General features: G+C 31.1%; 34 protein-coding genes, 7 tRNA genes and 3 rRNA genes (1 of these 44 only partly in view). 39 read left to right on the top strand and 5 right to left on the bottom strand.

Going from position 1 to position 48,174, the window contains the following annotated elements:
- The 17 genes from OCU47_RS18635 to addA form a co-directional block, all read left to right on the top strand.
- A 16S ribosomal RNA gene (locus tag OCU47_RS18635) occupies positions 1-410 on the top strand (it extends 1,105 nt beyond the left edge of the window).
- A gap of 227 nt (positions 411-637) precedes the next feature.
- Positions 638-3,539: ribosomal RNA gene (locus OCU47_RS18630) — 23S ribosomal RNA — on the top strand.
- 136 nt (positions 3,540-3,675) lie between these two features.
- Positions 3,676-3,793, top strand: a 5S ribosomal RNA gene (gene rrf / locus OCU47_RS18625).
- Together the 16S, 23S and 5S rRNA genes with 2 tRNA genes alongside form the textbook arrangement of a ribosomal RNA operon.
- A 6-nt stretch (positions 3,794-3,799) precedes the next feature.
- Positions 3,800-3,876, top strand: a tRNA-Ile gene (locus tag OCU47_RS18620).
- 5 nt (positions 3,877-3,881) lie between these two features.
- Positions 3,882-3,957: transfer RNA gene (locus OCU47_RS18615), tRNA-Ala, on the top strand.
- Positions 3,958-4,030: 73 nt separating this feature from the next.
- Positions 4,031-4,516, top strand: coding sequence for an HD domain-containing protein (locus OCU47_RS18610; RefSeq protein WP_261830081.1), 486 nt, complete (start codon positions 4,031-4,033; stop codon positions 4,514-4,516).
- A gap of 25 nt (positions 4,517-4,541) precedes the next feature.
- Positions 4,542-5,060 carry an HD domain-containing protein gene (locus OCU47_RS18605; RefSeq protein ID WP_261830080.1) on the top strand — a complete coding sequence of 173 codons (519 nt, stop codon included), beginning with the start codon at positions 4,542-4,544 and terminating at the stop codon, positions 5,058-5,060.
- A 19-nt stretch (positions 5,061-5,079) separates the two neighbouring features.
- The gene (locus tag OCU47_RS18600; RefSeq protein WP_261830079.1) at positions 5,080-5,598 is read left to right on the top strand and encodes a transcription repressor NadR; all 519 of its coding nucleotides are present in this window, start codon (positions 5,080-5,082) and stop codon (positions 5,596-5,598) included.
- Positions 5,599-5,619: 21 nt separating this feature from the next.
- Complete coding sequence (locus tag OCU47_RS18595) at positions 5,620-8,277, top strand: UPF0182 family membrane protein (protein ID WP_261830078.1); 2,658 nt, start codon at positions 5,620-5,622, stop codon at positions 8,275-8,277.
- A gap of 289 nt (positions 8,278-8,566) precedes the next feature.
- Positions 8,567-9,961: an NAD(P)/FAD-dependent oxidoreductase gene (locus OCU47_RS18590; RefSeq protein WP_261830077.1), complete on the top strand. Its 1,395-nt coding sequence runs from the start codon at positions 8,567-8,569 to the stop codon at positions 9,959-9,961.
- 13 nt (positions 9,962-9,974) lie between these two features.
- A complete protein-coding gene (locus OCU47_RS18585) occupies positions 9,975-10,205 on the top strand; it encodes a DUF1667 domain-containing protein (protein ID WP_261830076.1) in 231 nt (76 codons plus the stop codon).
- Between the two features lie 97 nt (positions 10,206-10,302).
- Positions 10,303-10,393, top strand: a tRNA-Ser gene (locus OCU47_RS18580).
- Between the two features lie 235 nt (positions 10,394-10,628).
- Positions 10,629-10,901, top strand: coding sequence for a hypothetical protein (locus tag OCU47_RS18575; RefSeq protein ID WP_261830075.1), 273 nt, complete (start codon positions 10,629-10,631; stop codon positions 10,899-10,901).
- An 80-nt stretch (positions 10,902-10,981) separates the two neighbouring features.
- Positions 10,982-11,072, top strand: a tRNA-Ser gene (locus OCU47_RS18570).
- A gap of 36 nt (positions 11,073-11,108) precedes the next feature.
- Positions 11,109-11,199: transfer RNA gene (locus OCU47_RS18565), tRNA-Ser, on the top strand.
- 481 nt (positions 11,200-11,680) lie between these two features.
- Positions 11,681-15,151, top strand: coding sequence for a helicase-exonuclease AddAB subunit AddB (gene addB / locus OCU47_RS18560; protein WP_261830074.1), 3,471 nt, complete (start codon positions 11,681-11,683; stop codon positions 15,149-15,151).
- Positions 15,141-18,989, top strand: coding sequence for a helicase-exonuclease AddAB subunit AddA (gene addA / locus OCU47_RS18555; RefSeq protein ID WP_261830073.1), 3,849 nt, complete (start codon positions 15,141-15,143; stop codon positions 18,987-18,989). The genes addB and addA overlap by 11 nt, the downstream gene beginning before the upstream one ends.
- Here the strand turns inward: addA and OCU47_RS18550 are convergent.
- The gene (locus tag OCU47_RS18550; protein ID WP_261830072.1) at positions 18,976-20,307 is read right to left on the bottom strand and encodes a CCA tRNA nucleotidyltransferase; all 1,332 of its coding nucleotides are present in this window, start codon (positions 20,305-20,307) and stop codon (positions 18,976-18,978) included. The genes addA and OCU47_RS18550 overlap by 14 nt on opposite strands.
- Positions 20,308-20,453: 146 nt before the next feature.
- Here OCU47_RS18550 and OCU47_RS18545 point away from each other — a divergent pair, with 146 nt between their 5' ends.
- Positions 20,454-21,428 carry a 3'-5' exoribonuclease YhaM family protein gene (locus tag OCU47_RS18545; protein WP_261830071.1) on the top strand — a complete coding sequence of 325 codons (975 nt, stop codon included), beginning with the start codon at positions 20,454-20,456 and terminating at the stop codon, positions 21,426-21,428.
- Between the two features lie 222 nt (positions 21,429-21,650).
- The gene (locus OCU47_RS18540; RefSeq protein WP_261830070.1) at positions 21,651-22,142 is read left to right on the top strand and encodes a cysteine hydrolase family protein; all 492 of its coding nucleotides are present in this window, start codon (positions 21,651-21,653) and stop codon (positions 22,140-22,142) included.
- 63 nt (positions 22,143-22,205) lie between these two features.
- On the opposite strand, the gene OCU47_RS18535 is transcribed toward OCU47_RS18540, so the two are convergent.
- Positions 22,206-23,426 carry a L,D-transpeptidase gene (locus tag OCU47_RS18535; RefSeq protein ID WP_261830069.1) on the bottom strand — a complete coding sequence of 407 codons (1,221 nt, stop codon included), beginning with the start codon at positions 23,424-23,426 and terminating at the stop codon, positions 22,206-22,208.
- Positions 23,427-23,619: 193 nt separating this feature from the next.
- On the opposite strand from OCU47_RS18535, the gene pepT reads away from it, so the two are divergent.
- The 14 genes from pepT (at position 23,620) to OCU47_RS18465 (ending at position 39,992) form a co-directional block, all read left to right on the top strand.
- Positions 23,620-24,846 (top strand): peptidase T, encoded by a 1,227-nt coding sequence (gene pepT, locus OCU47_RS18530; protein ID WP_261830657.1) that lies wholly within the window; start codon positions 23,620-23,622, stop codon positions 24,844-24,846.
- Positions 24,847-25,094: 248 nt separating this feature from the next.
- Positions 25,095-26,345, top strand: coding sequence for an exonuclease SbcCD subunit D (locus OCU47_RS18525; protein WP_309297457.1), 1,251 nt, complete (start codon positions 25,095-25,097; stop codon positions 26,343-26,345).
- Positions 26,346-29,498: an AAA family ATPase gene (locus OCU47_RS18520; protein ID WP_261830068.1), complete on the top strand. Its 3,153-nt coding sequence runs from the start codon at positions 26,346-26,348 to the stop codon at positions 29,496-29,498.
- An 84-nt stretch (positions 29,499-29,582) separates the two neighbouring features.
- Positions 29,583-29,659, top strand: a tRNA-Arg gene (locus tag OCU47_RS18515).
- 178 nt (positions 29,660-29,837) lie between these two features.
- Entirely contained in the window at positions 29,838-30,719 is an 882-nt protein-coding gene (locus OCU47_RS18510) for a DMT family transporter (protein ID WP_261830067.1), read from the top strand.
- A gap of 229 nt (positions 30,720-30,948) precedes the next feature.
- Positions 30,949-32,517, top strand: coding sequence for a sigma-70 family RNA polymerase sigma factor (locus OCU47_RS18505; RefSeq protein ID WP_261830066.1), 1,569 nt, complete (start codon positions 30,949-30,951; stop codon positions 32,515-32,517).
- Between the two features lie 317 nt (positions 32,518-32,834).
- Complete coding sequence (gene folE / locus OCU47_RS18500; protein WP_261830065.1) at positions 32,835-33,395, top strand: GTP cyclohydrolase I FolE; 561 nt, start codon at positions 32,835-32,837, stop codon at positions 33,393-33,395.
- Positions 33,396-33,403: 8 nt separating this feature from the next.
- Positions 33,404-33,877 (top strand): HD domain-containing protein, encoded by a 474-nt coding sequence (locus OCU47_RS18495; RefSeq protein WP_261830064.1) that lies wholly within the window; start codon positions 33,404-33,406, stop codon positions 33,875-33,877.
- Between the two features lie 110 nt (positions 33,878-33,987).
- On the top strand, positions 33,988-34,797 hold the full coding sequence (folP, locus tag OCU47_RS18490) for a dihydropteroate synthase (protein ID WP_261830063.1): 810 nt from the start codon (positions 33,988-33,990) through the stop codon (positions 34,795-34,797).
- Between the two features lie 26 nt (positions 34,798-34,823).
- Positions 34,824-35,639, top strand: a complete 816-nt coding sequence (folK, locus tag OCU47_RS18485; RefSeq protein ID WP_261830062.1) for a 2-amino-4-hydroxy-6-hydroxymethyldihydropteridine diphosphokinase — start codon at positions 34,824-34,826, stop codon at positions 35,637-35,639.
- A 476-nt stretch (positions 35,640-36,115) separates the two neighbouring features.
- Positions 36,116-36,895, top strand: a complete 780-nt coding sequence (locus tag OCU47_RS18480; protein WP_261830061.1) for a flagellar motor protein — start codon at positions 36,116-36,118, stop codon at positions 36,893-36,895.
- Positions 36,896-36,907: 12 nt separating this feature from the next.
- Positions 36,908-37,687 (top strand): OmpA/MotB family protein, encoded by a 780-nt coding sequence (locus OCU47_RS18475; protein ID WP_261830060.1) that lies wholly within the window; start codon positions 36,908-36,910, stop codon positions 37,685-37,687.
- Positions 37,688-37,791: 104 nt separating this feature from the next.
- Positions 37,792-38,928, top strand: coding sequence for a Card1-like endonuclease domain-containing protein (locus OCU47_RS18470; RefSeq protein ID WP_261830059.1), 1,137 nt, complete (start codon positions 37,792-37,794; stop codon positions 38,926-38,928).
- A 23-nt stretch (positions 38,929-38,951) separates the two neighbouring features.
- On the top strand, positions 38,952-39,992 hold the full coding sequence (locus tag OCU47_RS18465) for a LacI family DNA-binding transcriptional regulator (RefSeq protein ID WP_261830058.1): 1,041 nt from the start codon (positions 38,952-38,954) through the stop codon (positions 39,990-39,992).
- Here the strand turns inward: OCU47_RS18465 and OCU47_RS18460 are convergent.
- The gene (locus OCU47_RS18460; protein WP_261830057.1) at positions 39,989-40,879 is read right to left on the bottom strand and encodes a phosphatidylserine decarboxylase; all 891 of its coding nucleotides are present in this window, start codon (positions 40,877-40,879) and stop codon (positions 39,989-39,991) included. The genes OCU47_RS18465 and OCU47_RS18460 overlap by 4 nt on opposite strands.
- Positions 40,880-41,357: 478 nt before the next feature.
- Between OCU47_RS18460 and OCU47_RS18455 the strand changes: the two genes are divergently transcribed.
- Together OCU47_RS18455 and OCU47_RS18450 are read left to right on the top strand one after the other, a co-directional pair.
- Entirely contained in the window at positions 41,358-41,924 is a 567-nt protein-coding gene (locus tag OCU47_RS18455) for a TetR/AcrR family transcriptional regulator (RefSeq protein WP_261830056.1), read from the top strand.
- 137 nt (positions 41,925-42,061) lie between these two features.
- Positions 42,062-42,136: transfer RNA gene (locus tag OCU47_RS18450), tRNA-Arg, on the top strand.
- 658 nt (positions 42,137-42,794) lie between these two features.
- Here OCU47_RS18450 and OCU47_RS18445 read toward each other — a convergent pair.
- Both OCU47_RS18445 and OCU47_RS18440 read right to left on the bottom strand, forming a co-directional pair.
- Positions 42,795-42,920, bottom strand: a complete 126-nt coding sequence (locus OCU47_RS18445; RefSeq protein ID WP_261830055.1) for a hypothetical protein — start codon at positions 42,918-42,920, stop codon at positions 42,795-42,797.
- A gap of 258 nt (positions 42,921-43,178) precedes the next feature.
- Positions 43,179-43,403, bottom strand: a complete 225-nt coding sequence (locus OCU47_RS18440) for a helix-turn-helix domain-containing protein (protein WP_261830054.1) — start codon at positions 43,401-43,403, stop codon at positions 43,179-43,181.
- A gap of 554 nt (positions 43,404-43,957) precedes the next feature.
- Between OCU47_RS18440 and OCU47_RS18435 the strand changes: the two genes are divergently transcribed.
- The 4 genes from OCU47_RS18435 (at position 43,958) to galE (ending at position 48,076) form a co-directional block, all read left to right on the top strand.
- On the top strand, positions 43,958-44,503 hold the full coding sequence (locus tag OCU47_RS18435; RefSeq protein ID WP_261830053.1) for a nucleotidyl transferase family protein: 546 nt from the start codon (positions 43,958-43,960) through the stop codon (positions 44,501-44,503).
- Positions 44,500-45,666, top strand: coding sequence for an alkaline phosphatase family protein (locus tag OCU47_RS18430; RefSeq protein WP_261830052.1), 1,167 nt, complete (start codon positions 44,500-44,502; stop codon positions 45,664-45,666). Before OCU47_RS18435 ends, OCU47_RS18430 begins: the two co-directional genes overlap by 4 nt.
- 45 nt (positions 45,667-45,711) lie before the next feature.
- A complete protein-coding gene (gene wecB, locus OCU47_RS18425) occupies positions 45,712-46,851 on the top strand; it encodes a non-hydrolyzing UDP-N-acetylglucosamine 2-epimerase (RefSeq protein WP_261830051.1) in 1,140 nt (379 codons plus the stop codon).
- Between the two features lie 214 nt (positions 46,852-47,065).
- Positions 47,066-48,076 carry a UDP-glucose 4-epimerase GalE gene (galE, locus tag OCU47_RS18420; RefSeq protein ID WP_261830050.1) on the top strand — a complete coding sequence of 337 codons (1,011 nt, stop codon included), beginning with the start codon at positions 47,066-47,068 and terminating at the stop codon, positions 48,074-48,076.
- The last annotated feature ends 98 nt before the right edge of the window (positions 48,077-48,174 follow it).

Below are 48,174 nucleotides of genomic sequence, written 5' to 3'. Positions count from 1 at the left end.
ATTTAGTTGAGCACTCTAGCGAGACTGCCTGGGTTAACCAGGAGGAAGGTGGGGATGACGTCAAATCATCATGCCCCTTATGTTTAGGGCTACACACGTGCTACAATGGCAAGTACAAAAAGATGCAATACCGTGAGGTGGAGCAAAACTCAAAAACTTGTCTCAGTTCGGATTGTAGGCTGAAACTCGCCTACATGAAGCTGGAGTTACTAGTAATCGCGAATCAGAATGTCGCGGTGAATACGTTCCCGGGCCTTGTACACACCGCCCGTCACACCATGAGAGTTGGCAATACCCGAAGTCCGTGAGCTAACGCGTAAGCGAGGCAGCGGCCGAAGGTAGGGTCAGCGATTGGGGTGAAGTCGTAACAAGGTAGCCGTAGGAGAACCTGCGGCTGGATCACCTCCTTTCTATGGAGAACATCTAAGTGATGGAAACATGTACTTGGATAAAAACGAAGACTGGTTATCCTCTGTTTAATTTTGAGAGATCTTCTCTCAGAATTTTGTTCTTTGAAAATTGCACATAAGTATATAAAAAATTACATTTTAATGTAATATCTCAAATGTCAAATTCAAATGCGAATTTAGATTTAGTAACTTTGTTAAGATAGGCATGATGTGTGAAAACATATCAAGGTCAAGCTACAAAGGGCGCATGGTGAATGCCTTGGCATCAGGAGCCGATGAAGGACGCGATAAGCTGCGATAAGCTTCGGGTAGGCGCACATAGCCTGTGATCCGGAGATTTCCGAATGAGGGAACTCACATGGGAAACCCCATGTACTGTACAATGAATAAATAGTTGTATGGAGGTAAACCTAGGGAACTGAAACATCTAAGTACCTAGAGGAAGAGAAAGAAAACTCGATTCCGTAAGTAGCGGCGAGCGAAAGCGGAAGAGCCCAAACCAGAGATTTATCTCTGGGGTTGCGGACAGAACATAACGTGAAGGTATCGTAATTGAAGATAGCTGGAAAGCTACACCGTAGAAGGTAATAGTCCTGTAAGTAAAACGAGAAGATCATAGTTCTGCTCCAGAGTACCACGAGACACGTGAAACCTTGTGGGAAGCAGGGAGGACCACCTCCCAAGGCTAAATACTACCTGATGACCGATAGTGAAGAAGTACCGTGAGGGAAAGGTGAAAAGAACCCCGGGAGGGGAGTGAAATAGAACCTGAAACCGTGTGCCTACAACCGATCAGAGCACCATATGAGTGTGATGATGTGCTTTTTGTAGAACGAGCCAACGAGTTACGGTATGTAGCGAGGTTAAGTACTTAAGGTACGGAGCCGAAGGGAAACCGAGTCTGAATAGGGCGACTAGTTGCATGCTGTAGACCCGAAACCGGGTGACCTATCCATGGCCAGGTTGAAGCGAGAGTAAAATCTCGTGGAGGACCGAACCACGTTGGTGTTGAAAAACCATGGGATGAGCTGTGGATAGCGGAGAAATTCCAATCGAACTCGGAGATAGCTGGTTCTCCCCGAAATAGCTTTAGGGCTAGCGTCGAATATGAGTAATGGAGGTAGAGCACTGAATGGGCTAGGGGGCATAGCGCTTACTGAACCTTATCAAACTCCGAATGCCATATACTATTAGTTCGGCAGTCAGACTACGAATGATAAGATCCGTGGTCAAAAGGGAAACAGCCCAGATCGTCAGCTAAGGTCCCAAAGTGTAAGTTAAGTGGAAAAGGATGTGGGATTTCCAAGACAACTAGGATGTTGGCTTAGAAGCAGCCACTCATTAAAAGAGTGCGTAATAGCTCACTAGTCGAGAGATCCTGCGCCGAAAATGTTCGGGGCTCAAACTTACCACCGAAGCTACGGCATCAGTTATACTGATGGGTAGGGGAGCGTCGTAATCGGGCTGAAGTCGTACCGTAAGGAGCGGTGGACTGATTACGAGTGAGAATGTTGGCATTAGTAGCGAGATGTGGGTGAGAATCCCACAGGCCGAAAACCTAAGGTTTCCTCAGGAAGGTTCGTCCGCTGAGGGTTAGTCGGGACCTAAGCCGAGGCCGAAAGGCGTAGGTGATGGACAATCGGTTGATATTCCGATACCACTATTAATCGTTATTACCGATGGAGTGACACAGGAGGATAGGATGTGCTAGCTATTGGATGCTAGTCTAAGCACTTAGAGAGTTGTGATAGGCAAATCCGTCGCAACAATCTTGAGGTGTGATGGGGAAGGAACTACGGTTCCGAAGTATCTGATTCCACGCTGTCAAGAAAAGCTTCTAGGGAGAGAAATAGTGCCCGTACCGCAAACCGACACAGGTAGGTGAGGAGAGAATCCTAAGGCCGGCGGAAGAATTACAGTTAAGGAACTAGGCAAATTGACCCCGTAACTTCGGGAGAAGGGGTGCCTACGAGAGTAGGTCGCAGAGAATAGGCTCAAGCAACTGTTTAGCAAAAACACAGGTCTCTGCTAAAGCGAAAGCTGATGTATAGGGGCTGACGCCTGCCCGGTGCTGGAAGGTTAAGGGGAATACTTAGCGCAAGCGAAGGTATGAACTTAAGCCCCAGTAAACGGCGGCCGTAACTATAACGGTCCTAAGGTAGCGAAATTCCTTGTCGGGTAAGTTCCGACCCGCACGAATGGCGTAATGACTTGAGCACTGTCTCAACTGTAAATCCGGCGAAGTTGTAGTACCAGTGAAGATGCTGGTTACCCGCGATTGGACGGAAAGACCCCGTAGAGCTTTACTGTAGTTTAGCATTGAGTTTCGGTATTGTCTGTACAGGATAGGTGGGAGACTGAGAAACCAGGGCGTCAGCCTTGGTGGAGTCACCCTTGGGATACCACCCTGACAGTACTGGAATTCTAACCGGGCGCCATGAAACTGGTGACGGGACATTGTTAGATGGGCAGTTTGACTGGGGCGGTCGCCTCCAAAAAAGTAACGGAGGCGCCCAAAGGTTCCCTCAGAACGGTCGGAAATCGTTCGAAGAGTGCAAAGGCAGAAGGGAGCCTGACTGCGACACCTACAAGTGGAGCAGGGACGAAAGTCGGGCTTAGTGATCCGGTGGTACCTCGTGGGAGGGCCATCGCTCAACGGATAAAAGCTACCTCGGGGATAACAGGCTGATCTCCCCCAAGAGTCCACATCGACGGGGAGGTTTGGCACCTCGATGTCGGCTCGTCGCATCCTGGGGCTGAAGTAGGTCCCAAGGGTTGGGCTGTTCGCCCATTAAAGCGGCACGCGAGCTGGGTTCAGAACGTCGTGAGACAGTTCGGTCCCTATCCGTCGCGGGCGCAGGAAATTTGAGAGGAGCTGTCCTTAGTACGAGAGGACCGGGATGGACTGACCTCTGGTGTACCAGTTGTTCCGCCAGGAGCATGGCTGGGTAGCTAAGTCGGGAAGGGATAAACGCTGAAAGCATCTAAGCGTGAAGCCCACCTCAAGATGAGATTTCCCATAGCGTAAGCTAGTAAGATCCCTTGAAGAACACAAGGTTGATAGGTCAGAGGTGTAAGTGTGGTAACATATTTAGCTGACTGATACTAATAGATCGAGGGCTTGACCAATAAAATAGATTAACAAAAAGAGATAAACTTGTGTGCAATTTTGAAAGAATTTCTTTCAAAAAAGCTTGACATGTTAAAAAGACATGTTATAATGTTAAATGTAGATTGTTTGAATCTAAAACCAACTACATGAATATCTGGTAATGATGTGTTTTTGGGTTACACCCCTTCCCATTCCGAACAGGATGGTTAAGCCAATTACAGCTGATGGTACTGCATGGGCGACTGTGTGGGAGAGTAAGTGGTTGCCAGGTTAACATGGATCTTTAGCTCAGTTGGTTAGAGCAACCGGCTCATAACCGGTAGGTCCGGGGTTCGAGTCCCTGAAGGTCCACCATTTTTGGGGGTATAGCTCAGTTGGGAGAGCACCTGCCTTGCACGCAGGGGGTCAAGAGTTCGAATCTCTTTATCTCCACCAAATTATAAACCATATTGCAATAGCAGTATGGTTTTTTGTTATATAAAAATAAATTTTAGGAGATATATGTACTATGATTGAGGAAATTATCATAAAGATGATAGATTATTTTAATGGTGATATTAGAAGGATTAATCATGCATTAAAAGTACATAGTTTTGCAACTATGATTGCTAAAAGAGAAAATGTAAGCACCGACATGTTAAGAATAATTGAAATAGCAGCAATTTTACATGACATAGGTATAAAAGAAGCAGAAAGGAAATATAATTCAACTGCAGGCTCATATCAAGAGATAGAAGGACCTCCTATAGCTGAAAATTTAATAAAACAATTTTGTTTAAATTTTGATGAAGTTGAAAGAATAAAGTTTATAATAGGAAATCATCATTCTTATAGCAAAATAGATGGGTTAGATCTGCAGATATTGGTTGAGGGTGACTTCATAGTAAATATATATGAGGATAACCTCGACAAAGAAGTTATTAAAAAAATTAAAGAAAAGTACTTTAAGACTAAAAGTGGAAGTGATATATTAGATTTAATGTATATTAGATAGTACATATGGAGGTGCTAATACTAAAGTGTTATATAGGATAAAGCAATTTATGATGTCTATATATTATTCTGGGAAAAAAGTTGATTTTAAATATATAAACAGTTATTTAGACAATCAAGAAATAAAGGAATTTAATAAATTGACTAAAGTAGATAAACAACATTCTATAAGAGTTGCTAAAGAGTCAGTAAATATATTAAGAACAAATAACTCTATAAGTACTGATGAAATAGATGAAAAGCAATTAATTAGGGTAGCTTTATTACATGATATAGGTAAGAACAGGTATAAACTCAATCCTATAGAAAAAGCTACTATGGTTGTGCTTGATAATATAACAAAGTCTAAAATAAAAAAGTTTAGTGATAAATCTAATATCATAAAATCATATTACTACCATCCTGAAATAGGAGTAGAAATATTAAAAAAATTAGACAAATCATATTCAATTGAATTTCTTAATGCAATTAAATTCCATCATAAAGAAGACCATGGTATTAATGATATGCTACAGATATTAAAAGATGCAGATGATAGAAATTAAATAAGTTTGGAGTGGTTTAATGAATGCTATTGAGAGAAGAAAATTAATACTTAATGAATTAAAAGAAAGCAATAAGCCTTTTACTGGAAGTGAACTGGCAATAAAATTTGGAGTTACAAGACAGATTATAGTTAAAGATATAGCACTATTAAGGGCTGAAGCAAATGACATAATAGCTACTTCATCAGGATATATTATTTTGAAAAGTGAAAGCAAGCACAAGAGATTAAAAAAAGTAATAGCAGTATGCCATGATCAGAGCAAAATAGAAGAAGAATTGAGTATTGTAATAAAGTATGGTGGTATTATAGAGGATGTAATTGTTGAACATCCTTTATATGGGGAAATAAAGGCAAATTTAATGATTAGAAACTTAAATGAATTGCATAAATTTATTGAAAGATTTGAGAGATTAAATGCAAAACCGCTGGCTGAATTAACAGAAGGTGTACACATACATACAATCTCAGCAGACAGTGAAGAAAATTTAATATTAATTATTAAAGAATTAGAAAAGAATAATTTTTTAATTCACTAATATATGAGTAGGGGAAATATTATGAAAAAGAAAATTACTTACGGTATTGTAATAATATCTATAATTATTGCATTAATGTTTATGAGTTCAAACTTTATTATTGATATAATGTGGTTTAAGGAAGTAGGATATCTTAAAGTATATTTTACAAGAATTTTTTCGGTACTTAAATTATTCTTACCGATATTCATTGTAACAGCTGCATTTCTATTTTTATATTCTAAGTTTCTTATTAGAGATATAAAAAATATTATAGGAGATGGAGTTTTAAAATTTGAGAAGTGGTATAACGTGCTTATAGCATTTATATCAGTTGTATTTTCTTTAATTGTAGCTAATACATACTGGTATACAATCTTACAATTTACAAACTCAGTTTCATTTAATGAAAAAGATCCATTCTTTAATAAAGATATATCATTTTATGTCTTTAAATTACCACTAATTCAAGTGATTTTTAATATTTTATTAGGATTAGTAGTTATTATAAGCATAATAACTATGATAAGTTATGCTATTTTAAGAATTAAATTCAATATTACTCAAGCTAATGGTAGCAGTAATTTTAAGGACAAGTCATTTAAAAGTAGAATGGCAGTAATAGCCTTTATGATTTTTATTATGTTATGTGTAGGATATATTCTTAAGGGATATTATATTTTATACAGTTCAAGAGGAATAGTATATGGTGCAGGTTACACAGATAAAAATGTGACTTTGTTATTCTATAGAGGAATAAGTATTTTATCAGGAATTTTTGCTGTAGTATCAATATTTTTTATAACAAGAAATAAGTTTAAACCTATAATAGGGTTTGTTGGGGTTACAATAGCCATTATAGTGTTGGAACCTATAGTTGCTCAATTAACTCAAAGTTTCTTTGTAAAGCCTAATGAATTTGAATTTGAGCAGAAATATATAGGCTACAATATAGATTCCACTCGAAAAGCATTTAACATTAATAATGTTGAAGAAAAGCAATTTGATACAAAATATAATTTAGATTCAAAACAAATTAATGAAAATAAAGACATCATTGAAAACTTAAGAGTAAATTCAGTATCACCAGTACTTAGTTTCTATAATCAAGTACAGAGCATGAAAAATTATTATAATTTTAATGACATAGATACAGATAGATACAATATAAACGGAAAGAAGAGTCAAGTATTTGTGGCAGTAAGAGAGTTAGAAAATTCTAATATAACCTCATGGCAAAATAGGCATTTGATTTATACTCATGGTTATGGGACTGTTATGAGTAAGGTAAATGCCGTTACAAGTGAAGGACAGCCAGACTTCTTAATGAAGGATTTGCCTACAAATAATTTAACAGACATAAAAGTAGACAATCCTAGGGTTTATTTTGGTGAAGGTTCTAATGATTATATAGTAGTAAATACTAAAATAAATGAGCTTGATTATCCATCAAGTAATGGAAACAATACAACAAAGTATAATGGTAAGGCTGGCATAAGGATGACTCCATTAAATAGAATTATGCTTGCAATAAGAGAGCAAAATAGTAGAATTTTATTCTCACAAGATATTTCAAGTGACAGTAAGATGATACTTGATAAAAATATAGTTGAAAGAGTTAAGAAAATTGCTCCATTTCTAAAGTATGATAAAGATCCATATGCAGTTATAAATGATGGAAAGTTATATTGGATAATGGATGCATATACCACAAGTAATCAATACCCATATTCTCAACCATATGATGATATAAACTATATTAGAAATTCAGTTAAAGTGATTATTGATGCATATGATGGAACTACTAATTTTTATATTGTAGATGATAAAGATCCTATAGTACAAAGTTATTCAAAAATATTTAATGGATTATTTAAGAGTGCAAGTGAAATACCTACAGGTATAAAAGAACACTTTAGATATCCAGAAGAATTGTTTAATTTGCAATGTAAGGTATTAGGAAAATATCATATGACTAATACTACTACGTTCTTTACTCAAGATGACTTATGGGAGACTTCTTCAAGTACTATGGCTAAAGAAGACTCAAAGGATCAATATAAGCCTAATGAAGCTTTATATTTAATGACTAAGCTTCCAGGAGAAAAATCTCAAGAGATGGTCTTATTCGAATATTTTAATGTAATGGGAAAGCAGAGTATGACTTCACTTCTTGGAGCTAGAATGGATGGAGATAATTATGGAAAGTTAGTTATGTATAAATTTCCACAACAAACTAATATCTATAGTCCATATCTATTTAATAATAAGATACTTCAGGATAAGGATATTTCTAAGGAAATAAGTCTATGGGAAGGAAAAGGTTCTAAGGTATTAGATGGTGATATAGTAATAGTACCTATAAATAATTCATTATTATACTTAAAGACGATTTATTTAAAGGCTAACACTCAAAATTCTATTCCAGAAGTTAAGAAGATAATTATGAGTGATGGAGACAAGATAGTAAGTGGAAATACTGTTGCAGAGGCATTAGAACAATTATTTAATTATAAACCTAGTGATGAACAAACTACAACAAGCAAAGAAAATAATAAAGTTAGCAGTTCAGATGCAAAACAAGCTAAAGATTTATATGATAAAGCCATAGAAGCACAAAAGCAAGGAGATTGGGCTAAATATGGGGAATATATAAAACAACTAGGTGACTTAATTAATAAATTAAATAATAAAAATTGAGACACTGCAGAACAGCCTTAGTAAATTAATATGCTGCTTTATAGTTATGCTATCTTAACTATAAAGCAGCTATATTTTTGCTATAAGTTAAATTTTTTTATTATAATAATATTTTGTGAAGTTAATACCACATGATTTATTTATAAAATTTATTTATATAAGATATAAAATTATGAAGAAAAAATGTTAAATATATGAAAACAATTGAAAAATTTTATAAAAAATTTGTAGTTCATCTTGAGTTTAGTGTAAAATATATAGGGGACTTTTAGTATAGGAGGAAGTTATTATGGATTATGACGTTTTGGTATTAGGCGGTGGAATAATTGGTTGTTCTGTAGCTTATGGATTATCAAAGTATAACCTTAATATTGCAGTTATTGAGAAGGATTACGATATAGCAGATGATATATCATTAGTAAATACTGAAGTTGTTTTTGATGGAACTGAATGTGAAGATGATTTAATAAGTAAATTAGAACATATGGGAAATAGTATGCTAGATGAAATAACAGCTAAATTTAATGTTCCATTCAAAAGAACAGGCTCACTAAGAGTTGCTGACAGCGATGTAGCAGTTAAAATATTAGAACAGACTTATGAGAGAGCTAAAAGAAGAGGAATTAATAATGTATACTTGATGGAACCTTCAGAAGTATATGATTTGGAACCTAATTTAAATATAGATTTTAAAAAAGCGTTATACTCCCCCAATACTGGAGTGGTAGCCCCATATGATTTAGCATTAGCTTATGCTGAAGTAGCTTTCGATAATGGTGCAACTTTTAAGTTAGAGGAAAAAGTTTTAGATATAAAGAAAATAGTTAATGGATTTAAGGTAATAACCAATAAAAATAAGTTTACTTGTAAGGTAGTAGTTAATACAACTCCTGGAGAGTATAACATTATAGAGAAAAACACTGAGGTTAACGAAATTAATACTAGAGATATCCATTATTTAATTATGAATGATAAAGTGAAAAATTTTTCAAAGAGTATTGTAACAAAAGTTGATGAAGAGGGAGATACTATTAAGTATATACCTGGAGTTATAGGAACTTCATTAATTGCTGTAAATAAAAAAGGAACTTTTAAGTTTAGTGAAGCTATAAACTTAGCCAATAAGCTTGTTTATGATTTTAATAAAGATATGGTGAATAGTATATATCATGATAAGTTTAACGATGACTTAATAATCATTGATGATAATGAACATTATGATGGATACATTAAAGTTGCCGGGAACAATTATGCTACGGTAACTATGACTCCTGCAATTTCAAATATGATATGTGAAACTATAGTAAACAATTTAGGTTGTTCATTAAATAAGAGCTTTGTAGATAAGAGAAGAGATTATTATAGATTTAAAGAGATGAGCAATAATGAGATAAATGAAATTATATCAGTTGATCCTAGGTATGGAAAAATGGTTTGTATATGTAATTTGATTTCTGAAGGAGAAATTGTTGATAGCATAAGAAGACCTCTTGGAGCAAGAACTGTTGAGGGGGTAAAAAGAAGGACAGGTGCAACTTTTGGTAAGTGTCATGGAGCTCATTGTATAGATAAGATAATTTATATATTGGCACGGGAACTTAATAAAAAACCTACAGAAATAGTTGAGGATTCTAAAAATTCGAAAGTTCTTGCATCTAGAATAAAAGAGTTTGAGAAGATGTAATTTGGGGGAGAGTATGAGTAAAGACGTTTTTACTAGTGTTGTTAGGGTTAAGGGCTCTAAATCATATAATATAGTATCAGTTAAAAGTAGTGATATTATAGATACTAGCTTTTGGATAGAGATATCTAAAGTTTTAAGTAGAATATATGTAGGGGCGCCTGTAAAAATAGGAGATTTAATTTGTAAAAATATTTTAAATACAGGAATAGACATTATTGCTACTAGAAATATTTCAAAGGATTAGGTACGTAGAAAATTAAATTTCTACAATTTATCTTAAAAAGTATAAAAAAGATATTGACATAGTTCGAGTATTTGATATAATATCTCTTGTAGCGTATGGAGAGATGGTCGAGTTGGTTTAAGGCACCGGTCTTGAAAACCGGCGTACCTTTGCGGGTACCTAGGGTTCGAATCCCTATCTCTCCGCCAGAGACTTAAGAGATGGTTGTTAGATTGTAACGGCTATCTCTTTTGTTATTTTGTGGTGAAGTTTTGTTTAAAGAAGAATCAGATGATTGATAGTACAAGTTGTATGATTTTCTAAGATGTAATAATTGGAGATTATTTTTTTAGTTATTTTTCAAGGCAAGTTAATATATAATTTGTTTTGGAAAGTAACTTTTTTTTCAAAACAAAATTAATTTTTGCACACTTGTTTCAACTTATGTGCATTGCAATTTTTATATTTTTTCTGATTTTTATTGAAGTACCTTCCATTAGAGATATTCCTTCATTAGTTACTGATGATTTTTTATCTACTGAAGGAGTAGTTACAGAAGTAAGAGGTGGTAGATCTATCTTTTCAATTTGTATTAATAATATTGAGGTTGAAGAAAATAACTGGTTTTTTGGAGCTGGGGTTAAACCAGATACCAAATATAAAATTACTTATCTAAAGCATACAAAATTTATTATTAAGGCAGAGAAAATAAATTAATAAAAAAATTTAAAAAAATTTTTAGTGAATATGTTGACATATAAAATAAACCTTGATATAATTCTAATTGTCGTTGACATGGAGAGATGGTCGAGTTGGTTTAAGGCACCGGTCTTGAAAACCGGCGTACCTTTGCGGGTACCTAGGGTTCGAATCCCTATCTCTCCGCCATTAAAAAATATAATATTATATTTTGGTAGGGCACATGGAGAAATACTCAAGTGGCTGAAGAGGCGCCCCTGCTAAGGGCGTAGATCGGGCAACCGGTGCGAGGGTTCAAATCCCTCTTTCTCCGCCAAACACCTAGAATTTATTCTAGGTGTTTTTTATTTTCTATGAGGAAACTTAAACTTGCAATAATTTTAAGGAGAGGATACATCAGCGTGTATTCTCTTTTCTTACATATAGAAAATTATATAAGGTTTTATGACTGCTGGAGTGAATTTATATTTATCTAATTTTCCATTGTTGATTATATAAATGGAGATATAAAAAATCATGAAAGATTTCTAAACAGAGCATTGTTTATATTTTAAATAGTCAACATTTGAAAAAAGTATTACTTGGGTTTAATTACTGAATGTTATAATAAAATTATATTAATATAAGATTTTTAGTGAATGAGAATGTTATGTGCATAGAGTGATGATAAATGGACAGAGTTATACCATATAAGATGTAAATAGTATTCTATATGAACATCAAGTATAGCAGGCACAATATGTAGATTACTATATTTTGAACATATATATGATTTACTACAAATAGGAGAGTGTGTAATGGGATTTAAATTTATTATAGGTAGATCAGGAGCAGGAAAAAGCAAATACTGCATTGATGAAATAGAGAGAGTAATCAAGGAAGATGCACACAATAAGGTTATTATGTTAGTTCCAGAGCAATATACCTTTGAAACAGAAAATAAGCTTTTAAGAGAAATGGGAGAACAATATCAATTAAATACAGAGGTTTTAAGTTTTAAGAGGTTAGCACATAAGGTATTTTCAGAATGTGGGGGAATAACCAAAAACAGATTGCAGGATTCTGGTAAGAGTATGCTTATATTAAAGGTGCTTAATGAATTAAATGATGACCTTACTGCTTTTAAGGTGGCTTCAAGGCAGAAAGGATTTATTGATATAGTATCAAAGACCATAGCAGAGTTTAAAAAGTATAATATAGATGAGGATATGTTAAGAGCTGTGGGGGAGAATTTAGGTGAAGATAGAGAGGATTTGAAGCTTAAGATAAGGGATTTGACAAATATCTATTCAAATTTTCAAGAAAAGCTTCATAAGTCATATATTGATTCTGAAGATGAACTATTAGAGTTAAGCGATAAACTTGATGGCTGTAGTTGTTTTGATGATGCACATATATTGATTGATGAATTTACTAGTTTTACGCCTATACAATACTCTATAATAGAAAAACTTTTAAAAAAGTCAAAGTCTATGACTGTTACTTTAACCATGGATGCTAGAGGAAAATCAGGTGAGGCTTTTTTGGTTACTTCCAATACTTTTAAAAGACTTAAAGAAATGCTGACAGAAAATAGGATAGCTATGGATGAAGTAATTGATCTAAATAAAGAAGAAAATAAAAAGTTTAATAAAGCTGAGTTATTACACTTAGAGAGAAATTGTTATTCCTACCCATACAAACAGTTTAATGATAATCCTTCTGCACTCAGAATATATAAAGCAAATAACAATTATGATGAGATTGAATTTATAGCAAGAGATATTCTAAGACTTGTTAGGAAGGAAGGTTATAGATATAGAGATATATCTGTAATATGCAGGGCTATAGATGGATATGAGAAAATAGCAGCTGTTATATTTGCACAATATGGAATACCATGCTATATAGATAAAAAGAAAGACATAATGAGCAATCCATTGATTGTACTTATCAACTCTTTATTTGATATAGTGAATAAGAATTGGAATTATGAATCTGTTTTTAAGTACCTTAAGACAGGGTTAATAGATGTAGAGAAGAAATCAGTAGATTTATTAGAGAACTATGTATTGTCCAATGGAATAAAAGGCAAGAATCAATGGACATCAAAGGAACCATGGCAATATCCAGTATATAATTCCTTTAAAGACAAGGAAAAAAGCCAAGAGGAAATAAGGCTACTAAATGAGATAGATGAAACAAGGCAATATATTATGGAGACTGTAGAGGCATTCTACAAGAAGGTATCAGGAAAAAGCAAAGTAAAAGATTATTGTGCAGCTTTATATGAATTTTTAAATGATTTTAATATCTTAGAGAGAATGGAGAAAATAATTCAGCACTTCCAAGAAGAAGAAGTAATAGATAAGGCAACAGAGTATTCAAAGGTACTAGATATAATTATGGAGGTCTTAGATGAAGGGGTAGAGGTATTAGGAGATGAGGTTGTAGATTTTCAGGAATTCTCAAGAATTTTAAATATGGGATTCCAAAAATACGAGATGGCATTAATACCTTTAGCCTTAGATCAAGTAACTATTGGAGATGTGGCAAGAATTAAAAGTAGAGAAGTTAGAGCTCTATATGTAGTTGGTGTTAATGATGGTATAATACCAGCTATTAATAAAGAAGAGGGTATACTTTCAGATAGGGATAGGCAGTCATTAAAAGAGAAAGATGTGGAACTAGCTTCAGATACCAAAACTAAAGCAAGAGAGGAACAACATCTTGTTTATAATATTTTAAGTATAGCAAGAGAGTATCTAGTATTAACTTATGCTGCTTCTGATTTTGAGGGAAAGGCTTTGAGACAATCTATTATTATTCCAAGAATAAAGAAGATATTCACAAAGTTACAAGAAGAAAGTGATATATATGTTAGAGATGAATTTTTAGATGAGCTACCTAGGGTTTCTACACCAATACCAACATTTAATGAATTCATATGTAAAGCTAGAAACATATCAGAAAAGAAGGAATATGAAAACTATTGGCTAGAGGTATATCATTGGTTCAATTCAAATGAAGAGTGGCAGAATAGAACTCATGACATGCTAGAGGCCTTAAGTTATACAAACCAAGCAGAAGACATAAATAGAGAGAAAATAAAGAAGTTATACGAAACAGGAGATAGGCTTGTATTTAATATATCAAGAATAGAAAGTTATGCAAAGTGTCCTTTTGCTTATTATGTTAAGTATGGGTTGAAAGCTAAGGATAGAAAGATATATGAACTTACTGCACCAGATCTAGGTAGTTTTATGCATGAGATACTAGATGAATTTACTAATGAAATAAGAACTGAAAACTTAACTTGGAGTGATTTAAGCTTTGAACAATGTAAGACTAAGATAAATGACTTAGTAGATAAGCAACTAGAGCAGAATAAAAGCTCTATATTCAATAGTTCTAATAGATATAGATATTTTACAGATAGGTTTAAAAGAATGCTTACAAGGTCTGTAACGGTGATTTCAGAGCAGATGAGAAAGAGTAATTTTGAAATCTTTAAAAATGAGTATGCTTTTGGTAGTTTCAAGGAAGGTGATCCTATAAAGTTGCAGTTGCCTTCTGGTGAAGAAGTATTTTTAACAGGTAGAATTGATAGAATTGATACTGTAAATATTGATGGAGATACTTATATAAGGATAATTGATTATAAAACAGGACAGAAGAAGTTTGATTTATCAGAATTATATTATGGTATACAGATTCAATTGTTAGTATATTTGGATGCTTTAATTAAGAATTCACAATATATAATAGAAAAGCAAGCTTTGCCTGGAGCTATATTCTATTTTAGAATAGATGATCCATTTATCAAGGCTAACAGTGATATTTCCGAGGAAAAGCTTAAAGAAGAAGTTCTTAGCAAGCTAAAACTTGATGGACTTATGCTTAAGGATCCTCAACTAATTAAATCTATGGATAATGACATTGAGGGAAGTTCGTTGATAATACCAGCAGGATTTAAAAAGGATGGAGATTTCTTAAAGAGCAGTGCTGTAATAACAGAAAAGCAATTTGATATATTGAGAAAGTATGTAAATGATAAGATGATTGAATTATGTACAGAAATGCTTAGTGGAAGAATAAGAATAGAACCAATAAAACAAAAGCTTCAAACTCAATGTAAGTATTGTGATTATTCATCTATATGTCAGTTTGATACTAATGTTGCAGATAACAGTTATAGATTTATAAATGCAAAACCAAAGGAAGAGGTTTGGGCAGATATGCAGAAGGAAACTGGCATCTTACTTGGAGGTGATGAGGATGGCAACTAAGTGGACAGAGGAACAACTAAGAGCCATTAACACAAGAGGAGAGAACCTTTTGGTAGCAGCTGCTGCAGGTTCAGGTAAAACAGCTGTTTTGGTTGAGAGAATAATAAAGATGATAACAGATAAGAACAATCCTGTGGATATAGATAGATTACTAGTAGTTACGTTCACATCAGCAGTAGCTTCTGAGATGAGAGAAAGAATAGGAGAAGCAATTTCAAAAGAACTTGAATCCAATCCTAATTCAACAATTTTAGCGAAGCAGCTTACATTATTGAGTGGAGCAAGTATTACTACCATGCACTCTTTCTGCTTAGATGTAATAAAAAATAATTTTCATGAGTTAGACTTGGATCCAGGCTTTAGAATTGGAGATGCTACTGAGTGTGCTATTTTACAGAATGAAATTATTAATGATGTGTTTGAGGATAAGTATAATGAGGGCGATACCAGTTTCTTAGACTTAGTTGAGGCTTATGGAAGCAGCAAGGATGATTTTAAGCTTAAGGAATTAGTATTACAAATATATTCTTTTGCAATGAGTGGACCTTGGCCAGAGCAATGGCTTAAAGAGAAATCTGAAGACTTTAATGTAAGTACTAAGGAAGATCTTAATAATAGTAATTGGGTGAAAATAATACAAGAAAATATAAATCTTCAACTAGAAAGTATATATAATTCTTATAAAAATGTATCTAGAGTATGCTATGAAGTTGAAGGTATGGATAAATACATTGAAAATGTTGAAGATGATTTGCAAATCATTAATAAGCTTAGAGAAAACTGTTCACATGGACTAGAAAAAACACTTTTAGCCTTAAGTTCAATAAAATTTGGAAAGCTTAAGACAGTAAAAAAGAATGAAATTCAAGATGTAGATTCTCAAGAAATGTTTAAGAGTGCAAGAGACCAAATGAAGAAGGACAGTACTAAAATTTCTAATGGATTGAATGGTATGAGCATCGAGCAGTTACTAGAACAGACTCAAAGCTTGTATCCATTCATGAGAACTTTATCAAGTCTTGTTCTAGATTTTAACCAGGCTTATAAAGACAAAAAGAAAGAACGTAATATGATCGACTTTAATGATATGGAACATATTTGTTTGCAGATACTAACTTCTCTAGATGAGGAGGGAAACATAGTTCCTTCTAAGGTGGCTTTAAATTATAGAGAAAAGTTTGAAGAAGTGTTTGTGGATGAGTATCAAGATAGTAATAATGTTCAAGAAACTATTATAGATATGGTTTCAAGAAAGTATTGTGATGTTCCTAATGTATTTATGGTTGGTGATGTAAAGCAGAGTATTTATAGATTTAGGCAAGCAAGACCAGAGTTATTTTTGCAAAAATATAATACCTATGTACAAAGCCAAAAAAGTGTTGGTGAAAGTGAAATCACAATTGATGCAATGGACGAAGCAGCTATTGATAAGAATATAAAAAACGAAAAAGTATTATTATTCAAAAACTTTAGAAGTAGAAAAGAAATATTAGATGCAGCTAATTTTATTTTCTACAATATAATGTCTGAGTCAGTAGGAGAGCTGGATTATGATGAGGGGGAAGCCTTGAATCTAGGAGCAAATTATGAGAAACCTACTATTGATAACTGTTATGATATCAATGAAGCTGAATTAGAAAACAGTAATATAGCAGGAAAGGTGGAACTTCATATATTGGACTTAGCTGGTGAGAGTAAGAAGGAAGAACCAGAAAATGAAGATGAAGTTACAGAAAATGTTGATGAGGAGGAAAATTTAGATTCTATTCAATATGAGGCAAGGATCGTTGCTAAGAGAATCAATAATCTTATACATGGAGAGAAGCCTTATTTGGTTTGGGATAAGAGCTTAGAGAAATACAGAAGGGCTACCTATAAGGATATTGTTATACTTCTTAGAACAGTGAAGTCGTGGGCAGAAATCCTAGTGGATGAACTGGGAGCAGCAGGTATACCTGTATACTCAGACGCAGGTTCAGGTTACTTTGATGCAGTGGAGATAAGAACAATGATGTCATTACTTCACATAATAGATAATCCTCTTCAGGACATTCACACATTAGCAGCATTAAGATCTCCTATATTCTCATTTAGTGCAGAGGAACTTAGTGATCTTAGGTTGTTAATTAAATCAAATGAAGAACAAAAATATTACTATGATATAGTTAAAGAAATTGCTGATGGTGAGAGAGATCTATCTGAAAAGGTTAGTATAAACCAAGAGTTAGTAGGTAAATGTTCAAGGTTCATTGAGAAGTTAAATGAATGGAGAAGAAAATCAGAATATATGCCTGTGGATGAATTTATTTGGTTTTTAATGATGGACACATCTTATTATGGATTTGTTGGGGCTATGAGTAATGGAGTTAAGAGGCAGGCAAACCTTAAGGTTTTATTTCAAAGAGCAAAACAATTTCAACAGACTTCATTAAAGGGTGTATTTAACTTTATAAATTTTATTAACAAGCTTAAAAAGTCTAGTGGAGATATGGGAAGTGCCAAAGTTCTCGGAGAAAATGAGGATGTAGTAAGAATTATGAGTATTCACAAGAGCAAAGGGCTAGAGTTTCCTGTGGTTATATTAGCTGGCTGTGGGAAACAAATTAATCTTATGGATTTAAGAAATGATGTGCTTTTGCATGAGGAGCTTGGTTATGGACCTAATTTTGTTGACTTAAGCAAGAGAATTACAAATTCATCTTTAGCTAAACTTGCTATAAGAGAAAAGAAGAAGCTGGAGGTTTACTCTGAAGAAATAAGAGTTTTGTATGTGGCTTTGACTAGAGCAAAAGAAAAACTTATTTTAACTGGGAAAGTAAATGATTTTCAGAAAACTGTTGAAAAATGGGCAAGAGCAGCAACTTCAGTAACTACAGATAATACGATATCTCCAAGGGAGATACTAAATTTAAAATGCTATCTTGATTGGATTGCTATATCTGTGGCAAGACATAAAGATGGGGAACTTTTGAGAAATGGCAGAAATGATATAAAGATTAGAGATGATTATTCTACTTGGTCTGTGGAATTGTGGACTAAATCCATGTTAACTGTGGAAGAAAAATTATTGGCTGTGGATAAATACGATACAGAATGGATGAATAATTCACAAGTTGAAATAAGAGAAGAAATTAAAAATAGATTAGAGTATGCTTATGATTATGAGAAGATAGTTTATTTGCCGTCCAATGTTTCAGTTTCAGATTTGAAGAAGCAGGCTATAGAGATAGAAGAACCAATATTTAAGCTTTATGAGAGTGAATATGTTAGAAAACCTAAATTTTTATCAGAGGATAAGGGGCTAACATCAGCAGAGAAAGGTACAGCTGTGCATTTTGTTATGCAGCATCTAGATTTAGATAAAGTTTATACTCCGGATATTATACAAGAACAGATAGATTCTATGGTGTCAGATGAACTCTTAAGAGAAGAAGAGGCTAAGGTTGTGAATAAGTTTAAGGTTTGGAAGTTCTTTAAAAGTGATATAGGGATGAAAGTTTTAGAATGTCACAAGGAAGGAAAATTACTTCAAAGAGAACTACCTTTTGTAACCCACATTCCTGCAAGTAAATTATCAACTGAAGAATTGGTTGATAAATATAAGGATGAGGTGGTCAGACTACAAGGAATAATAGATTGCTTCTTTGAATATAAAGGTGAAATTGTATTATTAGATTATAAGACTGACTATGTAGAAGAAGGCAATGAACAAAAAATTGTAGATAGATACAGAATCCAAATGGAGTACTATTCAGAAGCATTAGAAAAAATACTTGGCAGAAAAGTTAGTTATAAATTTCTGTATCTATTCTACTTAGATAAGTCTATTGAGGTTTAAAAGTTTCGAGTAAACATAACAGATTTTCTCTAGTGTTTAGTTCAGGATTATCAAGGGTGAGATTTAAGAGATATTCTAAAATCTCACCTACTTGTTTTCCTGGCTTTATATTTAAAGCTTGGATTATATCATTTCCATTGATTTTTAAATCTCTTGAATGTATAGGAACAGAACTTTCTAATATAGCTGTAATTTTAACTTTCATAAGTTCCACACTGTCTAAGGCTAAGAATGGTGGAGCACAGGATAAAATATCTGATTTTTGCAGTTCTAATAAATCAAAAACTAATTCTTTAGAAACCCTGCCTATCAATCTTTTTAAAGAAGCATCTTTTGGTTTAAACAATACATTCATGTGCTCACGAATTAGTATAGTAACTTTGTTTATGGTGTCATTATCATAATGAAGTCTTTTTAAAATTTCCTTGCTTATAATTTCACCTTCTTTATCATGACCATAGAAGTGTCCAACAGATTTCTCGTCTATAAAGAAACAAGGTGGTTTTGCTATGTCATGAAACAAGGCAGCAAGACGTAGATATAATTTAGGAGATACTTTATCAACGACAGATAGAGAGTGCATAAAGACATCCTTATTATGATAAGGTGTATGTTGATCAAAGCCTACACAAGCTTGCAATTCCGGTAATATATATTTTAAAAGGCCAGTATGTTCTAGAAGTATAAAAGCGTTAGATGGATTATTGCTTAATAAACACTTATTTAGTTCATCTGCAATTCTCTCTACACTAATGTTTTGTATAAGGCTAGAATTTTGTGAAATAGCCCGCAAAGTACTTTCTTCAATGGAAAATCCTAATTGAGAACTAAAACGTATGGCTCTAAGCATTCTTAAGGCATCCTCGTTAAATCTTTTATTTGGATCACCAACACATCGTATGATACCATTGTTTAAATCGTCTATGCCATTGAAGAAATCTAATAAACCATCTGTATCATTGTAAGCTAGTGCATTTATAGTAAAATCTCTTCTTGCAAGATCTTCTTTGATATTACTTACAAATATAACTTCCTCAGGTGAGCGATTGTTTAGATATTCACCATCAATTCTATAGGTGGTTACTTCGTAAGCATTATTTTCTACCATAACAGTTATAGTGCCATGTTTTATCCCCGTAGGTATGGTTTTATCGAATATTCTACAAACATCTTCAGGTAATGCATTTGTTGTAATGTCATAATCCTGTGGAGATTTTTGCAACAAGGAATCTCTAACACAACCCCCTACCAAAAAAGCTTCAAATCCATTATTATATAGAGTGTTGATTATATAACTTGCCTGCGATGGAATTTTCATAGGAATTCATCTCCTTTAGGTGATATAGTTAATATAAAATAGCATAAGAATATTATACCATGAGAATAGTGTTATAATATTCTTAAGTATAGACTATAGGAGATTATTATAGTCTATAAATAAAGTGTTTTTGAAAGGAAGAAAGTATGAGTGAAACAGAAATAGCAAAAGTTTGCATTAATGAATTTAAACAAGGTGAGAGAATAGAGGGATTCTTTTTAATAAAGAGTGTTGATTTGAAGACAGCAAATGCTAATGGGAGAAAGTACCTTGACTTTGTTATAGCTGATAAAACAGGAGATATTTCAGCAAAGTTATGGGAAGTTAGCAAAGAGATTGAAGAAAGTATAACTAACAATATTATAGTGAAGATTAGAGGTACTGTAGTGGCTTGGCAAGCAACACTACAACTTAAGATAGAAAAAGTTAGATTTACTACTGAAGAAGATAACATCAACATAGATGAATATGTGCAAAGTGCACCTATAAAAAGTGAAGAATTATATGATTTAATCAAGATTTATATAGATGACATGAAAAATAGAGATATGCAAAACATAGTAAATGCAATATTTGAAAAGAATAGAGAGAAGCTATTATACTATCCAGCAGCAAAGAAGAATCATCATGCTATAAGAGGAGGACTTCTTTATCATGTATACACAATGCTAGTAAATGCAGAGAATCTTTTAAAAGTCTATGATTTCATGGATAATGATCTAGTTTTTGCGGGAGTTATCTTACATGATTTAAGTAAGATGGAAGAGATGGATTCTAATGAATTAGGAATAGTTAGTGAATATACTTTAGAAGGAACATTGCTTGGACATATAAGCCAAGGAGTAAAGAAGGTTGAACTTGTAGGTAATGAAGTAAATGCAGATAAAAGAATAATTACGCTATTGCAACATATGATTTTATCTCACCATTATGAACCTGAGTTTGGAAGTCCAGTAAAACCAATGATACCAGAAGCAGAATTATTACATTTCTTAGATGTGATGGATGCAAGAATGTACGATATGAGAAGAATGATTAATGAAACTAAACCTGGAGAATTTTCAGAGAAGCTTTGGTCTTTAGAAAATAGAAGAATATATAATCACGGTGATTTAAGCTAAATTTAGTTATAGAAGATAAACAGCAACATTGGTATTTGTGCATTAGAATGCAACGAAAGAATATAAAGTCATTATGAGAGATAATCTCTTAACGACTTTATATTTTTATGTAATAATTTGTGTATACTTTGTTTACAGAATAATTACAATAGTAAGTGATTTTTAGGATAATGTAAGCATAACTATATAATAGGAAAATCAAAGAGAAAAGGGGGGAGTTATGTGAAAGCCTTATTGATATTAAGTCCTTATGGATGTCTGCCTAAGGATAAAAGTTTTCAAGATAGATGTAAGAATATAGAAAGGTTAGTTGAAAAATTTAAGGAGCTAGAGGAGCCGGTGTTTGTATTAAGTAAAATAAGGGATAGTGAAGGGGATAGCATAAAAGTATATACCCCGCAAGATGGAAATTACGTGTTCTTAAGAAAAGATGTAGATGCATTTTTTATGAGTGGACTTGAAAAACAGTTAAGAACAATGGGCGTTAATGAGATTGTTATCTGTGGAATTAGCTTAGATAAGAGCGGGTTATTTACAGCTATTTCAGGATATGATAGAGGTTTTAAAGTAACTGTAATTAAAGATGCAGTAGCTGCATTGAATTATGAATATTTTACTATGGATAAAGATTTACTTGAGGAAACTATTTTTAAGCTATTGGGATTCACTAATATAGATACGGTTACATTGGAAGATTTTTTATTAGGAGCTTAGACTGAACATTGGAATGAATAAAAAATGGGGTACTACAACGTATGAAAACGTTGTAGTACCCTGCTAATTTATTATGACTTCTGTGTTATCTGGAATGTTGCTATACAACCAGTATGCATTTTTAGTTTCAAGTCTTATGCACCCGTGAGATGCAGGTTTTCCCATAGTTTTATCTAATATATTTTCTGCTGTTCTGTCATAAGGTTCCGAATGGAATAAGTAATTTGCACCAGAAAAGGCTAGCCAATACTTTGCTCCTTCATTATATTGGTCAGCAAAGAACCAATCACCTCTCATACCAATTTTAAAAACTCCTTTTGGAGTTGGCTGAGAAGGGATACCACTAGCACAAGGAAAACTCTTTAATATATTCCAGCTTTTACTGTACCCAGCTAATACATATACCTTTTGCTCATCAAGGCTAGCATAAATCAGATATTTTGATTTACTTGCAATATTAAAGTTATTTATGCTTTTAATATTAATATCACTTAAATTAGGTATATTAGTAGCGGATAAGCTTGTTGTAGGTTTAGAATCTAAATTTTTAAAATAGTCCTCTTTCTTTTTTTGTATTTCATTCAATTTTTTATCGTTATCATCATTTAAAGCAAAATAAACTGAATTTTTTTCCAATGTAGTTTCAGCGTCATCAAATAAGTTTTTACTAATTAGCTTGTCCACCTCTTCAAAAACAGAGGTCTTAATGTATTTTGAACATTGTTGAATTTTACTAACAGCATCAGAGTAATTATCAGACATTGGAAGCACTTCTGAAAACAATTTGTAAGCTTGCTTATAATCTTTTTTATTTAATAGATTGTTTGCCTCTACATACTTTTTATTTGATTCGTTATATTTTGTAGATTTATTAAAATAAGAATTTAATAAATCTTTTGGCATATTAACTGCAGTTTTTAGTTTTACTAAATTAGCAAGATAGTTTTCTTCTGATAGTAGATTGTTTTTATATTTGTTTAACAAATCATCTAAGTGATTTTTATAAAGATTATTCAAATCGTTATTATTATTCAATCCATTTTTCATAAATAAAATAGTTGGTGGATTATTTATTGAATAATTTAAAGATGAAATATCATTCTTTTCTAATGCAGTTTTTAAATTGTTTATATATGTTTTGTATTGAACGGATTTAAATACAAAAGCTGATACAAAGCAAACCAAACAAAAGATTATAGAAATTAGAATATATTTTTTACCTTTAGAAAAATTTTTAATGTTTTTTAAAATCTTAATTATAATATCATTTTGTAAAATAACCATACACTCCTCCTACAGATATTATACAATAGAAGTTAAAGAGAAAAAATGAAAAATTAGATAATTATTATAGAAATTTATGTAAATATTCTATTTTGGATGCATAAATTGTTGATACAAATTTTTGTTAATGATATTATTAATTTATTATTAAGTGATTTTAAAGATATAAAGATAGAGAGAGGCGATGAACATAATGAAAGATTTAAAGGATAGATTTTTAGGTTATGTAAAAGTAAATACTAAATCTGACGAGAACACAAGGGTTACTCCAAGTACTAAGGGACAATTAGAATTTGGAAAGATATTAGCAGAGGAATTAAAGGCTATAGGTGTTCAAAATGTAGTTATTAGTGAACATGGCTATGTTTATGGAGTAGTTCCTTCTAATATGGACAAAAAGGTGCCAACTATAGGTTTTATTGCACATATGGATACTTCTCCAGATATGAGTGGAGAAAATGTTAAGCCACAAGTAATAGAAAACTATAATGGTGAAGATGTGGTATTAAATAAGGATTTAGGTATAGTTTTATCTACAAGTAAGTTTCCAGAATTAAAGGATTTAAAGGGAAAAACAATAATAACTACTGATGGAACAACGCTTCTAGGAGCAGATGATAAGGCTGGAGTTGCTGAAATAATGACAGCAGTAGAGTATTTAATCAATAATCCAGAAATTAAGCATGGAGATATAAAAATTGCATTTACTCCTGATGAAGAAATAGGTGAAGGTGCAGATCATTTTGACGTTGAGTTATTTGCAGCTGATTTTGCTTATACAGTAGATGGTGGTACTGAAGGGGAACTTGAGTATGAAAACTTCAATGCAGGTTCAGCAAAAGTTACTATTCATGGAACTAATGTTCACCCAGGAAGTGCAAAGAATAAGATGGTTAACTCAATGCTTATAGCAAATGAATTTATCAGTATGTTACCAGCAAATGAAACTCCACAAACTACAGAAGGATATGAGGGATTCTATCATTTAACAGATATAAATGGTGAAGTTGAAAAAACAACTTTATCTTATATAATAAGAGATTTCTTTGAAGATAGTTTTAAGAAGAGAATGGAAGCTGTTAAGTCTGTAGAGGATAAGTTAAATGAAAAATATGGTCAAGGAACAGTAGACGTTGTACTAAAAGAGCAATATAGAAACATGAAAGAAAAGGTTGAGCCAGTTATCCATATAGTTGATACTGCAAAGAAGGCTATGGAAGATGCAGGCGTTGTTCCAACTATAGTTCCAATCAGAGGAGGTACTGATGGAGCAAGACTTTCATTTATGGGATTACCAACACCTAACCTATTTACAGGTGGAGGAAACTTCCACGGTAAGTATGAATATGCATGCTTAGATACAATGAAAAAGTCTGTAGAGGTTATCTTAAATATTGTTAAGGCCTATTCTGAAAAGTAATAAGGAATCTGAAAATAAATAACAAGTCCAAATAGACTAGCATATAAAACTAAGCACGTTCAGATGCCTAAATTGAAAAGCTAGAAGAGAAAAGTTAAAAGCCATAGAGATGCACTAATTATATTAATAAAGCATTTCTATGGCTTTATTAAATTATTTTACTCTTTGAGAAATTATAATTGATATAATATACTTATAATTTGTATCGATAGTTATATAAGTGAGTTTAATTTTTATGCAGAGAACAATTGGAATTTAAACAATTTAAAAATAAAGATATTGGCAATAATTTAGGTAAAGAGGGTGAATTAATTATGAAGATATTGCATTTAGGAGATTTACATATAGGTAAAAAGGTCAAAGAATTTAATTTAATTGAAGATCAGAAATATGTTATTGATCAGTTAATTGAATTTATAGAGAAAAGTATACCAAATGTAGTGGTGATTTCAGGGGATTTATATGATAGAGCTATACCTCCAGTAGAAGCCATAGAAGTTGTGAATGGATTCTTAAACAAGATTGTGTTGGAGCTTAAGATTCCAGTTATAGCTATAGCAGGAAACCATGATAGTGGTGCAAGACTTGATTTTGCAAGTACAATATTAGAAAAACAGGGACTTTATATAGAAGGAAAATTTAAATCTGATATCACAAAGGTTACAATAAATGATGAGTTTGGACCTGTTAACTTTTATTTACTTCCTTATGCAGATCCTGCAGAGGTACGTGAATTATATGAAGATGAAAATATAAAGACTCATGATGACGCAATGAAATCAATAATTGATAGATTGAGTGCTAATTTTAATAGAGAAGAGAGAAATGTAGCTGTTGCCCATGGCTTCATAACTTATATGAAAGATGGGGAAGATCAATGTGGTTTGGAGTTAAGTGAATCAGAGAGACCTTTATCTATAGGGGGAACAGATAAGGTATCAGCACAATATTTTGAGATGTTTAATTATACAGCATTAGGTCATTTGCATGGAGCACAAAAGGTTGGCTCAGACAAAATAAGGTATGCTGGTTCACCAATAAAGTATTCTTTTTCTGAGGTTAAGCAGAAAAAAAGCTTCACTATAATCAATATGGATGATAAGGGGGAAGTTTTAACAGAATTTCAAAGTATAACACCTCTTAGAGATATGAGAGTTATACAAGGCCCTTTAGAAAAGCTGATAAGCAAAGAAGTATATGAAAGTGAAGATATAAATGTAGAAGATTATATAAAAGTAATTCTACAAGATGAAGAAGAGCTCATAGATCCATTAGGCAGGTTAAGAAGTGTATATAAGAACTTAATGGAGATTGAAATACAGAATAAAAGAAAATTAGGAGACAATAAAACTGCTGCCAGTGAAGGTTTTAAGGAAAAAAGTGAAATGGAGCTTTTCAAGGAATTTTATGAAAACATTAGTGGGGAATCATTAGAAGGGGAAGAACTCAAAATAATTCAAGATACAATAAAAGAGGTTCTTAGAGAAGAGGTGGTTTAGATGAAACCAGTATATTTAGAATTATGTGGATTTGGAGCTTATGCAGATAAGCAAATAATTGATTTTAGAGAATTAGAGGATACGAATATTTTTGTAATAGCAGGCCCAACAGGAGCTGGGAAAACCACTATTTTTGATGCAATTGCTTATGCTTTGTTTGGTACAGCAAGTGGTTCTACAAGAGAGGGAAAGAGTTGCAGAAGTGATTATGCTGACGAAAATACAGATACCTACGTGAATCTTATTTTTGATATTAAGGGCAAGGAGTATAAGATATCAAGAAATCCTGAATATACAAGAAAAAAGCTTAAGGGAGAAGGTCTCTTAAAAGTTAAGGATAAGGTTGAGCTTATATTACCTGATGGTAATGTTATAACAAAGAAAAATGAAGTAACAGAAGAAATAAAAAATATACTAGGAATAGATAAAGATCAATTTAAGCAGATTGTGATGCTTCCTCAAGGTGAATTTAAGAAGATGTTAGAGTCTAGTAGTGAGGAAAAAGAAAAGATATTTAGAAAAATATTTAATACTGAGCATTTCAATGATATTCAAGAAAAGTTAATTGAAAAGTCTAAGAAAATTTATGTTGAAATTCAAAAGATGCTTGAAGAAAGACGAGCTTATGTTAGGAATATAGAATATGGTGAAAATTATAATCTTCAAGGGATAATAATCTGTGAGGATGTGGATGTAAACTTAGTAGTTGATAAAACTAATGATTTTATAAATGAAGAATCACAAGAACTAAATATAGTAAGGGATAAGCAACTGCTTAATAAACAAAAACAGGCAGAGGTTAATAAGGAAAAGATAAAATCAGAGGAAATCAATAATATTCTAAAAGAAAAAATTAAAATAGAAGAAGATAAAAAAGGTTTGGAAGATAAAGTTCAAGAGATAAAGGCAAAAGAAGATATACTTCAAAAGGCTGAAAAGGCTAATAGAGTTAAGGTTTTTGATGATGCATGTAGAGATAAAAAAGAAAACCTAGATAGAGAAAAAGCAGAACTTAATAGCATTGAGCTTAATATAAAGAATTTAGAAGCACAGTTAAAACAGAGTGAAGAAAACTTAAAAAGTGAGGAAGCTAAAGAACAGCTTAGAGAAGGAGTATCTTCTAACATAGTGGAGTTAAAAGGATATCTTGAAAGAATAGTTGGATATGAAAGTAAACAAGAAAAGTTAAAAGAGCTTAACAAACAACTAAAAGATATTAGTGGTGAAAAGGAAGTAGAAGAAAAGAATTTACTTTTAGTGAATGAAGCTATTGAAGATCTTGAGAAGGAAGTAAAGGCTATTCAAGAGGCAAAAGTAGTTATTGCTGGGAAGAGGGAAGAACTTAGTAAGTTAAATCAAAGGAAAACAGATTTAGAGAGCATTATAGATAAACTTTCTAAGACAATTGAATTGGCAAAGCAGCATAGTATTAAAGGTAAGGAATATATTGATAAGCAAGCTGCTTGGGAGAAAGAAAAAAGTTTATATGAAAAGATGGAAGAGGTATTTAAAAGGGAGCAAGCAGGACTTTTGGCTATGAGTTTAAAAGAAGGTGAACCTTGTCCTGTATGTGGTTCCAAGGAACATCCTCATTTAGCTACAACTGTTCAAGAGGTTCCAAGTGAAGAACAGATTAAAAAGCAAAAGCTTAAGGCTGAAAACTTAGATAAAGAAAAGAACTCTATATATAATGAAGTGGAAAAGTTAAATACTGAAATAAATTCTTTAAAATCTCAAACCGAGGAATTAAAGATTAAATTGATAAGTAGAGAGTGCCAGGAAGAGTTTGAGAAGATATTTGAGTTAGAAAGTGATGCAGTTAGAGAAAGATTAATTATAGCTCTTGGGGAAACAAAGATGCTTTGTGATAGGGTTACTAAAGAAGGCATATCTTTAAAGAATAGAATAACTAAAGAAGAGGATATAATTAAGAGCTTAGAAAAGAATAAGAAAGATAGAGATGAAAAATCGAAGTTAATAGAAAAGTTAACTGAGAATTATGTGAATGTATTTGGTCAGTATTCCAGTGAAGAAGCCAATATAAAGACTTTAGAAAATGATATTCCCGAGGAAATACGTTCAAGTAAAGCTCTAAATTCAAAAATAAATAGTAAGGAGCAAGAACTTAAGCTACTAAAAGAAGCACTTCAAAAAGCTAAAGAACAGAAGGAAAAATTATCTGTGGAGCATGCAGCTGTAGTAGGAAGTAAGAAGGTTAAAGAAGACAATATTAAACTGTACACTGAACAATTAGAGACTGCTAAGAATGCTCTTAAAGATGCTTTATCACATGATGAATTTTTAGATTATAGGGAATATAAGAACTCTTTTAAAGAGAAGAGAGAAATGGATTCATTAAATTCAGATATTAGAAAGTTCTATGAGGATCTTGCTTCAGTGAAAAAGTTATATGAAAATGCCTGCAAGAAAGCAGAAGGACTTGAAGTTAAGGATATTGAATCTTTAGAATTAGCACTTATACAATTGAGTAAAGAAGAACTTGAACTTAAACAAATTGAGATAGAGTTTGATAAGAGAATAAGTGCAAATAAAAAAGCTATTGCTAATATAGAAGCTATAAACCTAAAGGTTAAGGATAAGGAAGAAAAGTATAAGGTGATTGCTAAAGTGGCAAACATGGCTAATGGAAGGAATGCTAATAAAATTAGTTTTGAGAGATATGTACTTGCTGCTTACTTTGATGATGTTATAAGAGCAGCCAATGTTAGACTTGATAAATTGTCTGATGGTAGATTTGAGTTAAGTAGAAGTGAAGAGATACTAGATGGCAGGGCAAGAAAAGAAGGGCTTGAAATGAATGTGTATGATTATTACACAGGAAAGTCACGTAGAGTAGGAACTCTTTCAGGTGGAGAGAGCTTTAAAGCCTCTTTAGCTCTAGCTTTAGGCCTTTCAGATGCTATTCAATCTTACGCAGGTGGAATAGAAATAAAAACTATGTTTATTGATGAAGGCTTTGGTAGCTTGGATGATTATTCTCTAGAAAATGCTATTGAATGCTTATTGGATTTACAAACAGGGGGAAGGCTAGTGGGAATAATATCCCATGTTCAGGCTCTTAAAGATAGGGTTGGGGCACGAATTGAAGTTACTAAAAGTTCAAAGGGAAGCAGCCTAAAATTAACTGTATAGTAAATAAACCTTAAAATATAAGAAGTAAATTATTGATTTCCGAAAAAATATGTGATACTATTGATATGTTAATCAATAGTATATGCGGTGGTAGCTCAGTTGGATAGAGTAGCTGGCTACGAACCAGTTGGTCGGGAGTTCGAATCTTCTCCGCCGCACCAGATTAAAAGCAGATGTTTCAACAGTTTGAAACATCTGCTTTTTTGTTATGTTTTGTTTATTTACAAAGTATAAGATAGAGATATTGGATAGTAAAGACTGAACTAATTATAATTTTTATGATACAATGTACTCTATTGGAAACGAATTATAGAATAGTTAACATAAGGGGGTGACATCTTGAAAAGTTATAAAGGGATAATTTATGCCCTCCTATCATCAACAGCATTTGGAATTATGCCTATTTTAGCTAGAATTGCATATTCTAATAAATCTAATCCGACCACTGTGTTGGTACTTAGATTTCTAATTTCAACATTAATATTATTTTTTTATCTAAAGTATAAGCTGGTAAATGTGAATTTAGGAATACATCAAATATTATTACTAATATTCATTGGTTTAATCGGATATACTGTAACAACCCAGACATTATTTATGTCTTACAATTATTTAGGAGCAGGTCTTGCAACAACTTTACACTTTATATATCCGGTAGTGGTTTGTATAATAGAATTTCTATTATTTAAAAATAGAATGAATTCTAGAAAAATAATATCTTTAATAATTGCTATCCTTGGTACATATTCATTAGTTGCATTTAAGAGTAATTCCATAAGTATCTTGGGGATTTTTTTAGCCTTACTTTCTGGTGTGACATATGGGACAACTTTGATTGCGCTTAATTTAAAATCTATTAAATGCTTGGATAATAGAGTTGTTACTATGTATCTTTGCTTGGGGTCAACAATAGGTCTAGTTTTATATGGAGTATTTAATAAATCTATAATTTTAAATTTAAATTTTGAAGTTATAGGGTGTTGCCTTGGAATATCTATAATTTCAACCATAATATCAATAATTTTGCTTCTTAAGGCTGTAGAAATAATAGGTGTTTCATCTTCAGCAATACTTGGAACTTTTGAACCTATAGTAAGTATATTTTTAGGAATTTTATTTTTAGGAGAGAAACTAACTTTTGCATTATTGCTTGGTAGTATACTGATATTAACATCTACAATTATATTAGCAAAGAGCAATTCTACTTCTTTTCAACAATAAAGTTTACACAGAAATGTATCTGACGTTGATGAATTTACTATAAATATAAAAATGTAATATAAATTAGGGCTATTGCAAAAGGTAATAGTCTTATTTTGTATATTTTTAAAATTGAATTGAGGAAAGATTATAAAAAAATTTAATTTTTCTGCTAACCGTATTAGAAAAATTGACACTATTTATATGAGAACAATAAATTGGCCATAAAAATTAGAGAAGTTGGTGAAGTATGGATAAACAACAAGTGGTTTATAACAAAGTTACAGAATGTATTAGAACTATATTCGCATTTTCCCTTTCGCGAACTCCAAGTAGAGAAGAGGCAGAAGATTTATCACAAGAGATAGTGAAGGAAGTATTAAGAAGTGCTAATTCACTTCGTGATGAACAAGCTTTTTATGGTTGGATGTGGGGAATTGCAAATAATGTGTACAAATGTTATTTGCGCAAGCATAGAAAAATAGAGCAATGTGATATTGATGAAAACTTGCCAGATACTATATGTGAGATGCCAGAAACAGTAGTAGTTCAAAATGAAGAAATAAATACTCTAAGACGAGAACTTTCTTTATTATCAGAGGACTATCGCAAGGTAAGTATAATGTATTACATTGATGATTGCAGTTGTAAGGATATTTCACAGAAGCTTAATCTCTCTTTGGAGATGGTCAAATATTTGCTCTTTAAATCTAGAAAAATTTTGAGAGAGGGTATGAATATGTCAAGAGAATATGGAGAAAAAAGTTACAATCCAGGAGTTTTTAATATTGATGTGTGGATGGATGAAGATGACTATATGCTTTACTATAATTTATTTGATAGAAAGCTACCAGGAAACATTTTGTTAGCTGCATATTATAATCCAATGACAGTAGGAGAATTAAGTGTTGAATTAGGGGTATCAGCTCCTTATTTAGAGGATGAAATTAAAATTCTAATGAAGCATAATTTGATAAAACAGCTTCATAATGCTAGATATCAAACTAATATAATTATCTTTACAAAAGGTTGTGAAGATGATATATATGGAAAAACAAGTAATATTTTTGCACAAGCTTCAGAGGAGCTTTTTGAGTTTATCAATAAAAGTGAAGAAAGAATAAGAAAGGTTAATTTTATTGGTTCTGATTATTCTAAGAGTAGAATATATTGGTTGGCAACTCACATTGCATTAATAAGTGCGTTATCTGAGGCAGAAGAAGAGATGAAAAAGGCAGAAAGTTTTCCTACATTATCAAATGGAACTCATGGTTATATATGGGGGTATAACAGTGACAAAGAAAGTGACTTTTTTAATGGAATATATGGCGATTGTGATATAGAACCAGATGGTGATTATGTGAATGTGTGCAATTTTAAGATTATAGAAAAGTGCCAAGAGTTTCATCCAAGAGATCCTAAGATTGATATATTATTAAAAGTGGCAAGGCATGAGGTTATAGATGATAATAATGAAATTCTTGCTCAACTTATTAGTGAAGGTTATATTAGAAATGATAATAAGAAATACAGTTTGAATTTTCCAGTGTTTACTGAAAAACAGTATAATCAATTTGTTACTGTAATGGAATCTATTATTGAGAAGATGAAGCAAAGCATAAAGTTAGGAGTGTTAGAGGCTCAAAAGGTTGTACAAAACCATGCACCAGCACAAATAGCAGATAGCTGTTCTGCAGTGTCTGAGATAAAATGTAGAAATAATTCCATTGGATATATTGTTAAAGAGATGTGTGATAAAGGATATTTATCAGTGCCAGATTCTCCAGAAAAGTTAACTATGTATGCAGTGTTAAAGTAGAAATAAAGTTTTACTAGAGTATAGGAACTAGAGAGAGTTTTAAATTCTAATCTAGTTCTTTTACTTTTATTTAATATTAATGATATTTTATTTATTAATGAAAAAAAATTTAAAATTTGTGAAAATAATTTTTAAATTAAAATAAAGAATTTTCTGCTATAATAACTTTAATATAATTTTGCTAAGTTAAAATATGTTTTCACATTATGGGGATTATAAGTTTAAGAATCAATGATTTAGAAATTTATATTGGATTTATAACTATATTTATAGATATAAGAAGTTTTGTAAGTAATATATATTAGGGGGAATTAAGCATGATAAACAAAAGCAAAATAAAAGAAGCAGCTACAATGTTAATTGAAGCCATAGGAGAAGATGCTTCAAGAGAAGGATTATTAGAGACACCAGATAGAATTGCAAGAATGTATGAAGAAGTTTTCTCAGGAATATGGAAGACAGCTGAAGAATATCTTGCAAAAAACTTTGAGGTAGAGAGCAACGATTTGGTAATAGAAAAGGATATAGTTTTTCATTCTATGTGTGAGCATCATTTCTTGCCCTTCTTTGGTAAGGTTCATATAGCATATATTCCTAATGGGAGGGTTGCAGGACTTTCTAAATTAGCAAGAACTGTTGAAGTATATTCAAAAAAGCCACAGCTTCAGGAAAGATTAACTTATGAAATTGCAAATGCTTTAATGAAGTATTTGAATGTTCAAGGTGCAATGGTTGTTGTTGAAGCAGAACATATGTGTATGAATATGAGAGGTGTGAGAAAGCCTGGTACTAAAACTGTAACCTCTTGCTATAGAGGCATATTTGAGGAGGATAAGAATTTGAGACAAGAAGTAATGGCTTTAATCTCAATGAAATAGTGAAAATTATGAATAGATTTAATGATATATTGCATAGTGAGAAGTATAATGAATATTTAAATAGGATTGCTTTCTTGGAGAAAAACAGGATTTTTTGCAAGCATGATTTAGAACATTTCTTAAATGTGGCTAGAATAGCATATGTATTAGTTTTAGAAAATGAAATAGATATTTCAAAAGAGCTGGTATACACTACAGCATTGCTTCATGATATAGGAAGATTTGTACAATATGAAGATGGAACAGATCATGAAATAGCTTCTGTAGAGTTGTCTAAACCTCTTTTAGAACAAGCTGGTTTCAATGAAGCAGAAGAGAATTTAATAATTAATGGGATTATAGGTCATAGAAGAGGTGGAAACGCCCAATTTGGAGACATAATGTATAAAAGTGATAAGCTTTCTAGAGAGTGTTACAGGTGTCAAAGTTCATCACAATGTAATTGGAAAGAAGACAATAAAAATTTAGATATAATGTATTAAAGTATTAAATTAGGCACTTGAAAATAAATAATAAAATTAAATATCTGTTGCAGGAGTATTTATTTTTTTCAAGATGTCTTATTACAGCTATAATGAGTGAGGTACTTAACATGAGGATTGGTAATAAGAATTTTATATTAGGGGAAAGAACTTATATAATGGGAATATTAAATGTTACTCCAGATTCTTTTTCTGATGGAGGAAAATTTAATAGTATAGATGCTGCTTTAGAGCAAGTAAGCAAGATGATAGAAGATGGTGTTGATATAATAGACATAGGTGGGGAATCAACAAGACCTAATCATGCACCAGTAGAAGAAGAAGAGGAAACTAATAGAGTTGTTCCTATAATCAAAGCCATAAGGGAAAAATATGATGTGCCTATTTCAATAGATACATATAAGGGCAAGGTAGCTGAAGCAGCTATTAAGGCTGGAGCTGATTTAATAAATGATGTATGGGGTTTTAAGATGGATGCTTATATGGCAGAGGTAGCAGCTAAATATGATGTTCCATGTTGCTTGATGCATAATAGAGATAACAGTGAGTATACGAATATAATTGAAGATATGATAAAAGATCTAGAAGCTTCTATTGAGATAGCTTTAAAAGCTGGAGTGAAAAAAGAAAATATAATTCTAGATCCAGGCTTAGGTTTTGCAAAAACATATGAGCAGAATCTTTTCGTTATGAATAACTTAGAAAAACTTAATAGAGTAGGCTATCCTATTCTTCTTGGAACTTCAAGAAAATCTATGATAGGGCTTGCCTTAAATCTTCCTGTAGATGAAAGGGTTGAAGGAACAGTAGCAACTACTGTTATGGGAATAATGAAAGGTTGTGATTTTGTAAGGGTTCATGATATTAAAGAAAACAAAAGAGCAGCAGTAATGACAGATAAAATTCTTAGAGCTAATTGATGAGATTGTTTGGGGGCTAATAAGTAATGGATAAAATTTATTTAAATAATTTAGAGATTTTTGCATATCATGGAGTATTTGAAGAGGAAAAGAAACTTGGTCAGAAGTTTGTACTATCTTTAGAACTAGATTTAGATTTGAGGGAAGCTGGTGTTACAGGTGATTTAACCAAATCAGTTCATTATGGAGAGTTGAGTCATGGTGTAGAAAAGGTGTTTACAAAGGAAAATTATGATTTAATAGAAACGGCAGCAGAAAAAGTAGCTGAATTTGTATTGACAGAATATCCTCTTGTACAAGGAGTTAAGGTTACTTTAAAAAAACCTTGGGCACCTATAATGAGACACTTAGAATATGCAGCTATTGAAATAAATAGAAGGGTGCATAAAGCATTTATATCTTTTGGATCAAATATGGGTGATAAGGAAGCAAATATAAACAATGCTATAGAACTTATAAAGAAGAGTAATCATACGAAAGTGGTTAAGGTTTCATCTTATATAAAAACTGAGCCTTGGGGATATGTTGATCAAGAAGAATTCATTAATGGTGCTATGGAGATAAGAACCATGCTTTCACCTATTGAACTTGTAGAATTTCTTTTAAGTGTTGAACAAGAACTTAAGAGAGAAAGAATAATTAAATGGGGGCCAAGAACAATTGATTTAGATGTAATTCTTTATGATGATGTAATATCAACTGATGAGAGAATAATTCTTCCACATCCGAGAATGGAACAAAGATTATTTGTATTGGAACCACTAGCAGAGATTGCTCCTTATGAGGTTCATCCTATATTTAGAAGAAGAATTATAGATCTAAAGGAAGATGTAGAAAAGTAATATATAACAATTAAGTATGTTAAGGGTATATGATTTAATTTATTTAAATCATATACCCTTTTATATAGTTTAATATGTTGTAAGTACATTCCATTATATATAGATATTATAGGGTGAAATTGAATAAAGAATAGAAAAAATTTTACGATAAATATGATAGGCATTTGGATTTTAATTGAAAATAGAACTTATGATAAAAGTTATCAACAACATATTGTGGATAATGTTGATAACTATACAATATATTGATACAGCCATAGTTGAAGCTTATCATGTTATAGAAAAAATAAGTATTGTTGACGATATTTATTGTAAAAATTTCTACTAAATAGCATATTATAGTTGTAAAAATAATTATATAAAGCTGATTATAGAAAAGTATACAAAAATAATTTAATTTAATAAAAATTATAATTAAACATGATAATTATGGTAGAATTATAGATAAGGAAAATTAAAAAAGGTAGGGGAATAGGATGGATTTAGGAATAGTTATTAGTTTAGTAATTGCATTTGCCTCATTGCTTTTAGGATTTACTTTTGAGGGTGGAGCGTTGAAGTCTTTACTTCAACCTACAGCAGCTATAATAGTTTTTGGAGGAACTATAGGTGCAGTTGGAATATCATTTCCATTGGCATCATTAAAAAGGATTCCTAAAATTTTAAAAGTAGCTTTTAGAAGAAGAGAGGACAAGGCATCTGGGATGATAGACTTTTTTAAGGAATTAGCTGTTAAGACTAGAAGAGATGGATTGCTTAGCTTAGAAAGTGAAATAGATACATATGACTTGGACGGGTTTACAAAGAAAGGGTTGCAAATGGTGGTAGATGGAGTTGAACCATCTACAATTAGAGCTATATTAGAAAACAAATTAGAAAACATAGTAGAGAGGCATGAAGTAGGTAGCTCTATATTTGATTCTGCAGGTGGATATGCACCAACTATGGGGATAGTAGGTACAGTCATGGGCCTTGTACAGGTTCTTGGAAATTTGGGCAACTCAAGTGAGTTAGGTGGAAAGATAGCTGTTGCTTTTATTGCGACTTTATATGGTGTTGGATCAGCCAATTTGTTATGGTTACCAATAGCAGCAAAGTTAAAGGCACTTGATAAAGAAGAATGCTTAGAAAAACAAATGGTTATAGAGGGAATATTACTTTTACAAGAAGGAGCAAATCCTAATACATTAGTAAGCAAACTTGAAGGCTTCTTACCAGAAGGTAGTGTTCAAGAACAAAAGCCAACTAACAATTAAGGAGGCTAAGAAATGAAAAAGAAACCTAAAAAGGAACCCAATAATGAAAGATGGATGTTAACCTATTTAGATTTAATAACATTATTAATGGTATTCTTTGTTGTTCTTTATGCTTCAAGTAATGTGAATCAAAAAAAGCTAGAAGAGGTTACAAAGTCAATGCAAGTTGCATTTGGAACTGATGGTAAAAATCTTGTGAGCAAAGAAACAACTGGTGGTACAGCTGTAATATCAACAGGTAAGGCAAATGGGACGGCAACTACATCAAGTAATGCAACTAAACAAGCAGAAACAACGAAAAAGCAAAGTGAAGAAGAAAAGTTGGATGAAATTCAAGCTGAAGTTGATAAGTTAGTTAATAATTCAAGTTTAAAGGGCAGCGTATCTACTACTATACAAGAGAGAGGACTTGTAATAAGTTTTAAAGATAATATATTTTTTGAAAGTGGTAAGGCAGAACTTAAGGATGATATGAGGAATAAGTTAAATTCCATTGCCAATATTTTAAGTAAAATTAATAATTATATTAGAGTAGAGGGACATACAGATAGTCTTCCAATAAATACAGCTCAGTTCAATTCAAATTGGCAATTATCATCAGTCAGGGCTGCAAATGTTGTGCAATATTTAGTTGAAAATACTAAGCTTGATGCAGCTAGATTATCATCTGTAGGATATGCAGATCAAAGACCAGTTGCAAGTAATAGCACCGATGCAGGAAGAAGTAAAAACAGAAGAGTAGATATTGTAATTTTAAATTCTAAGTTTAATAATACAGAAGATAAAAATTAATAAATAATTAAATAAAGTAGCATACTAATAACAAAAATAATTTGCCTAGTAACAGGATAATCAATGTTTCTAGGCTTAAATTATATAGTAAGGGTGGTTATTAGATGGGTTACGAAGTTTTGATAAATTTTGTTGAGACTAATAATGAAGAAAGTATCTTATCTACAGAATATATTAAACCTAAGGAAGTAGTGTTTGTTTCTGAAAAATGTAATGATAAACAAGAGAAGTTAGAACAATATTTTAAAGAAAAATATCCAAGTGTTATATTTACATGGATAGAGTTAAAAGATAGTGATATAAAAAATGTATTGACAAAATATAGAAAAAGGAACAGTATTATAGATATAAGTTTAACATCAAAGTATCTAAGTATCGAAATTTTACATTTATCAATGAAAAGTTGCATAGATGTTTTGTATATGGATGTCAGCAAAAGGGAGATTACGATTTTTAACAACGAAGAAATGTTGAAAAAGCAAGTTGAACTAGTAGATTTAGATATTGAAGATATAGTAAATACAGGATATGGAGATATTGTTGTTGAATCCACAGATATAGGGAAAGAAAAGATAATTGATAAGTTAACTTTTCTGATTTCAAGCAATGTTGAAGTATGGAATAAGATAAAACAAAGTCTTATAAATACGGATATTATATCACATGAACAATCAGATCCATACATTGTAAATATACATTTAGATAAACTCCAAGATGATGAGATATACGTATATGAGAAGATGATAAGCCTCCTTAAAGAATATAAGCAAATTTCTTTTAAGAAAAATGGACGTTTATTGCAAGTTAGATTCTTGAATAATTTTATAAAAGGGTTTATATTTAAAACAGGTAGTTGGTTTGAAAATTTTACTAAGAACATAGTGGAAGATATAGATTTCATTGATGATGTTAAAAGTGGAGTTTTATTCCGATGGGATGAAAACGAAAGAAAAATAAAGAATGAAATAGATGTAGTTGCAGTAAAAGATGGAATATTGATTTGCATATCTTGTAAAGATAGCTGCAAATATGATGAAAATGCCCTAAATGAGTTAAATGTTTATTCACATAAAATAGGTGGAGAAAAGGTTGTGAAGATTTTAGCAGCAACCAAAGATCCATTAAAGTCTTCAGTTAATCAGAGATCTAAGGCAATGGACATAGACATAATAACTTTTGATGGAGATAAACAAAGTTTTAAAAATAAGATAAGAGCTAGTATTTTAAAAAAAATAAAATAAATAATCACGAGAGGATAGAGAGTATGGGGGAAAAGGTTAATATTAAAGATGTAGCAAGGGAGGCTGGGGTATCAATTGCTACAGTATCATATGTTATTAATAATATTAATAAAGTTACAGACAACACCAAAAATAGAGTTCTAGAGGTTATAGAAAGATTAGGATATCAACCTAATATAAATGCTAGAAGTCTTGTAAAAAAGGAAAGTAGAATAATAGGAATTATAGTACCTATAAGTGAAAAGGAAAAGGATACTATTCTTTTGGACAATCCATTTTATTTGGAGTTTTTAAGTTCAGTAGAGAACAAGGTAAGAGTAAATGGTTATAGTACAATGATACTTTCAATTTATGAAGAAAAGGAACTTATAAAGCACTTAAACAGTGGAAGTTTGGCTGGAATAATTGTATTAGGAGCTGCTAATAAATTTGTTTATGATACTTTAAGCTCAGTTGATATTCCTATAGTAGTTGTTGACCAAAAGCAAAGTAGTGATAGATTTTATTATATTAATACAGATGATGATATGGGAGCATTTTTAGCTACAGAGTACCTTATTAAAAATGGACATAGAAATATGTGTATTTTATTAGGGGGAAAAAGTGATACCTTAGTTCATAGAAATAGACTTGATGGATATAAGAAGGCATTAAGTAAATATGATATTGAGTTTGATGCAAAAAAGGTTATAGAAATTGATGTAAGCTATGAAGGTGGAATAAAGGCAGTAGATAAAATATTAGAAGTTGATGAAAATATAACAGGGATATTTGCTATATCCGATGTTGTTGCTATGGGAGTTATTAGAGGCTTATATGATAAGAGTATTAACGTACCTAGAGATAAGTCAGTAATTGGTTTTGATAATATAAGAAATTCAAAATATTTTATTCCTCAGATAACAACTATAAATCAATTTTTACAAACTAAAGCAGAGACTGCAGTTAATATCATTATGAAGATTAATGATAAGGATACAGAATTTATAAAGAAATATTTAAATAATAATATAGTAACAATACCAGTGCATATTGTTGAAAGGGAATCAGTAAGGGATATTTAAATATCCCTTTTTCCTATTGATTCACCCATTAATACAAGGGTTTCAAAACCAAGTTTAGATTGTTCTAAAATATCATCATCTATAGTTATAGTATTTTTCTTAAAGAATAAGATTGTTGTAGAACCACCAAACTTAAAATAACCTTTTTCATCACCTTTTATTACAGGTATATTTGGAGTGTATGATTGAATTATACTTCCAACGCAAGTAGCCCCGACTTCTACATGTATAACATCTCCAAAGTTTTCAGATTTGAAAATACTCCATTCTCTTTTATTCTGGCAAAATAATTTTGGAATTTTATCTAAGGCAATTGGATTTACAGAATAATAGTGACCATTAATTTTATGAGTTTCTGAGCAGATTCCATTATCTATAAAGTGAAATCTATGATAATCAAGAGGACAAAGTCTTAGCACAAGACAGACACCACCAGAGTAATCTTCTAGTATTGGATTATCACCAATAAGTTCTTTCAGAGAATATTTAATATCTTTGATTTGTACTAAGTTTGAAACATCTATATCAGTAAATGCAGTTAATCGTCCGTCACCTGGAGAAATTACAATATCTTTTTCTTTAGAAAATGGGCGGGCTTCAGGTTTTAGTTTTCTGGTGAAAAATTCATTGAAATTTTTAAAATCGGAGGTTTGTTTTTCAGCTATAGACATATCCATATTAAAGTCTTTTATATATGGATTGATTTTCTTTCTACTAAAGTTAGTGTCACAGTAGGTACCATAAAGTTTAGTAAACAACTTTTTTCTTATAAATATTTTGGTGATATTGCTACCTAAGGCAGAATTATAACACCACTCAAGATATTTCTTTCCAGCTATGTTTTCTATATCATATTGTTTAGTTTTTCTATTATAAATTTTAAGCATAATACACCTCATATGAAATTAATTTAATTTATAGTAATATTTTATACTATAAATAAATTATTATAAAGATTTAATAAAAACATGTAAAATTAATTGCGAATATTTAACAAAAAATATGTGAAAATGTTCAAAAAATTATTGAGATTTCTTGAATAATGATTTAAAATTATAAATAGGGATATTTTACATGGAGATAATAGGTGGGCAAAAAACTTATTATCAATGCTGTGACCCCTTTATTTAGATTAAGTCTCCGATATTTAAGCTTAATAGATTTAAAGGGGGTTTTTGTTCTGCTTTTATGCAAAATATGAACTACAAAGTATATAAAATTAATTAAATGTTTAAAATAATCAAAAGTGATCATTAATTATATAAAAATATATAAGTTTATTCAAATTTATGTGTTAAAATAATTATGAAATGAAAAATAGATATTATATTATATTTATTAAAGGTTATTTTGAGGGTGGCACAGATGAATAAAACAAAAAGAATTATTTTTGATTCAGCCGTAAAAGAATTTTCAGAGTGTGGATATAGCGGGGCTACAATGGATGATATTGCATTGAAAGCTGGAGTTGCAAAGGGAACATTATATTACCATTTTAAAAGCAAGGAAGAAATATTTAAGTTTGTTGTAATAGAAGGAATAAAAACATTGCAAGGTGAGTTGGCTAGTATAAATGAGACAGGATTAGGCAGTCTAGATAAAATAAGAAAGATATGCAAAAATCAACTTACTCTTATATATGAAAATACAGAATTTTTTAAGGTTTTAATTAGCCAGCTTTGGGGAGAAGAAAGCAGACAATTAGAAATTAGAATTGAATTGAGCAAGTATTTTTTAGAAATTGAAAAAGTGATAAAAATAGCAATGAATGAAGGAATAATTAAACAAGGAAATTCTAGTTTAATGGCATTCACTTTCTTTGGTAGTATGGTTTCCACCGCAGTATATGAAATGTTAAACAAAGATAAAGTTAGTGTAAATGAAGTTGTAGATCAAGTTTTAGAGATTAGCTTAAAAGGAATACTAAAATAACCACAAAAACATCTTATATTAAGATTGTAGGAATTTTAATATAAGGTGTTTTCTATCTTAGACCGAGTGCATAAGAGCCTCCTGCTCAAATTAATCGTTGACAGGGTATAACAAAAGCATTAAAATTAATTTGTTGAGTCCTCATAGTTAAATGGATAGAATAATCCCCTCCTAAGGGATAGATGTAGGTTCGATTCCTACTGGGGATACCACATGAAATAGAGAAGTGATTTAAGCACTGGGTTTAAATCACTTCTTTTACTTAAGGTTACCATTGTCTATTTTGTATCTAACTTTTTTAATTAAAAATTATCCTTATATATTTTTAATTAATTAAGTAGAAAAATCTTTTAAAAGGCTTTTGTTGCTTAAGGAATAATACCAGTGAGAAGCTCACTTTCTTTAACTACAGCGTATGCTGTGGTTCCTTTTTTAGTTTTAAAACTATCTTTAGTGTGTATTAATCTTTTATTTGTTTTTTCATATCTTCAAATCTTAATAACGCTTTCTATTTAACGTTGGACTTTTTATGTCAATATAGTAGATATAAAAAGTCCAACATTTTTAAGCTACATCTGTAGCTATTAATTTACATTGATGTGGGTTAATATAATTAATAGCAGAATGTAATATTTTTCTATAATACCAATATTCCATAGCTATATTAGCTTTTTCATATATTCTATTTTTAGGGATATAAATTTCTTATTTCTTTGTCATAGCGTCAAATGATTCGATACAAGTGATATCATAAGAACAACCTTTTGGGCAAAAGATTTTGTAATATTAAATAATAGTTCATTGAAATTTGGGCTAGTTTGAATGGGGATTACCATTTAGACTGGTCCTTGCCACTTTGTGTGCACATTTCTACATACGATTATTTTCAAGAAACTTAATAAAGTCCTCGAAAGTTCTTCCAACTCTATCTGTTGAATTTCTTACTATAGGAGATGTAGATTTTTTTCTTGGTTTATACTTTACTTTTGTAGGCAAATCAATATTCCTAGCTGTAAAAGCATTTTTGTCGAAATAATAATATAATGTATCTTTGTATTTAGTGTCTGCTATTTTAGCCTTATAATATACTTTTCACAGCTGCATGCAGTTATAGGACTACACCCGTTGTAAACATAGGGGAAACGGCTAAGCTTGTAACATTTATTTGTTGAGTATTCATTATAAGTTCTATAACAATTTATCAACTTACATTTATTACAAAACTTTCCGCAATTCTTATTACATAAGTTTGTTTTAGCACAATTTTTTTCGGCTTGTGCAGCGAAGAACATCCTTTTGTCTCTTATTAGTACTTTTAATGATTCTATTTCTTTTGATTTCCTTTAAAATAGTGGTTGGGTCTTTCGATACCTTTTCAGCTATTTCTTTTAAGGAGTAGCATTGATCTAATCCATATTCAATTAAGATACGGTCTTCTATTGTAAGGTGTTTTCCTTTGCTTGTATTAAAATTTGACATAATTGTTCCTCCTAAAATGCTAAGGACAAATATCAAATTAATTATATCAAACACTTTACAAGACTAAATTCAGTTTGTATTCAAAAACGGAAGTTACTTTTTCAACTTATGTAGAAAATGAAAGTAAAAATGGTATAAAGGTCAATATATGAAAATGTAAGTAAATGATAGAAAAACGAAGAAACATGGACAAAAAGTTCATTAATAGGTAAATACAGTAAAAATATAAGCTATAAAAAATATTGGCACAGTGGTAAAATATTAAATGATTTGGAAATTAATTGTTTAACCGCGGAGCATTAATGAAGTTTTTATACAATTACTATCATAAAATGATAGTAATTTACAAAAAAAATACCAATTATATTATTTTATATATATATTTTACTATTAAACACATATGTAAACTTAATTTAAATCAGATTGAGTATTAATTCAAAGTTTTGAATACCTTTAAGAGATATAAGCGAGTAACTAGGTTAAAGAGTTAGTATCATAATATATTTCTAAAAGGATTTTAGTGTACTATTAAGTTTAAGTGAGGGATTATAAACATGGGAAAAGTGGCAGTTAGTTTTGGTAGATATAATTATTTTAATAAGGGGCAATTTGAAACAATAAGAACTATTTTAGAAAAATATGATAAGTTGGTTTTGGGAGTTGTAAATCCAGATAAAGAAGGTGCAGAAGAAGTAGAGAAGTTTAAAGAAAAATATAGAGATTTTTATGATACTTGTGATTTGAAGGTTCTGGAGGTTCCATTGAAGTACAATGATAAAAAAGTTATTATAGAAAAATCACTTAGAAGTTTAGGAGTTTATAATGTTGAGGTAGTTGAAGTTAAACGAGTCGAATATTTCCCTTCAATATTTAATAAAACTTTTCCTAAAGATAGATATGATCTTGTGTTTCCAATTTTAAAAACAAAATTTGATATTGTGAGAAATGATGCATTTGAAGAAATCTTAGAAAGAGAAGTTATTAAGGTAGTTCCAAAATTTGAAAGTCATAATTCAGATAGTAAGAATATTAGGGATAATATTGTATATTATGATGAAGAAATTATACAAATATATAAAAGGAGTGGTATAGAAATATGAATGTTTATGTATTATCAATAGATGCGTTAGGAATAGGAGCAACAAAAGATTATAGGAATTATGATGAAACTAATAGAGATGCAAATACATTAGAAAGAATAAGTGCTTCTTATCCTGACGGTAAAATTAATCATATAAGAAATTTGGTGAATAAGGGAAGAAACAATGAGAGAATAAATTATTATAATGGGAAAAAGTATATAAGTGGGTATTTAGAGTTAGGGTATCTAGGTGCTGATAGTTATATTGGACACCAAGCTATGATGGGAAGAGTTATCAAAGAGCCTATTAGGGTATTTTTAGAGGATATATGTGATAATTTAATAAGATTAATAAAAGAAGAATACCCTAGTTATGAGATAAGATATGAAAATGGATTATTATTTGTATCTGATAAATTTATATTAGGAAACAATGCTGAATCAGATTTGGGGTTAAACTTAAATTTACTAGCGTTAAAGAAAGAAATAGACTTTGATGAATTAAAAAAATTTGCTGGTCTAATCCGAGAAAACTCCGATTTTGAAAGAATAATATGTATGTATAATAATGACATTGATTTATCATTGCTTTATAAGTGTATTAATACGGAAGAAGTTAATGGTAGGGTAATTACAAGATTTAGGGTAGCACCATTAAATTTATATAATGAAAACTACAAGGTTTATCATTGGTGTAAGCAAACTGATAATACATTAGTAAAACTTTTAAAAAAGAATGTAGAAGTCAATTTAGTAGGAAAGACTGCCGATATGTTTGATAATGAAAAGTTTAAAAAACATTGGTTTAGTAGCATAGATGAAACATTTAATTTTATTTCTAATTCTATAAAGCAACAAGATGATAGTAAAGATAGACTATTTTTTATCAATTTGCAGGAAATAGATTTATGTGGGCATGCTAAAGATTTAAATGGAGGAGTAGAAGCCTTAGTTAAGATAAATGATAATATTAATAATATAATAAGTGAAATAAATGAAGATGAGTGCTTAATTATCACTGCTGATCATGGAAATGATCCATTAATAACTCCTAATCATACTCGTGAAAATGTACCATACTTGCTTTTCGGAAAAGATTCAGTTTTATCAAAATCAGCGTACCCTAATGGTGGATTTGAACTAAGTTATATATCAGAAATTATTATGAAAGTTCTTTCATAAAAAGGATTTTAAATTATTATTAGTAAATAAGTAAAAGAAACTATAATGATTGGGGTGGAAAACTTGAGTTGTGGAAAAAAGGTATGGATTATATTTGGGACAAGACCGGAGGCTATTAAACTAGCACCTTTAATAAAGGAATTAAAACATAGAGAGAGGTTAGAAGTAAAAATTTGTGTTACAGGTCAGCATAGAGAATTGTTAGAACAATCCTTGGAAGTTTTTGGTGTGGATTATGATTACAATTTAAGCATTATGAGTGAAAATCAAAGTTTGACAAATATCACGATTAAGATTTTTGAAAACTTAGAGAAATTATTTATGGAAAATAAACCTGATTTAGTATTAGTTCATGGAGATACTACAACTGCCTATGCTAGTGCTATGGCTGCATTCTATCAAAAAATAAAAGTTGGGCATATTGAAGCTGGCTTGAGAACTCATAATCAAAACTCACCTTTCCCAGAAGAAGTAAATAGGCAAATGATAGCAAGGATAGCAAGTTTACATTTTGCACCAACACTACAAGCTAAGCAAAATCTTCTAAATGAAAATATTAAAGAAAAAGATATATATTTAACAAATAACACGGTAATAGATTCATTAAAATACACTATTAAAGAAGAATATACTTTTGAGACAGAGATATTAAATGAAATAAACTATAAAAAGAATAAGGTTATTATAGTTACAGCACATAGGAGGGAAAATTGGGGTAAAGGAATAGACAATATATGTAATGCCGCTAAGAGAATAGTTAGGGATAATAAAGATGCTGAATTGATATATATAACACATCCGAATCCATTAATTAAAGATACTGTATTTGAAAATTTAAGTAGTGAAAATAGAATACATATATTAGAATCAATAAACCCAATGGAATTTCATAATTTAATGAACAAGTCCTATATGATTATGACTGATTCAGGGGGGATTCAGGAAGAGGGTGAATATTTAAGAAAACCAATCTTGTTATTAAGAGAAACTACAGAAAGAGTAATTGGAATAGAACAAGGAATTTCTAAATTAATAGGCACTAAAGTAGAGGATATAGTAAAAGAAGCAAATAAAGTTTTGAAAGATAAAGAACTATATGTAAAGATGATTGAAGGAACAAATTTTAATCAAATAGAACAAGCAAGTGTAAAAATATCAAATATAATTGAGGAATATTTTAATTAGTGGATTGATAAAAAATGTGGTATCAAAGTTTTTAGTGAGAATATCGAAAAGAGATAAATGTTAAATGACAGTGCATTCTATGAAAATGCCAATTTTATGTTGATATATTTCCATGACTTTGAATACGTTGTAATAAAATATTAAAGTTATATAGCATGATATGAAAACTGTGAGATGACAAATATTAATAATTTAAGAAAGGAAGGTCTGTTTTATGAAAATACTCGTTACTGGAGGAGCAGGTTATATAGGAAGTACTATATGTTCTGCTTTAGAAGATAAAGGACATACACCAATTATATTAGATTCACTTATAAGTGGAAGAGTTGAATTCACTAAAAATCGTATATTTTATAAAGGAGATATAGCAGATGAAGCCTTATTAGAAACTATATTTAAAGAACATAATGATATAGTCTTCACTATTCATTGTGCAGCACTTATGGGAATCTCTAAATCAGTAGAATATCCTTTTGAATATTATACTGAAAATATATCAAAATCAATTAAACTATTCAAAAAATTAAATGAATTAGGATGCAATAAGATTATTTTTAGTTCATGTTCCACTATGTATGATGATGATGTAGAAACTTTTATGGTAACTGAAAAATCACCATTAAAACCCAAGACCCCTTATTCTAGAACAAAATATATGACTGAAATGGTGCTTGAGGATTTTTGCAAAGCATATAATATGAAGGGAATATCATTAAGATATTTCAATCTAATTGGTGCAGATCCCAAGATGAGATCAGGAATGTATAGCAGTAACGAATCAACTATATTGGGTAAATTAGTGAATGTTTACAAGGGTAGGCAAGAAAATTTTAAGATTACTGGTGTTAACTGGGCCACTAGAGATGGTTCTGGAATAAGAGACTATATAGATATTTGGGATTTAGCTAATGCGCATGTTCTAGCTGTAGAAAATTTTGAGAAAGCATTTGAGAAATGTGGGAGTGATACACCATATCTTACTATAAATCTAGGAACAGGAGAAGGTGTCACAGTTAAAGAATTAGTGAATTCTTTTGAAAAAGTGACAGGGACTATATTAAACAAAGTAGAGACTGAACCTAGGTTGGGGGATATTGGAGGGGCATATGCGAATATAGATTTAGCAAAAAAAATGCTTAATTGGGTTCCTGAAGTTAGTGTTGATGAAAGTATATTAAACGCATTAAAATGGGATGAAGTTCGTGTACAAACTTTAAAATACTAGAAAATATAAAAAATAGAGTATTTGTTAATATATTGATGAATTTTAGAACGAGAGTTATGAATTTTAAATTTATTTATGCAATTTAAAGAGAAATTAAA

The organism is Clostridium sp. TW13, assembly GCF_024345225.1.
GTDB classification, from domain to species: domain Bacteria; phylum Bacillota; class Clostridia; order Clostridiales; family Clostridiaceae; genus Inconstantimicrobium; species Inconstantimicrobium mannanitabidum.
The sequence above is the reverse complement of the archived record's forward strand: the minus strand, read 5'-3'. Positions and strand labels throughout refer to the sequence as shown.

What these genes read in the sequence shown, in the direction of transcription:
- OCU47_RS18610 (WP_261830081.1), top strand. Translation starts at nt 4,031, where the DNA reads ATGATTGAGGAAATTATCATAAAGATGATAGATTATTTTAATGGTGAT.
- OCU47_RS18600 (WP_261830079.1), top strand. Translation starts at nt 5,080, where the DNA reads ATGAATGCTATTGAGAGAAGAAAATTAATACTTAATGAATTAAAAGAA.
- OCU47_RS18595 (WP_261830078.1), top strand. Translation starts at nt 5,620, where the DNA reads ATGAAAAAGAAAATTACTTACGGTATTGTAATAATATCTATAATTATT.
- OCU47_RS18590 (WP_261830077.1), top strand. Translation starts at nt 8,567, where the DNA reads ATGGATTATGACGTTTTGGTATTAGGCGGTGGAATAATTGGTTGTTCT.
- OCU47_RS18585 (WP_261830076.1), top strand. Translation starts at nt 9,975, where the DNA reads ATGAGTAAAGACGTTTTTACTAGTGTTGTTAGGGTTAAGGGCTCTAAA.
- OCU47_RS18575 (WP_261830075.1), top strand. Translation starts at nt 10,629, where the DNA reads ATGTGCATTGCAATTTTTATATTTTTTCTGATTTTTATTGAAGTACCT.
- addB (WP_261830074.1), top strand. Translation starts at nt 11,681, where the DNA reads ATGGGATTTAAATTTATTATAGGTAGATCAGGAGCAGGAAAAAGCAAA.
- addA (WP_261830073.1), top strand. Translation starts at nt 15,141, where the DNA reads ATGGCAACTAAGTGGACAGAGGAACAACTAAGAGCCATTAACACAAGA.
- OCU47_RS18550 (WP_261830072.1), bottom strand. Translation starts at nt 20,307, where the DNA reads ATGAAAATTCCATCGCAGGCAAGTTATATAATCAACACTCTATATAAT.
- OCU47_RS18545 (WP_261830071.1), top strand. Translation starts at nt 20,454, where the DNA reads ATGAGTGAAACAGAAATAGCAAAAGTTTGCATTAATGAATTTAAACAA.
- OCU47_RS18535 (WP_261830069.1), bottom strand. Translation starts at nt 23,426, where the DNA reads ATGGTTATTTTACAAAATGATATTATAATTAAGATTTTAAAAAACATT.
- pepT (WP_261830657.1), top strand. Translation starts at nt 23,620, where the DNA reads ATGAAAGATTTAAAGGATAGATTTTTAGGTTATGTAAAAGTAAATACT.
- OCU47_RS18520 (WP_261830068.1), top strand. Translation starts at nt 26,346, where the DNA reads ATGAAACCAGTATATTTAGAATTATGTGGATTTGGAGCTTATGCAGAT.
- OCU47_RS18505 (WP_261830066.1), top strand. Translation starts at nt 30,949, where the DNA reads ATGGATAAACAACAAGTGGTTTATAACAAAGTTACAGAATGTATTAGA.
- folE (WP_261830065.1), top strand. Translation starts at nt 32,835, where the DNA reads ATGATAAACAAAAGCAAAATAAAAGAAGCAGCTACAATGTTAATTGAA.
- OCU47_RS18495 (WP_261830064.1), top strand. Translation starts at nt 33,404, where the DNA reads ATGAATAGATTTAATGATATATTGCATAGTGAGAAGTATAATGAATAT.
- folP (WP_261830063.1), top strand. Translation starts at nt 33,988, where the DNA reads ATGAGGATTGGTAATAAGAATTTTATATTAGGGGAAAGAACTTATATA.
- folK (WP_261830062.1), top strand. Translation starts at nt 34,824, where the DNA reads ATGGATAAAATTTATTTAAATAATTTAGAGATTTTTGCATATCATGGA.
- OCU47_RS18480 (WP_261830061.1), top strand. Translation starts at nt 36,116, where the DNA reads ATGGATTTAGGAATAGTTATTAGTTTAGTAATTGCATTTGCCTCATTG.
- OCU47_RS18475 (WP_261830060.1), top strand. Translation starts at nt 36,908, where the DNA reads ATGAAAAAGAAACCTAAAAAGGAACCCAATAATGAAAGATGGATGTTA.
- OCU47_RS18470 (WP_261830059.1), top strand. Translation starts at nt 37,792, where the DNA reads ATGGGTTACGAAGTTTTGATAAATTTTGTTGAGACTAATAATGAAGAA.
- OCU47_RS18465 (WP_261830058.1), top strand. Translation starts at nt 38,952, where the DNA reads ATGGGGGAAAAGGTTAATATTAAAGATGTAGCAAGGGAGGCTGGGGTA.
- OCU47_RS18460 (WP_261830057.1), bottom strand. Translation starts at nt 40,879, where the DNA reads ATGCTTAAAATTTATAATAGAAAAACTAAACAATATGATATAGAAAAC.
- OCU47_RS18455 (WP_261830056.1), top strand. Translation starts at nt 41,358, where the DNA reads ATGAATAAAACAAAAAGAATTATTTTTGATTCAGCCGTAAAAGAATTT.
- OCU47_RS18440 (WP_261830054.1), bottom strand. Translation starts at nt 43,403, where the DNA reads ATGTCAAATTTTAATACAAGCAAAGGAAAACACCTTACAATAGAAGAC.
- OCU47_RS18435 (WP_261830053.1), top strand. Translation starts at nt 43,958, where the DNA reads ATGGGAAAAGTGGCAGTTAGTTTTGGTAGATATAATTATTTTAATAAG.
- OCU47_RS18430 (WP_261830052.1), top strand. Translation starts at nt 44,500, where the DNA reads ATGAATGTTTATGTATTATCAATAGATGCGTTAGGAATAGGAGCAACA.
- wecB (WP_261830051.1), top strand. Translation starts at nt 45,712, where the DNA reads ATGATTGGGGTGGAAAACTTGAGTTGTGGAAAAAAGGTATGGATTATA.
- galE (WP_261830050.1), top strand. Translation starts at nt 47,066, where the DNA reads ATGAAAATACTCGTTACTGGAGGAGCAGGTTATATAGGAAGTACTATA.